Below are 57,671 nucleotides of genomic sequence, written 5' to 3'. Positions count from 1 at the left end.
CGCCTGGGAGCGCAGGTATCCAACCCCGGCCGGGAGCCATGTCCAGGCCGCGTAGTAATCGATCAGGTCGTCTTCGCCCCAGACCTCGCTGACGAGCGCCAGCACGGGGGAATCCTGTACGGGCTTTCCGCTCGCGTACCACCAGCCGAGGCCACCGCCCACATCCCTCCAGCCCAGCACATTGCTCAGCAGGTAGTGCAGCGCGCCCCAGTACGCACAGGCGTCCTCGAAAGACGCATTACCGGGCCGCGACACACCAGCCCGGAGCTCCGGGTCGGCCAATGCCCGGAACACGGCGGGTACATGACGCAGCCAGGGCTCTTTCACGACGTCAGCAGATTGATCAGAACGTCCTGTCCAATCTCGCCGGCTTTTCGCCGCAGCCGCGCCATCGCGTCAGGCGGATCGGGCAGCTGCGGCAGGTACACGTGGCAGCCGGTCTTGTGATGGAAATGCCGGGCCATGTACCAGAGTTCGGCGGCGATCGCCTCTTCCGAAGCGCCCGTGCCATGCAGGCGGACGTACCGCTCCAGCGCCAGGGTGGCGATCTGGTCGCCATCCACCTGGGACTGCCGCGCGGCATCACCCTGCCAGTGGACGCGCACCGTGCCGCGCTCCTCGTCCCAGTCCGATTCGTCTACCGGGAGGATGAGGGTGCCGTCCTGCAGCGAGCGTGCGCACCAGACACCATCTCGGTCCTCATGCGTGTAGAGCGGCATCAGGTTGGCGAGAAACCCGACCACGGCTGCGCTCTTGCCTTCGCGTGGCGCTGCCAGCGTCGACAACCACGCTTGCAGCCGGGGCGACAGCGTCACCCGGTCGTCCTTGTTGAAGGAGATCGTGGTCTGTCTTCCATTGGCGCGGTAACCGGTGCAGGCCAGGTTCGGCTCACGCCTTGCCAGCCGGCGCAGGAACTCGGCGACGGGGACGAACCCCTTATGGGCGGCGGCGCGCTCGTTGTGCAGGTAGACCACGGGCACGCCATCGCGCCGGGTGACGCGCGGACACACGATCTCCTCCGGCGCGGTGGTGCGGTACTCGATATCCGGCAGGCAACCATCCACGATGAAGCTCTCGGCTCGCATTAGGCAGCCTCCGCTTCACCAAGTCCGCGCACGTCTATCTGCCCCGTAACCGCAGCAGCGATGAGAACGCTTCGACGCTCCCTCAGCAGATCAATCGCTCTTCTAGCTTCTGCGTCCAGGGAATCAAAGCTTGAAGCCACCCTTTCGAGGAAAGCGGCAATCGCCTTTTGCTCAACCAGCGGTGGAACGGTCAACTGGAAGTTTCTGATCGTACTTACATTGACATGAGGCGACGTCGCGCCAACTGTGTCCAGTTCTCCCTGCCGATAGATTCCGACACTATTGAGCTGCCACATCAAGAATCGCGGACAGACCTCTGCAGATGGGCGAAACTGCATCATTCTCTGCCCCAGGCAATAGCGATCCGACTCGGGAACGAGCGCGGCGTGACCCCATCTTTCACCTTCCCGGCCATAGACGATGTCACCCTCTTCCAGCCTTGAGCGACGGATCCGCTCCTCGTACTCAGACTGAGAGACCCGATACAGGTCCTCCTTGATCAGGACACCACGATCAAGGTCCGCCGTGCGGATGACCAGGTAGGCTCCGTCAGCATCGTAGATCGGGGTTGAGTGAGGGCAGTCGAAGATAGCGTCGGTCAAATACTTCAACCGACTAGTATTCCAATGCACAGGCACCTCGCCCAGCCAGGCGATGCCGGAGTCCTTCATCGGGACGTTGGGATCCAGGCCGCGGGTGACGGCGTGGGAGATGGTGGCCTGGCGCTTCTCGGCCAGCAGCGCCAGCAACTTTTCCTGCTCGGCGATCAGCGCGTCGACCTTGGCGGTTTCGCGATCGAGGAATCTAGATATCGCACGCTGTTCGCCAAGAGGCGGGCACGACATTCGGTGAGCATCAAGCGCGCCTTTTGTCATGCTCGGCAATGCAGTGTTAGTCGAGTACATGCCGAACGGAATGGTGGTCGCCGCGTAGTAGCAGTACCGACCACAGGCGGTTGAACGGATCCGTGACCAGTACATCGTATCGACGGTCCAGAATCTCCCGGTGACATACAAAGGTTTATCAATGGTGCCTTTTCGACCAAGAAGCACGGACTCACCGTCGTAGATGTAGTCGGTCGCGGACGCGAAGCGTCCACCGGAACCAAGTACCGGATACCCCTCGTCCGCCTCTATGGCTTTGTAGTCAGCACCATTCTCAATGTCGAGAAAGCGTTTCAGCGGCGCTACATCCCAGTGAGCCGGCATCTTACCCAGCCACGCCACCCCACTGTCCTTGTAATCCGGATACCTCGGCAGACTCATTCCGCCATCTCCCCCAGCATCCGCATGATGTTGGCGGCGACCTCCTTCAGCTCCGCATCGATCACTTCCAGCGGGCGCGGCGGCTCGAATACGTAGAAGTGCCGGCTGAACGGGATCTCGTAGCCCACCTTTGTCTTCGCCTCGTCGATCCAGGCGTCTGGCGCATGCGGCAGCACCTCACGCTCGAAATAGGCCTGGATGTCCTGTCCCAGCGGCACGTTCTCGGTATCGCGCAGGGCGCTGTCCGGCTGCGGTTTGCCCTTCTGCTTACCCTTCTGGCCCAGCACGATGTTGCCGGCCTCGTCGCGCAGCGGGCGCTCGACGGTGATGGTGGTGTAGCCGAACTCCTCGTTGGCGAACACACGGCTGATCGGCACGCGCTTGAGGCGACCGCCTTCGGGCGCTACCGGCGGTGATTCGGCACCAGTGGCGGTGACCAGCACCGGCTCGCCCAGCGGCTGGCCCTTGGCATCCAGCGCGGTGACCAGCTCGGCCTCGGTGAACTCGCCGAACAGGCGGGTGACGGTGGCGATGTGCTCCTCGCCCATCTCCTTGCGCTTGGAGCCCAGGCTCTTGCGCATCTTGCGCCAGAAGCCGCTGGCGTCGATCAGCTGCACATGGCCGCGGCGGTCGTCGTCCTTCTTGTTGGAGACGATCCAGACATAGGTAGCGATGCCAGTGTTGTAGAACATGTCGGTGGGCAGGCCGATGATGGCCTCCACCAGGTCGTTCTCCAGCAGGTAGCGGCGGATCTCGCTCTCGCCGCTGCCGGCGCCGCCGGTGAACAGCGGCGAGCCATTGAGCACGATGCCAAAGCGGCTGCCGCCCTGCCCGTCCACCACCGGCGCCATCTTCGACACCAGGTGCAGCAGGAACAGCATGGAACCGTCAGACACGCGCGGCAGGCCAGGGCCGAAACGGCCGGCGAAGCCCTGCTGTTCGTGCTCGGCACGGATCGCCTTCTCGACCTTCTTCCACTCCACGCCGAATGGTGGATTGGAGAGCATGTAGTCGAACTTGCGGGTCGGAAAGCCGTCCTCACTCAATGTGTTGCCGAAGGCGATATTGGCCACGTCCTGGCCGCGGATCAGCATGTCGGCCTTGCAGATCGCGTAGGACTCGGGATTGAGCTCCTGTCCGTACAGGGTGAGACGCGCGGACGGGTTGTGTCCCAGCAGGTGCTCGGCGGCCACCGAGAGCATCCCGCCCGTGCCTGCGGTCGGGTCGTACACGGTGCGCACCACGGCATTCCCCGGGGTGAGCACGTCGGCGTCCTCGATGAAGATGAGGTTGACCATCAGCTTGATCACCTCACGGGGCGTGAAGTGCTCACCCGCGGTCTCGTTGGACAGTTCCGAGAACCGGCGGATCAGCTCCTCGAACACGTGCCCCATCTGCGCGTTGTCCACCCGGTCGGGGTGCAGGTCGATGCCGGCAAACTTCTCGGTGACCAGGTAAAGCAGGTTGGCCTTAGCCAGGCGCTCGACCTGGGTGTGGAACTCGAAGCGCTCGAAAATGTCGCGCGCCTCGGGCGAGAAGCCCTGCACGTACTGGTACAGGTTTTCGCGGATGTGGTCCTGGTCGCCGACCAGCGTGGGCAGGTCCAGCGGACTGGTGTTGTAGAAGCCAGCACTGCCGACGATGCGCTTCAGGAACGGGTCCGGGTTGACTCCGGCCTCGGTCCTCTTCTTGTACTCGGCCAGCACCTTGGCCTTGGTCGGCGCCAGTACGCAGTCCAGGCGGCGCAGTACGGTGAACGGCAGGATGACCTTGCCGTAGTCTGATTGCCTGTAATCGCCGCGGAGCAGGTCCGCGACGGACCAGATGAAGGCAGAAAGAGCTTGCTGGTTCAAGGGATTTCCCGGTTCAACAATGAGTCGGGCCGCCCGGCCCGGGATCCAGAGGTGAGAATGATAGAGGCACCACGGCTCTCTGGCGCGCTGGTATCCATGCTGTCCGCGGCTACGCCGCGCGACTCACGGGGACCCGCCTCATGTACCCCTGGGACTACCCCACGCCGCAGCCAGCCATTCCCGGTTCTCGGGATGAAGACTGGCGTTCGACTTTCGCGCGAGCTGGTGACTGATGAACCGCTCGAACTGGCCGTGAGCTTGCTGGTTGGAATCTCGATCACCGGCCACGCTTCAATGATCAATAGGTCGGCACGCCCTATCCGATTCTTTAGGCGAGGCAGCTATGAGCCCGCTAGCCCCTGCGCCGCCCGCGCCACAGCCGTCTCGATAGCCAACAGGTAATCCCCAAACCCCTGCCGCGCCCGCGCATCCCGCCGGGCGCTGGTGGTGACCGCTGGATTGGCCTTGCGGGCGATGGTGTACCCCGCCCGCTCCAGCGCATCGAGCAGCCCGCGGTCCTCGTGGGCCGCCAGTGCGGGGAACCCGCCTACGGCCTGGTAGGCGGCGGCGCTGAGGCCGAAGTTGGCGCCGTGGACGTGGGGGTGGTCGTCCTCGTAGTGCTCGTCGGCCAGGAAGGCGGCGCGGACGCGCTCGGCGAAGTCCAGCCAGTCGGCCACGCGCACGGTGCCGCAGAAGGCATCGGCGCCGCATTGCAGCTGGGCGGACAGCCAGTCCTGCGGGACCTTGCTGTCGGCGTCGGTGGAGGCCAGCCAGCGCCCGCCGGCCTGCAGCAGGGTGTCGGCGGCGGCGCGGCGGGCCTGGCCGACGCAGCGCGCGTCCAGGGCGATGGTGCGCACGCCCAGGCTGGCGCAGATGGCGGCGGTGTCGTCGCTGCAGCTGTCCAGGGCCACCACGATCTCCACCGGCTCGCCTTGCAGCGCTGGATGGCCGGCTGCGTGCTGGATCGAGCGCAGGCAGTCGCCGATCAGTGCCTGCTCGTTGTGCGCCGGCACCAGGACGCCGATCACCGCAGGCCCTCGCGCTGGGCGACGGTGACCGGATCGCTGCTCCAGCAGTCCAGCACGAAGTCCTCGTCGTGGTAGTGACCGCAGGAGCGCAGGCCTTCGATCACGGCCAGGCGCGCGTGCACTTCGTCGGTGCTGGTGCGGCGGCCGTTGAAATCCGCACGCCAGTGGCAGGCGACCAGGACCGCGCCGGGCTGCAGGCTGGTGGCCAGCTGGCGCGCGAACACGTCCAGCGCGTCGGCGTCGAGGTAGTAGCCCATCTCGCCGACCACCACCAGGTCGAAGCGGTCCTGCGGCCATTGCCGCGGATGCTCCATGCGCTCGATGCGCACGTGCGCCAGCTCGGCGCAGCGCTGGCGCGCCACGGCAACCGCGCGCGGGTGCAGGTCGGTGCCGAGCAGATCGTCGCAGCGGCCGGCCAGGTCGGCGGTGAGCTCGCCGTTGGCGCAGCCGATCTCCCAGCCGCGGGCGAACCTGGGCTGTGGCAGCGCGGCCAGCAGCAGCGCGCGCTTGCGCGCCTCGTACCAGCGGCTGCGGTAGCCGAACGGATCCTCGCCTTCCTGCCAGACCTGGTCGAAGTAACCCGCCAGGCTCATGGCAGGTAGACCTCGAACGGGCGGTGGAAGCGTTCCACCACGTGCGGCGGCAGGATCGGCGCATGCACGGCGGCCGCGCCGGTGCCCAGCTGCGAGCGGAAGCAGGCGATGGCGCGCTGCTTGCGGGCCACCGCTTCCGGCACCAGCGGCATGCGCACCGCATCGAACGGCGGCTGCCCTGCCCCGGGCTCGAGCCAGTGCCAGCCCCAGACCGGATAGCGCAGCAGGCGCTGTTCCTCGCCCACGGTGGCGAGCGCGGCGCGACCGGTGGCGTCGTGGTCGGGATGGCCGTCGGCTTCCCAGGGTGCGAGTACCAGGTCGCCGGGTTGCAGCACGGCGTGCAAGGCCAGTTCGAGATCGTCGGCGTGATCAGCCACGCCGCCATCGGGCAGGCCCAGGCGCTGCACGGTGGGATGCACGCCCAGCTCGGCCAGCGACTGCTCCAGCTCCAGCGGGCGCTGCTCGCGCAGGCGCTTGGGGGTCCAGTAGTCGTGGCCGGGATAGCAGGCCTCGCCATCGGTCACCGACAGCAGGTGCACAGGCAAACCGGCGACGCCCGCGGCGTGCAGCAGGCCGGCGCAGGCCAGGGTCTCGTCGTCCGGATGCGGCGACAGCAGGACCAGGCGGCGGGCGCCTTCCAGCAGCTGCGTGGCGCTGCGCTCGGGCAGGTGGGCCAGCCAGGCCGAGGCGCGCCAGGCGGATTCGTATGCGCCTTCGCCGTGGATGCGCGGGGTGTCGTTGTTCATAGCGGCCATCGGGATCCTGGATCGAGGTTGGCGACGTCGGCGCCAAGGCCGGCCCAGTCGCGCTCGGCATGGCTCTGGCGCACGAACACGGGCAGGTCGGCGCAGCGGCGGGCGTGCTCGCCATCGCGGCACAGCGGGCCGGGGCCCATGGCGCGCGCGGCGGCGTCAAGCACGTCGGTACAGGTGCGTTCGATGAACGAGCGCAGGCGCACCACTTCGCGCCGGTGGTGGAGCGTGGGCGCGGCATCGATGCGCGCGGCCAGCTCGCGCATCAGCGCGGTGGCGGCACCGAGGGCCATGTCGACCCGGCCCAGGGTGGCGGCCAGGTGCGGATCGCGGGCGACGCGCGCCGGATCGGCCATGCGCTGGGCGATGGCGACGGCAGCACCCAGCCAGCACGCGGCCACGCCGGCGCCGCCATGCCAGAAGCCGGGGCGATCGAGATAGGCGCCGGGCGCACCGATGCGCTGGCAGGGCACGGCATCGAACTCCACCGGACCGCTGGGGATGGCAGCCATGCCGATGGCTTCCCACTGCGGAGCGGGCACGCGCACGCCCGGCTGGCGCAGGTCGACCAGGACCAGCTGGCGCGCGTCGCCGGAGGTGGCGGTGACCAGCGCGGCATCGACGAAGCTGGCGCCCGAGCACCACGGCTTGCGCCCATGCAGGCGCGCACTGCCGGGACCATCGCGCACCACCAGGGTGGACTCGGGGCCTTCGGCGGCCCAGACCGCGAGCAGGGTGCCGGGTGCGGGCCGAGGCGCGCCGAGCTCGGCAAGGATGGCGAGGGCGTCGTGGTGGGCTTCGAGGACCTTGGCCAGGGCAAGGTCTTCGGCGCCGATGCCTGCAAGCGCACGCCAGCGGGCCAGTGTGTCGCCGCGACCGGGCAGCGGCAGCGCCGGCCCGTGCAGGCGCGCGCGGGCGCGGTCTTCGAGGGACAGCGGCATGGCGTGCAGGGGATCTGGCGTCGACATGGTCGAAGTGGACCAGCGGCGGGGTGGTTGTGGCGTGAGCCTTGGGGTGGCGCGGAGCGCGCGGCACGGGGAAACCGATCCTCTCCCCCAGTCCCTCTCCATGAGGAGAGGGGAGCAAAGGCGTTGTGCTTCAGGGGCGCGGGGCCGTGGAGACGTCGTACCCCAGGGGCGCCGGGGCGCGATGCGGCCTGCGAGCTATCCGGGCCACGCGCTATGTAGCCTGGGTAAGCGAAGCGCACCGCTGCAATGCCGGAGCGCTGGCGACGCCAAGGGCGCCGCCACGCGCTGCGGCGTCACCGCCGGGCTGCGCAATGGGGCAGTCCAGCGTGGCAGGTTCCCGGATGCGGCCTTCGGCCTTATCCGGGCTACGCGCTGCCCGATCTCTTCGGGGGGAATAGGTCAGCGTCTCCGCGGGGCGTGATCCAGGCGCATCCATGGCATCGGCCTCCTGTGCCGTCGTGGAATACTGTCGGCCAGCACATCCAGCGCGCAGACGATCTCCGATACCCGCGCAGAAGCCGCCCCCGCCCCGTGCTCCGTGACCGGCCCGTCAGGCGCCGTCCCGCCCCGGGGCGTAGCGCCATACCGCCAGCGCGCCATACAGCAGTGTCAAAAAAGCGAGGTTGCACAACTCGGGAAGCGCCTCGGCGAAGCTTGCGCCCATCTGGTTGAACTTCACCATCAGGTTGATGCCGGGCGTGGAGGGAACCAGCCTCGCCAGCCACGCCAGGGGCTGTGGCATCGCCACGGCCGGCCATGACAGCCCGGACAGGAAGAACAGTGGCAGCGCGGTGACCAGCATCAGCTGGAAGGGCCGTTCGCGGGTGCGGAAGAAACTGCCCGCGAACAGCGCGAACGCCACCACCGCGGCCACGTACAGCGCTCCGCCCACCAGCGTACCGGGCGGATTGCCGCCACGCGGATAGTCCTGGAGCCACATCACCAGGCCGTTGTAGTACAGCATGCTGCACATGCCGATCAGCGCGAACGCGGCGGCGATGCCGAGCAGGCCGCGGCGCGAGAACGCCAGCCGACCCAGGCGTTCGCGACGCGTGCCGGCCATGACCAGCATGCCGATCAGCAGTGTCTGCTGCACGATCAGCTGTGCCACGCCCGGCACCACGGCGCTGCCGTAACCCTCGCGGGTGTTGAACAGCGGCCGCGCCACCACCTGCAGCGACGCTGCGCCGGGCGCACCTGCGAAACCTGCCTGCACCACGGCGGCCTCGCGCGCGAACGCGGCGGCGGCCTCGCCCAGGCCCTCCAGCACCACGCCGCCGCGACCGAGGAACGCACCACTGCCGTACAGCGCCAGTTGCCCCTGCCCGCCGCGCAGGATCCCGCGTTCGAACCCCGCGGGCACCACCAGCAGGCCCTGCGCTTCACCGCGGGCGATCCTTGGCCGGGCCTCCTCCACCGAGGTCGCATCGCCGACGATCCTCACCGCGCGCACCGCGCCCGCCTTGCGCACCAGGGCGCGGCTCATGGCGCTATGGTCGAGGTCGACCACCAGCACCGGATACTGCGAAGCCACCTGGTGCCGGTAGGCGACCGGGTAGAAGAACGAGTACAGCACCACGGCGCCGATCAGCGTCACCACCGCGTAGCGGTCCGAGAACACGGCGCGCAGAGTCTCCAGGAAGGCGGCCCTGACCTGGTTCATCGCTGCCCCCAGAAGGCCGGATCGCGCGCTCCGCGCGCATACAGGCGCAGCCCCGCGCCGCCGGCCACCAGCACGAACAGCAGCAAGGTCCCCAGCAACGACAGCGAGGCCGTCCATGCCGCATCCAGGTCGAGCTGCTGCGCCTGCAGCTTGAGGTAGGCGGTAAATGGAAGCAGCTGGCTCCAGGCCTGTGCGAACAGCGGCGCTCCCTGCACCGGGAACGTCGCGCCCGAGAACGCCAGCGACGTGCCCGCGTACAGTCCGGTCAGCGACAGCGACGTGCCCATGTTGCGGGTGGCCCCGACCAGCAGCAGCGCGATGCCGCCGTAGGCCAGGTACATCGCCGCCTGCGCGGCGATCAGCAGGACCGCGCTGCCGGCCACCCCGCCGCGGATCGCGGCCAGCCAGACCAGCGACAGCGTGCCGTAGGCGGTGAACAGCAGCAGGTACGGCGCCAGCTTGCCGGCCACCGCCGGCAGCAGGCGATCGCCGCACTCGGCCAGCCATGTGCCCGCGCTGCCGTCACGCAGTTCGCGCCCGAGCGCGCCCACCATCGCCAGGCAGGCGGCGAGGTGCAGCAGTGCCGGGAACAGCAGGCCGAGCAGGAAGTGCTCGTAGCTGCGCGCGGCGTTGGCCAGCACGGTGGCCTGCACCCGCAGCGGCGGCGGGCGGCCCGCCTGCCCCCCGCCGACCCGCGCCCCCCCACGGCGTACGAGATGCGCACTGGTCGCCTGCGCCGCCTCTCCGATCCCCCGCAGCACCGCCTGCCCTGCCGTCTGGTGGCTGGCGTTGTAGTAGGCGAAAACAACGGCGCTGCCGCCACGCAGGACCTGGCGCTCGGCACCCGCAGGCACGTGCACCACCGCGAACGCCCGGACCGCGCGCACCTCCGACCAGGCCTGCGTCAGGTCCGCCGGCCGCGCGGCCACCCGCAGGCCCGGCACGGCATCGAGCCTGCGCACCAGTTCGCGGCTGGCCGCGCTGTTGTCATGATCGACCACCGCCACCGGCAGTTCGCGCGGCACGCCGGCCGAGAACATCCAGGCCAGCAGCGCCAGCGCCAGCAGCGGGACCCACGTGGCCAACGCCAGATCCCAGGGATCGGCGCGCAGCCGTGCGCACTCGCGCAACGCCGAACGGACGAACGCCTCGCGTACCGTGGGCCGCGTCAGCGTTGCGGCCATGCGAACAGCACGCTCATGCCCGGCCGGAAGCCTGCGACTTCCGCGACCGGCCTCGCGCGCACTTCGAAACTCCTCACGTCGTAGCCGGCCGACTGCCGGGTCGCGCGCCAGGTCGCGAAATCGCCGGCCGGGCTGATGTGGTAGACCTCGAACTCGACGTCCTCGCGCTCCAGCGCCGGGATCGAACCGCGCAGGCGGCGGCCCACCTCCAGGCCCGCGAACTGGTCCTCGCGCAGGTGGAACGCCACCCACATGTGGTCGAGGTCGACCAGGGTGAAGACCGGATAGCCGGCCGCCACCAGCTCGCCGGTTTCGACCAGGCGCTTGGACACCTCGCCGGCCGTCGGCGCGCGGCCGCGCACTTCGCTTTCGGCCGCCTGCACTTCGGCCACGGCGCCTTCGGCCTGCCGCACCTGCGCCTGCGCGGCGCTCCTGTCCTGTTCGCGGGCGCCGGCCTGCGCCTGTTCGTACAGCGCCTGCGCTGCGCGCGCCTGCTGCTCGGCATCGATCGCCTTCGCACGGGCCTCGTCGCGCTGCTGCCGGGGGACCACGCCCTCGGCATGCAGCCGCTCCAGGCGCTGGAAGGTGGAGCGCGCCAGCTCGTGTCCGGCCTGGGCGCGCCGCCAGTTGGCCTCCGCTGCGCGGATGTCCTCCACGCGCGCGCCTTCCTCGGCCTTGTCCGCCAGCGCCTGCGCGGCCGCGAGCGCGGCTTCGGCCTGTCGCTGCTTCGCGGCGATCTCGGGGCTGTCCAGCTCGAACAGTCCCTGCCCCGCCTCGACCCGCTCCCCCTCGGCCACCAGCAGCGCCGACACCCGCGCGGTCACCTTGGCCGACACGTTGATGCTGTCGGCATCGGCCATGCCCTGCACCAGGTCCGCCGGGCTGCGGAACGCCAGCCACAGGCCGCCGACCAGGATCACGGCAATCACGCCCAGGGCGACAAGGCGCAGGCGACGGCGGCCGGACGGTGCATCCGCAGCCACGGGTGGCGGCGGCGGCGACGGAGCGGGTTCATTCATGGGGAAATACCCTGTGGTCTGCCTTGCGGATGTACTCGCCAAAGCGCGCCGACTGGCCACCCAGCTCGAGCAGGTGCGCCAATGCCACGCAATAGTCGTAGGCGGCGTGCGCGTGTTCGACCCGTGCGGCGCCAAGGCCGAGCCTGGCGTCCATGACATCGAGCGAGGTCGACTGTCCCTCGCGGAACGCCAGTTCCTGCAGGCGCAGGTTCTCACGCGCCTGCTCGATGCTGCTGTCGAGCAGCAGGAACTGCTGGCGTGCCGTTTCCAGCGCATTCCAGGCCTGTGCCACGCCGATCCTGATCTGGTTCTGCGCCTCGCGCAGTGCGGCCTGCGCCTGCTCCTGCTGCGCGCGCGCAGCACTGATCTGGCGCGGGCGATCCCGCCCGGACAGGAAGGTGTACTTCAGGCCAATGCCGATGGCCCAATCGGTGTCGGTCAGCAGCGCATCCTCGCGGTACAGGTCGTACTGGCCGAACAGGTACACCTGCGGTTTCAGTGACGCCTCCTGCACACGCACGCCTGCGCCCGCCTGTTCGTCAAGCGCCCGCAGCTGCGCCAGCTGCGGGTGCCGCTCAAGCGCCGCCCGGGTGAACGCCTCCAGCGTGCCCGGCGATGTGCCGACCACGAACAGCGGCGTGATCGGCGTCACCGGCCCATCGCTGCGCAGCAGCAGCGCCAGGGCCTGGGCGGCGGCGTCGCGGTCGTTGAGCGCCTTCTGGTACTCGCGCTCGCTGGCATCACGCGCGACGACCGCCTGCAACACCTGCGCGCGCGTGGCGAAGCCTTCGCGTTCAAGCGATTCGGCATGGGCCAGGTGCTGCCGCATGCCGTCGCGCACCTCGCGGCGCACACTCAGCGCCTGCTCGGCCAGGCCCTGCCCGAAGTAGGCCTGGACCAGTTGCGACGTCAGCTTCTGGGACTGCTGCGCCCGTTCCGCGTCCGCCCCACGCAGGGCGGCCGCGGCCGCCGCCTGCGCGGCCGGGATCTGCCCGCCCGTGTACAGGGGCAGCACCGTGGTCAACACCGGACGCAATCGCCGGTCGCGCTCCTGGAACCGCAACGGGCTTTCGATGCCGAACGCCTCGCCCACTGGCGCCAGCGAACCCAGCGGCAAGCTCAGCGTCTTCTGGAACTCCAGGTAGCGCGCTTCGAGCGAAATCTCCGGCAGCCGCAGGCGCGCGGTCGCATCGGACAGGTCCTGCCGGGCGCGCAGGTTGGCGTCGGCGGCAGCCAGTGCGTCGGAGACCCGCTCCATCCGCTCGCGCGCCTGATCGAAGCTCAGTGCCGTCGCACCCTGCGCCAGTGACGAGGTCGCCGGCAGAAGCAGGACCAGAGCGAACGCCAGCCCGAATGCCCGTCGGTATGCGGCGCGGGATCGCCGACGACGTACCCCGCCCAGCCTGCCAGCATTGCCTGTCGACACCTGTCACCCCATTGCACGGGCCGTCGTTATCCTGAGGCCAGTCGTAGTGGTGACGCAACTTGACCGACCGTCGACTTCACCGACTGCGGAGGGCCCGCGCGCGCCCAGGCGTGAACCCGAAGCCGCTGCGGATGGATCAGACCGGATCGCTGGAAATGCTCGCATCCACGGTTGCACGCTTCCGCCGCCACCTCCCCAACACCCACTCCTCCACATCGTCCACCAGCGTGTACGCCGCCGGCACCACCACCAGGCCCAGCACGGTGGAGGGATCAGGCCACCGATCACCGCCACCGCCATCGGCATGCGGAAGCTCGCGTCGGCGCTGAAGCCCAGCGCGATCGGCAGCATGCCCGCGCCCATCGCCATGGTGGTCATGATGACCGGGCGCGCGCGCTGCATGGGGGCGCGCGCCGAAGGCGGGCGTCTGACGCGGCGACCTGCTTGCCCCCACCCCAACCCTCCCCCGCAGGCGGGGGAAGGAGTCAGGCGGGATGCGGCAAACAATGCCAAGGAGCGCGACTGCGAAAGCACTCGGTCCAGCGGCAGCGAGGCACGGCCAAGCCTCGCCGCGCCTTGCCCCTTCCCCCGCGCGCGGGGGAAGGAGAAGAGTCGCGTGCAGGTGAGACGGTCAGATGCCCTTGCAGAGTTCGGTCCGGTCCGGGCCTTCGGCCGAAGCGAGGCAGCGTTCCAGCGCAAGGCGTTTCCGCACCTCGGTTTCGAGACTGCGCAGGCCCCAGCGGCGGCCTTCGGCGATGGCGGCTTCTTCTTCGGCGCCGTTCAACCAGGCGGCGCGCAGTGCCGCCAAGGCGCCGACGCGGTTGCCGCTGGCGCAGTGGACGAGCGCAGGCCCTTCAATGCCGAGGAGCAGCTGATCGAAGGCGTCGACGGAGGCACGGTCGAGATCGGAGGCGCCTGCGATGGGCAGGTTGTCGTAGGCGAGGCCTGCGGCGCGGACGGCGGAAGCTTCGTCGAAGTCGGGGGTTTCGGCGTCGGGCGTCAGGCGATGACGTGGCGGATGCCGGCGGCGCGCAGGGCAGGCAGGTCGTCGGCGGTGATGCGGCCACCGGTGAGGATGCCTTGCGCCGGCTTGTTGAAGCGGGAGAGTGCATCGGTCGCGGGCGCTTCAGCGCTGGCGGCGGCGGTCGCGTCGGTCTGTGCGCGCGAAGTGGCACAGCCGGCGAGGACCAGCGCGGCAATGGCGACGCAGAGCGTTTGCGAGTGGCGGAGGCGGCTCATGTGGGAGGGCCTTCGGAGATTGCCTGGGGACTTGGGATCAGGGCTCCGGTGGCCGCCACCCCGGCCCTCCCCCGCTTGCGGGGGAGGGAGGCGGAGCGCAACGTCGGAGGAGACTTCTCTTCGCTGTGACGCCTTCGCTGTGACGCCTTCGCTGTGACGCCTTCGCTAACGCCGTCGCTGACGTCTTCACCGGGACGTCTTCGCTGAGGTCGCTTCGCCTGCTTGAGACGGTCGCGAGCAAGGACGCCGCAGCCGGTCAGGCGAACGGGTCCTGCAGGACCATGGTGTGGTCGCGGTCCGGGCCGGTGGAGACGATGCTGATCGGGCAGCCGGCCAGCTCCTCCAGCGCGCGCAGGTAGGCGCGGGCGGCGGGCGGCAGGTCGTCCCAGTTGGTGATGCCGTGGGTGTTCTCGCTCCAGCCCGGGAACTCCAGGTAGACCGGGGTGATCTCTTCCCAGCCCTGGGCGTCCAGCGGGGCGTACTCGGTGCGCTTCCCGCGGTATTCGTAGGCGATGCAGACCTTCAGCTTCTCCATGCCGTCGAGCACGTCGAGCTTGGTGATGCACAGGCCGGTGATGCCGTTGATGGCCACGGCGCGCTTGAGGGCGACGATGTCCATCCAGCCGCAGCGGCGCGGGCGGCCGGTCGAGGCGCCGTACTCGGCGCCGCGGTCGCGGATGCCCTGGCCGATCTCGTCGTCCAGCTCGGTCGGGAACGGGCCGCCGCCGACGCGGGTGGCGTAGGCCTTGGCGATGCCCAGCACGTAGTCGATGTCCTGGGCGCCGACGCCGGTGCCGGCCAGCGCGCCGCCGACGGTGGTGTTGGAGCTGGTGACGTACGGATAGGTGCCGTGGTCGATGTCCAGCAGCGCGCCCTGGGCGCCTTCGAACATCACGCGCTTGCCCTGCTTGCGCAGCTCGTGGCAGATGCCGGCCACATCCGACTTCATCGGCTCGACGTACTCGCCGAACTCCAGCGCTTCCTTGTAGGTGGTCTCGAAGTCCACCGGCTCCACGCCCAGGTACTTGGTCAGCACGAAGTTGTGGTAGTCCAGCGCGGCCTTGAGCTTCTCGGCCAGCTGCTCGGGATAGTGCAGGTCGGCGATGCGGATGCCGCGACGCGCCACCTTGTCCTCGTAGGCCGGGCCGATGCCGCGGCCGGTGGTGCCGATGGCCTTGCCGCCGGCGGCCTTCTCGCGGGCCTGATCCAGGGCGATGTGGTACGGCATGATCAGCGGGGCGGCCGGGCTGATCTTCAGGCGGCTGCGCACTTCCACGCCGGAGGTCTCGAGCTCCTCGATCTCCTTGCGCAGGGCGGCCGGCGAGATCACCACGCCGTTGCCGATCAGGCACAGCGCGTCCTCGCGCAGGATGCCGGACGGGATCAGGTGCAGGACGGTCTTCTTGCCGTTGATGACCAGGGTATGGCCGGCATTGTGGCCGCCCTGGAAGCGCACGACGGCGCCGATCTCTTCGGTAAGCAGGTCGACGATCTTGCCCTTGCCCTCATCGCCCCACTGGGCACCGAGGACGACCACTGACTGGCCCATGGCCGCAACTCCTTTATCTGGCGGCCATCGGGGCCGCGGGATGGAACCGTGCCGGTCACCGCCTCGCCGTTCCCTGCGGGACGCAACGCCATCGGGGCGTTCGGAGGTGCGGGGGCCAGACACGGAAAAAGCCGGTCGGCAGTGTCCAACGAGGAACGTGCCCGACCGGCTTTTGCGGATTATCCGGGTTTTGGACCGGCGGGGCCACCGGCAAGGTGAACGGCCGGACACCGCCCCCTCTCCGCCACCCTCCCCCACGGGGAGAGGGGCTCTAGCGCATGGGCTCGGGGTCGTGGGCTCAATCGGCCGTATGGACCGGCTGGCCGTCCCCCCAGGTGGAACGGACCTGCAGCCGGGACAGCTCGCCGCCGGGGATGGCCAGCGGGTCGCGGTCCAGGACCACAAAGTCGGCGCGCAGGCCCGGCACCAGGCGCCCGACCCGGGACTCGTCGTGGCCGGCGCGGGCCGCTTCCACGGTGAAGCCGCGCAGGGCCTCGAGCGCGGTCAGGCGCTGGCCGGGCAGCCAGCCGCCGGGGGGCTGGCCGTCGCGGTCCTGGCGGGTGACCGCCGCCTGCAGGCCCAGGCGCGGGTCGACCTGCTCGACCGGGAAGTCCGAACCCAGGGCCAGCGGCACGCCCAGGTCCAGGAAGCGGCGCCAGGCGTAGGCGCCGGCCAGGCGCTCCTCGCCCAGTCGCTCGGCGGCCCAGCCCATGTCCGAGGTGGCGTGGGTGGGCTGCATCGAGGCCACCAGGCGCAGGCTGGCGAAGCGCGGGATGTCGTCCGGCGCCACCACTTGGGCGTGCTCGACCCGCCAGCGGTGGTCGGGGCGCGCGCCCTGCCCGGCCAGCGCCTGCTGGTAGGTGTCCAGCACGATGCGATTGCCGCGGTCGCCGATGGCATGGCTGGCCACCTGCAGCCCACAGTCGCGGGCGCGGATCACCGCCGCCCCGTAGGCGGCCGGATCGGTGACCAGCAGGCCGCGGTTGCCGGGGGCGTCGCTGTAGTCCTCCAGCAGGGCCGCGCCGCGGCTGCCGAGGGCGCCGTCGACGAACAGCTTCACGCCCTTCATCTGCAGGCGTCCGCCGGGATGCTGGTAGCGGCCGTGCTCGCACAGGTCGGCCAGGGCTTCGCGGTCGCCGTCGGCATAGGCGCTGATGCGCAGCGGCAGGCGGCCCTCGTCGGCGAAGCGGCGCATCAGCGCCAGGTCGGCGCGGGACACGCCCATGTCGTGCACGCCGGTCAGGCCGTTGGCGACGGCCGCTTGCAGCGCCTGCTCCAGGGCGCGGGCGCGCCAGGCCTCGTCCGGCGGCGGCACGGCGCGCTGGACCAGGGCCATCGCGCCGTCCACGAACACGCCGGTGGCGCGGTTGCCCTCGCGCTCGATGCGGCCGCCGTCCGGCTGCCAGTCACCGTCGAAACGGCGTGCGCCGTCCAGGGCCTCGGCCGCGCGCATCGCCGCGGAATTCGCCCATGCGGCATGGCCGTCGATCCGCGACAGCCACACCGGGCGGTCGGGGAAGGCGGCATCGAGGTCGGCCGCGGTGGGGAAACGCGCGCCAGGCCACAGGTTCTGGTCCCAGCCCCAGCCGATGATCCAGGCGTCCTCGGGCGCGGTGGCGGCGTAGGCCTGCAGGCGCTGCACGACTTCCTGCGTGCTGGTCGCGCCGGACAGGTCGGCGCGCAGCAGGGCGTAGCCCAGCTCCATCACGTGGGCGTGGGCGTCGATCAGTCCGGGAATGACGGTGGCATCGCCGGCATCGACATGGCGGGCCTGCGGGAAGCGGTGGCGCAGTTCGGCGGCCGTGCCGGTGGCGACGATGCGCCCGTCCCTGTCCCAGGCGATCGCGGTGGCCTGCGGCTGGCTGGCATCCAGGGTGTGGATGCGGCGTGCGGTCAGCACGGCCTCGGCGGTGGTGCCGCCGTAGGCCGGCGGGGCCGGCGATTGCTCGGTGGCCGGCACAGTGGTGGCGAGGAAGGTGGCGAGAAGCAGCGGGAGGGCGCGGGTCACGCTTCGGTGCATGGCGTCGTCCAGCGATTGGGGGTGCGCCCGACTATGCCGGGGGCCGGCGATGGGGGCAAACGTCCTGCGCGTAGCCCGGATAAGCGAAGCGCATCCGGGAATGGAGCCTCAGCGCCATCTGGTGCCACGGTGGCCCCGGATGCGGCCTGCGGCCTTATCCGGGCTACGCACTGCCGCCTCGCCAGGCTGCTGGATCGCTTCAGTGCCGCATATTACGTAGCCCGGATAAGCGAAGCGCATCCGGGAATGGAGGCTCAGCGCCATCTGGTGCCACGGCGGCCCCGGATGCGGCCTGCGGCCTTATCCGGGCTACGCAGAACCTGCGGGAGTGGGCGCCTGAGTGCGTATACGTAGCCCGGATAAGCGAAGCGCATCCGGGAATGGAGGCTCAGCGCCATCTGGTGCCGCAGCGGCCCCGGATGCGGCCTGCGGCCTTATCCGGGCTACGCAGAACCTGCGGGAGTGGGCGCCTGAGTGCGTATACGTAGCCCGGATAAGCGAAGCGCATCCGGGAATGGAGGCTCAGCGCCATCTGGTGCCGCAGCGGCCCCGGATGCGGCCTGCGGCCTTATCCGGGCTACGCAGAACCTGCGGGAGTGGGCGCCTGACCGCGTATACGTAGCCCGGATAAGCGAAGCGCATCCGGGAATGGAGCCTCAGCGCCGTCTGGTGTCGCAGCGGCCCCGGATGCGGCCTGCGGCCTTATCCGGGCTACGCAGAACCTGTGGGATTGGCGCCTGACTGCATATACGTAGCCCGGATAAGCGAAGCGCATCCGGGGAACGGCTCAGCGCCGTCTGATGTCGCAGCGGCCCCGGATGCGGCCTGCGGCCTTATCCGGGCTACGGAGAACCTGTGGGATTGGCGCCTGACCGCGTATACGTAGCCCGGATAAGCGAAGCGCATCCGGGAATGGAGCCTCAGCGCCGTCTGGTGTCGCGGCGGCCCCGGATGCGGCCTGCTGCCTTATCCGGGCTACGGAGAACCTGTGGGATTGGCACCTGACCGCGTATACGTAGCCCGGATAAGCGAAGCGCATCCGGGAATGGCTAAGCGCCGTCTGGCGTCGCAGCGGCCCCGGATGCGGCCTGCGGCCTTATCCGGGCTACGCAGAACCTGAGGGAGTGCGCGCGCGCGGCGCGACTCAACCGACCAGTTCGGCTTCCAGGCTGATCGGCACCGCCGACAGCGCCTTGGAGACCGGGCAGTTCTGCTTGGCGTCGTCGGCGATGGCGCGGAACTGCTTCTCGTCGATGCCGGGGATCTGCGCCTTGAGCCTGAGGCGGATCTGCGACAGCGCCGGGCCGCCTTCCAGCGAGAGGTCGACCTCGGCGCGGGTATCCAGCGCGGTGGGGGTGAAGCCGGCCTCGCCCAGCTTGGCCGACAGCGCCATGGTGAAGCAGCCGGCGTGCGCGGCGGCGATCAGTTCCTCGGGATTGGTGCCCTTCTCCTCGCCGAAGCGGCTGTTGAAGCCGTAGCGGGTGCCTGAAAGCAGGCCGCTCTGCGGCGTGTCCAGCGTGCCCTTGCCGGCCTTGAGGTCGCCTTCCCAGTGCGCGGTGGCGTGACGCGAGATGCCCATGGCGTGGTCCTTACATTCCGTGGAGGGGAAGGCGCAGCCTAGCGGCCGGGCTGTTAGCGGTCCGTGCGCGTGACGGGCGCGTGCTTGTGCGACGCAACGTGCCCGCGGACGCGCAAGGCGCGATGGTGTGGTCTCCGCCATGACCGCCCGCTGGCACGCGCCCGGGCCGCCCTTCCATGGATCGGCACGTGCCGCACAGCCATGACGGCCAGCCACCCAAGATGGGAGGAATGGCACGTGCCCTACACCACACGCGACATCCGCAACGTGGCCCTCGCAGGCCACCCCGGCGCCGGCAAAACAACCCTTTTCGAAGCCCTGCTGCATGCCGGCGGCGTCCTCGCTACGGCAGGCAGCGTCGAACGCGGCAATACCGTGTCCGACTCCGATCCACTGGAAAAGCAGCGCGGCCACTCGCTGGATATCGCCATCGCCAGCATCGACCTGGCCAACGGCGAAGGCCGCACCCACCTCAACTTCATCGACACGCCGGGCTACCCGGATTTCCGCGGGCCGGCGCTGTCGGCGCTGTCGGCCGTGGAAACGGCGCTGGTCGTGGTCGACGCGGACACCGGCGTCGAGCACGGCACCCTGCGCCTGATGGAGCGCGCGCGCGAACGCGGGCTCTGCCGGGCGATCGTGGTCAACAAGATCGACCACGAGCACGCCGACTGCAGCGGCGTGCTGATGCAGCTGCGCGAGACCTTCGGCCCGGAAGTGCTGCCGCTGAACCTGCCGGCGGACTGGGGCCGGCGCGTGATCGACTGCTTCGACGCCCAGGCCGGCGACTCCGACCTCGGCCCCGTGTCCGAATGGCACCAGCGCATCCTCGACCAGGTGGTGGAGGTCGACCCGGAGGCGATGGATCGCTACCTGGAGAACGGCGAGGACGGGCTCACGCCGCAGGAGCTGCATGACGCCTTCGAGAAGTCGCTGCGCGAGGGCCACCTGATCCCGGTGTGCTTCGTGTCCGCGCGCAGCGGCGTGGGCGTGCGCGAGCTGCTGCAGCTGGTCTCGCGCCTGTTCCCCGATCCTACCGAGGCCAACCCGCCGCAGCTGCTGGCCGGCGACGGCAACGGCGGCGAGCGACCGATGGTGGTCAAGCCCGATGCGGACGGGCATGTGATCGCGGACGTGTTCAAGGTGGTCAACGACCCTTTCGTGGGCAAGCTGGGCGTGTTCCGCGTCTACCAGGGCACGGTGCGGCGCGACACCCAGCTGTTCGTGGACGACGGCCGCAAGCCGTTCCGCGTGGGCCACCTGTTCGCCCTGCGCGGGCGCGAGCACGTGGAGATCGAGCAGGCCATCCCCGGCGACATCGCCGCGGTCGGCAAGATCGAGGAGGTGCACTTCGACGCGGTGCTGCACGACAGCCACGAGGAGGACGGCGTGCACCTGGCGCCGGTGTCGTTCCCCAGGCCGATGTTCGGCCTGGCGGTGCAGGCCGCCAGCCGCGGCCAGGAGCAGAAGCTGTCGCAGGCGCTGCGCAAGCTGGCCGAGGAGGATCCGGCGTTCGTCGTCGAGCACAACGTCGAGGTCAACGAGACGGTGATCCGCGGCCTGTCCGAGCTGCACCTGCGGGTGATGCTGGAACGGCTGAAGGACCGCTTCGGCCTGGAGGTGACGGCACGGCCGCCGCGCATCGCCTACCGCGAGACCATCTCGGTGCCGGCCGAGGGCCATCACCGCCACAAGAAGCAGACCGGCGGCGCCGGCCAGTTCGCCGAGGTCTTCCTGCGGGTGGAACCGCTGGAGCGCGGCGCGGGGTTCGAGTTCGTGGACGAGGTCAAGGGCGGCACCATCCCCGGGCAGTTCATCCCCGCGGTGGAGAAAGGCGTGCGCCAGGCGCTGCAGGGTGGCGCGATCAGCGGCCATCCGATCCAGGACGTGCGCGTGGTGGTCCATGACGGTCGCCACCATCCGGTGGACAGCAAGGAGGTCGCGTTCGCCACCGCCGGGCGCAAGGCCTTCCTCGATGCGGTTTCCAAGGCCAGGCCGCTGGTGCTCGAGCCGGTGGTGGCGCTGGAGGTGTGGGCGCCGGAAGCGCAGCTGGGCGACGTCACCGGCGCCTTGGCCACGCGTCGCGCGCGCATCGCCGGTACCGACGGATCGGGCAACAACGCGCGCAGTGAATCGGTGGTGCGCGCGCAGGTGCCGCAGGCCGAGCTGGAGGGCTTCGCCGCCGAGCTCAAATCGCTGACCGCGGGCAAGGGCCGCTATGCGCTGGATTTCAGCCATTACGAACCGGTGCCGCCCAACGTGCAGCAGAAGCTGGTGGCGGCGTGGAAGCCGAAGCCGGAGGAGGATTGACGCAGGGCGTCGCCACGGCGCCCGCTCCGCTTTGCGTAGCCCGGATAAGCGAAGCGCATCCGGGAGGGCGCATGGCAGCGCCGCGATCCGAAACACAGGCCGGTTCCCGATCCCCTACTCCGCTCCGCGCCCCGGCCCGCGTCCGGGAGACGCGGGCGTTCGGCGGCTTGCGCGCCATGGCGCGCAAGCGATGCCGCCTTACCTCCAACGGCCGAGGGGACCCGGATGCGCTTCGCTTATCCGGGCTACGCAGGAGCCTCACGCCCAGGGTGGCGAGGCCTTGGCGACGGTACGGCGCACAAACGGCGCCGCTTGCCTTGAAGCGAAAGGGGGACCCGGGTGCGCTTCGCTTACCCGGGCTACTCGAGCTTTCCCCTCTCCAGGAGGGAGAGGGGGAGTCATTCCATCGCTGCCTGCAGCAGCGCGCGCAGCACCTGCTGAAGCGCTTCGGCGCGTTGCGGGTCGTAGGTGAAGCTTTCCTCGTCCATGTAGGTGCGCTGGGCCAGCTCCAGCTGCACGGCTTCCACGCCGGTCTCCGGTGCGCCGTAGTGGCGGGTGATGTAGCCGCCCTTGAAGCGGCCGTCGACCACGTGGGTGTACTGCGGATGCGCGGCCAGCACTTCGGCCAGGCGCTGCTGCAGCCGGGGCGAGCAGCTGTGGCCGGCGGCGGTGCCGAGGTTGAGGTCCGGCAGCGCGCCCTCGAACAGGTACGGCAGGGTGCCGCGGATCGAATGGCCTTCCCACAGCACCGCGCGCCCGTGCCGGCCGCGGATGCGCTGCAGCTCGGCGTCGAGGTTGTCGTGGTAGGGACGCCAGTAGAGCTCCACCCGACGCGCGATCTCCGCCTCGTCCGGCTCGGCGCCGGGCAGGTACACCGGTTCGCCGCTGAACTGGGTCACCGGGCACAGGCCTGTGGTGTTCTGGCCCGGATAGAGCGAGGTGTCGTCCGGCGGCCGGTTGAGGTCGACCACGTAGCGCGAATAGCGGGGGCGGATGATCGACGCCCCGAGTTCGCGGGCGAAGGCGTACAGGCGCGAGACGTGCCAATCGGTGTCCGGCACGCGGCGGGCGCTGTCGGTCAGGCGCGCGGCGATGTCGGCGGGCACCTCGGTGCCGTCGTGCGGCAGGCTCACGAGCAGCGGCGCGTCGCCCTGGTGCAGGTGGAAGATGTCGTCCATGCGGCCGATTGTAGTCCGGCCGCGGTGGAGCTCAGAGCAGCACCAGTTCCTCGGCCGAGGTCGGGTGGATGGCCACGACCTGGTGCAGCTGCGCGCGGGTCACGCCGAGCTTCAGCGCCACCGCGAAACCCTGCAGGATCTCGTCCACCGCCTCGCCCAGCAGGTGGATGCCCACGACCCGCTCCTCTTCGCCCACGCAGACGATCTTGAACAGGCTGCGCTGCGGCGAGTCGGCCAGGGCGGTCATCATCGGCCGGAAGTTGCTGGTGAACACCTTCACCGCCGCGCCGTGTTTCTCCCGCGCCTGCTCCTCGGTCAGGCCCACGGTGGCCAGCGGCGGATGCGAGAACACCACGGTGGGCACGTTGTCGTAATCAAGCTTCGCATCGGCCTGTCCGCCGAACAGCCGCGCCATCAGCCGCCGCGCGGCGGCGATCGCCACCGGGGTCAGCGCCAGCCTGCCGGTGACGTCGCCCACCGCGTGCACGCCTTCGAGCGAGGTGTCCTGCCACGCGTCGACCACCACTTCGCCGCGCTCGCCCAGCTCCACCCCGGCCTCCTCCAGCCCCATGCCGGCGGTATTGGGCCGGCGCCCGGTGGCGAACAGCACGCAGTCGAACGGCTCCGGCACCACGCCCTGCGCCTGGCCCTTGTGCACCACGCGCACGCCCCCCCCATCGCCGGCCTTCAGCGCGGCGACCGGCGACTCCAGGTGCAGGCGCACGCCGCGGGCCTGCATGTTGGCCTGGAGCATGGTGACGATCTCCGCGTCCATGCCCGACAGCAGGCGCGGGCCGCGCGCGAACAGCTCCACCCGGCTGCCCAGCGCCTGCAGCACGCCGGCCAGTTCCACCGCGATGTAGCCGCCGCCCACCAGCGCGACGCGCGCCGGCGCCCGGGTCAGTTCGAAGAAGTCGTCGGATACGCCGGCCAGCCCGGCGCCGGGGATGTCCGGGCGCAGCGGATGCCCGCCGGTGGCCAGCAGCACGCGTCCGGTGCGCAGGCGCACGCCGGTGTCGGTGTCCACCGTGTGCGCGTCGCGCAGCGTGCCACGGCAGGGCATCAGCGCGATGCCGGCCTCGTCCAGGCGCCGCCGGTAGCTGGCGTGGATGTTGGCGATGTAGCGCTGGCGGTGGGCGATGAACACCTGCCAGTCCAGCGCCGGCGGCGCCTCCGGCAGGCGGAAGCCCAGGTCGGCCGCCAGGGCCATGCGCTCGGCCAGCCCGGCTGCCAGCCACATCGCCTTCTTCGGCACGCAGCCGGCGTTGACGCAGGTGCCGCCAAGCTCGCGCGGCTCCAGCAACGCCACCCGCGCACCGCGTGCGGCCGCGGCGAACGCGCCGGCCAGCCCGCCCGAGCCTCCGCCGATCACCACCAGGTCGAAATCGGCCTGCGGACGGGTAGCGGTCTGGCTCATGCGGAAGCTCCTTTGCGTCTAACGGAAGCGCTCGACCCGGTAGGGATGCGGATCGATGGCCGGTGCGCGGCCGGTCACCAGGTCGGCCAGCAGCTGGCCGCTGGCGGCGCTCATGCTGATGCCCAGCATGCCGTGGCCGGCCGCGATCCACACGTGAGGATGGCCGGGCGCGGGGCCCAGCGCGGGCAGGTCGTCGTAGGTCATCGGACGCCAGCCGTACCACTTCTCCAGCGCCGCGTCGACCGGCGGTGGCTGGCGCAGGTACTCGCGCGCGGCGCGTTCCAGCGCGCCCAGGCGCACCGGGTTGAGGCTGGTGTCCTGGCCGGAGAACTCCATCGTGCTGCCGAGGCGGAAACCGTCCTCCCACGGGGTGACGAAGACCTGGCGGTCCTTCAGCACCAGCGGGCGCCGCGGTGCGCCGGGCTGCGGGCCATAGGTGATCGAATAGCCCTTGCCCGGCTGGATCGGCAGGCGCACGCCCAGCGGGCGCAACAGGCGCGGCGTCCACGCCGCCATCGCCACCACCACCTCGCGCGCGCGGCGACGGCTGCCGTCGGCCAGCTCGACGGTGGCGCCCGTTGCATCGGGCAACAACGCGATGGCCGTGGCCTGCTCCTCGATCACTCCGCCGCGATCGCGGATCGCGCGCGCCAGGCCGGCGGTGTAGCGGTCCGGGCGCAGGTGGGCGTCGTCGGGGAAGTGGATCGCGCCGACCAGGCCTTCGCGCAGCGCGGGCTCGCGGCGCTGGTACTCCGCGCCGTCGATGACCTCGGTGGCGATGCCCAGCTCGGCCAGCGGGCCGCACTCGGCCACGTACTCGTCGAAGTTGCGGCGGGCGCGGAACACGTAGTCCAGGCCGGATGCGGTGAACTGGCAGTCCAGGCCGTAGCGTTCGATCCACTGCGCCAGGCGCACGCGCGATTCGCGCAGGATCGCGGCGCGGCCGCGCGCGCTTTCCATCCGGCCCGGTGGTTGCAGCGGCGGGCGAAGCGCAGCAGCCAGCGCCACAGCTCCGGATCCACGCGCGGCTTGAGGTACAGCGGGGCGTCCGGGCTCAGCATCCAGCGCAGCGCGCGCCAGGGCACGCCGGGCGCGGCCAGCGGCGGCGCGTGGCTGGGCGTGACCGTGCCGCAGTTGCCGTGCGAGGTGGCGCCGCCGACCCGGCCGGCCTCCAGCACCCGTACCCCGCGACCGGCCTCCAGCAGCGACAGCGCGGTGGCCCGGCCGATGGCGCCGCCGCCGAGGATGAGGACGTCGTCTTGGGGGTTCACCCGCGCAAGTCTACCCGCCCGTCCCGCGGGCGCGGGACGTGGTTGCCGCCGCAACCACGGTCACAGCGGCTTGCCGATCTCCAGGAACAGCACGCCCTCGCCGCCCTCGCGCAGGCCGTAGCCGAACAGCATCGGCCCGATCGCCGAATCGAAGCCCAGGTACAGGCTGCCGTTCCAGATGCCATCGGAGGCGCGCATGTCGCCGCGCTCCTCCCAGGCATTGCCGTACTCGACAGTGGCGCCGACCACGGCCGAACGCCGGAACAGCGCGGCCAGCTGGTAGCTGTAGCCGGCCATCAGCATCGCGTAGTGCTGCCCGGCCAGTTCGTTGTAGTGGAACCCGGCCAGGCGCCCGCGTCCGCCCAGGCGGTGGCGCAGGTGCAGCGGCAGCTCGCCGGACAGGGTGGCGTGCCAGGCCAGCCCCGCCTGCAGCGCGTGGCGGCCGAACGGCGCCGCCGCCAGTACGTCCAGCCCGGCCTCCTCGAAGCGCGCGTCGCCGCCCAGCCAGCCGGCGCTGCGGCGGTAGGCCAGGCGCGACCAGTGGCCTTCGCGCGGGAAGTACAGGCTGTCCAGGCGGTCCACGGCGACCTGCGCGTACCAGCTGCCCGCATCGAGGTCCACGTCCGGCAGGGTCGGATCGCCCACTTCCACTTCGGCCTCGCCGGTGCTGCGCTCCAGGCCGATCTCGGCGGCGCCGTAGCGGCCGAAGGTGCGGCCCAGGCCCAGCTGGGCGCTGGCCGCCTGCGCCTCGTAGGTCGCCACGCGGTTGCCGCGGCCGTCGAACACCGGGACGGTGGTGCGGCGCGCGCCCAGGCGCGTCTGCAGGTACCAGCGCGCCTGCGGATCGAACGGGTGGTAGTACTCGCCCTGCAGTTCCGGCTCGCTGCCCAGGCCCAGCAGCACGCGCGCCTCGGCGCCATAGGGTGTGGCCGGGGAACGCAGCAGGGCCAGGCGCAGGCTGCTCTCGCTGGTGCCGCTGAAGTCGGTGGCGGTGCGGAAGCCGGCCTGCAGGTAGTTCGGGCCCTGCGGCTTCTCCCGCGCGCGCACCACCACGCCGGTCAGGCCTTCGTCGTTGCGCTCGACCTCGTAGGTGACGCTGGCGAAGGTGCCCTCGTTGTAGGCGCGCAGGGTGGCCCGCTCGAGGTGGTCGGCATCCAGCGGCCGGCCCAGGGGGATGTCGACGATCTCGGTAAGGACCTGGTCGTCGTAGCGGCTCTCGTTCTCCAGGCGCACGTACCCGCCCCCGGCGGGTCCGCCCGCCGGCGGCGTGGCCGGCGGCACGGCGCGCCAGCGCGGCAGCGCCGCCAGCGCCGGGGCTGCGGCCTCGGCGGCCTCGCGGCCGATGCGCAGGGCCTCGGCGGCCTTGGCGAAATCGCCGGTGGCCACATCCTCCCCGAGCAGGGGCACCACCAGCACGTCGCGCCCGCCCAGGCGCGAGACCGAGTCGCGGGTATTGCCCACGGTGAGCATGCCGGTGAGCTGGGAGACCACCTGCAGCACGCTGGCATCGCTGCCGAGCTCCATCAGCGGGGTGCCGACGTCCACCGCGATGACCACGTCCGCGCCCATGCGCCGCACGGTATCGATCGGCACCTGCTCGGCGATGCCGCCGTCGACCAGCACCCGACCGTCGATCCGCACCGGCTGGAAGATGCCCGGCAGGGACATGGAGGCGCGCATCGCCAGGGCCAGGCTGCCGGACCCCAGTTCGACCGGCTGCCCGGTGTTGAGGTCGGTACCGATCGCGCGGAACGGGATCGGCAGCTCGTCGAAATCCCTCACCGCGGCCACGTGCAGGGTCTTGCGCTCGAACAGCGACAGGATCCGCGCGCCCTGCAGCACGCCCGGCGCCAGCCGCACGCCGCGCGGCCCCAGCCCCAGGCCGATGGTGGCCAGGCCCTCGCGGTCGTCCTGCTTGCGCCGGTAGCTGCGCTCGCGGCGGGGAATGGAGTCGTCGAACAGCTGCTTCCAGTCCGCTTCCAGGACCAGCTGCTCCATCTCCTCCAGCGGCACGCCGGCCGCGTACAGGCCGCCGACCAGCGACCCCATGCTGGTGCCGGCGATGCAGTCCACCGGCACGCCCAGCTCCTCCAGCTTGCGCAGCACGCCCAGGTGGGCCACGCCGCGCGCGCCGCCGCCCCCCAGGGCCAGGCCTATCCGCGGCCGGGAGGTGTCGCCGTCGCGTTGCGGGCAGGAGGTGCCGGGCGTGGCCACCGGCGCCGCGGGGTCGGGCGCGCCGGCGGCGGCCGCGGTGCCCGCCAGCGCCATGCATGCGGCCAGCAGCCAGCGTGCGGCCGCGCCGCGTTGGACGATCCTGCCCTTGCGCCGGCCCGCGGCCGCGACCTTGTCCATGAACCCGCTCCTTGTGAGTGGCGCGAGGTTAGCGGCAGGCGCGTGCGCGCGGAAGCAATGCCGCCGTGGCCGGCCCAGGGCCGGGACGACGGCGGAGGATGGGGACGGCGGGTCAGGCGCGCCCGGCCGCGGGCTGCGCGCGCAGGCGCATCGGCTGCGGGCGCAGGTAGGTGGCCGAGCGCCACAGCCACTCCATCGGCCCGAAGCGGAAACGCGCCAGCCAGGCGTGGCTGAAGATCACCTGCAGCACGAACAGCACCAGCGCGAACACCGCCTGCCAGGCGCGCGGCATCTGCCCGAAGTAGCCCAGGCCGTAGTTGTAGAACACCAGGGTGCAGACCACCGACTGCAGCAGGTAGTTGGTCAGCGCCATGCGCCCGGCCGGGGCCAGCCAGCGCGCGAGGCCGGCGCCGGCGCGGCTGCGGAACAGGGCCACCAGCCAGCCCACGTAGCCCATGCACATCAGTCCGCCAGCCAGCAGGCCCAGGGCCTGGGCCAGGCCGATGCGCGCGTTGAACTGGCCGAAGCTCGCCCCGGGGGTGATCGCCATCGACCCCGCCATGACCGCCACGCCCAGCGGCATCAGCCCCCAGCGCAGCAGGGCGAACAGCCGCGGGAAGCGCTCCGGGGCGGCCAGCGCGCCGCTGCGCGCGAGCGCCGCGCCGACCAGGAACATGCCCAGCACCAGCCCACCGATGATGGGCAGGCCGGACAGGTTGACCGCCACCTCCGCGGCGCGCACCGCCACCGCCTCGCCCCAGCTGCCGTGGGCGTAGACCTCGCTGGCGCGGGCGACCAGCTCCACCATCGGCGCCATCTGCTTGTCGATGGCGGCCTGCATGGCCGGGCCGGAGACGGCCAGGGCCAGCGCATACAGCAGCACCATGCCCGGGCCGGCCAGGAACAGCAGCACGCCCGGCAGCGCCAGCCACAGCGGCGGCGCGTTGCGCACCAGCAGCAGCGGCATGCCCAGCAGGGCGTAGGCCAGCAGGATGTCGCCGGACCAGACCAGCACGCCGTGGGCCAGGCCGATGCACAGCAGCACCGCCATGCGCCGCAGGTACAGGCCGGCGAACCCACGCCCGGCCTCCTCGGCGCGCTGCGACATGACCATGAAGCCCATGCCGAACAGCAGCGAGAACAGGGTGAAGAACTTGCCCTGGACGAAGAAATAGACCAGCGCGTCCACCACCCGGTCGGCGCCGGCCAGGCTCGGGTCCAGGCCGCTGCCGGATGCCAGCACCGGGCCGTTGAAACCCTCCATGTTCATCAGCAGGATGCCCAGCAGCGCGGTGCCGCGCAGTGCATCCAAGGTGGGGTTGCGCTCGCCGGGGGCGAGCGGACGCAGGTCGGTTGCCGTCACGCGGGACTCCATTCCATGGATCGGAGGCGGCGATGATCGCCGATCCCGCCGGTCCGGTCTGCCCCCGCCGGGGCCCGCCGCACCTGCGGTCCGCGCCGCGGGCCCGGCGTCAAGCCTTGTTGCCCCCCCTGCCCCCCGGTACCCTGACCGCCGCATGTCCGGCTTCGTCCACCTCCACGTCCACACCGAGTACTCGCTTGCGGACTCGATCATCCGCGTGCCCGAGAAACCGGACCAGGCGGACCCGGCCAAGGCCAAGCGGCCGAACCTGCTGAGCCGCGCGGTGGAACTGGGGCTGCCCGCCCTGGCCGTCACCGACCTCAACAACCTGTTCGCCCTGATCAAGTTCTACAAGGCCTGCGAGGCGGTCGGGATCAAGCCGGTGGCCGGCGCCGACCTGATGGTGGCCAGTGCCCCCGGCGAGGCGCCGTGGCGGCTGACCGCGCTGGTGCGCGACCACGGCGGCTACCTCAACCTGTCGAAGCTGCTCACCAGGGCCTGGATGGAAGGCCACCGCCCCGAGGGCGGCGTTGCCGTGCGCCCGGAATGGGTGCGCGAGTGCGGCAGCGGCCTGATCCTGCTGGCCGGGCGCGAGAGCCTGGCCGGGCGCCTGGCGCTGGAGAACCGCCACGACCTGGCCCAGCAGCAGCTGGCCGACTGGCAGCGCGACTTCGACGGCAACCTGTGCCTGGAGCTGACCCGGACCCGGCGTGACGGCGAGGAAGCGTTCAACAGCTTCGCCCTGCACGCGGCGGCCGAGCGCGGGATCCCGGTGGTGGCGTCCAACGACGTGCGCTTCCTCGACCGCGCCGGCTTCGACGCGCACGAGGCGCGCGTGTGCATTGCTTCGGGCCGGGTGCTGGACGATCCCAAGCGCCCGCGCGAGTACAGCCCCGAGCAGTACCTGAAGTCGCCGGAGGAGATGGCGGCGCTGTTCGCCGACATCCCCGACGCGATCAGCAACACCGTGGAGCTGGCGCGGCGCTGCAACCTCGAGCTGACCCTGGGCAAGTACGCGCTGCCGGACTACCCGGTGCCGTCGGACGAGACCCTGGACAGCTGGATCCGCAAGGAGTCCTACGCCGGCCTCGAGGAGCGCCTGGCGAAGAACCCGCTAGCCCCGGGCAAGACCCGCGAGGACTACTTCAAGCGCCTGGACTTCGAGCTGGACACCATCATCAAGATGGGGTTCCCCGGCTACTTCCTGATCGTTGCCGACTTCATCCAGTGGGGCAAGAACCAGGGCATCCCGATCGGCCCGGGCCGTGGTTCGGGCGCCGGCTCGCTGGTGGCCTGGGCGCTGAAGATCACCGACCTCGACCCGCTGCCCTACAACCTGCTGTTCGAGCGCTTCCTCAACCCGGAACGCGTGTCGATGCCCGACTTCGACATCGACTTCTGCATGGACCGGCGCGACGAGGTGATCGACTACGTCGCCCGCAAGTACGGGCGCGAGCGGGTCAGCCAGATCATCACCTACGGCACCATGGCCGCGAAGGCCGTGGTGCGCGACGCCGGCCGCGTGCTGGGCTTCCCGTACGGCTTCGTCGACGGCGTGGCCAAGCTGATCCCCAACATCCTGGGCATCACGCTCAAGGACGCGATGGGCGAAGGCAAGGACAGCGAGATGGCCTCGGCCGAGCTGATCCAGCGCTACGGCAGCGAGGACGACGTCCGCGACCTGATCGACCTGGCGCGCCAGCTGGAGGACCTGACCCGCAACGCCGGCAAGCACGCCGGCGGCGTGGTGATCGCGCCGGCCCCGCTGCACACCTTCTGCCCGCTGTTCGCCGAACACGACCACGACGGGCAGGGCAAGAACCCGGTCACGCAGTTCGACAAGAACGACGTGGAGGAAGTGGGCCTGGTGAAGTTCGACTTCCTGGGCCTGCGCACGCTGACGATCATCGACTGGGCGGTGAAGGCCATCAACCGCCGCCACGAGCGCGCGGGCATCCCGCCGCTGGACATCGCCGCGCTGCCGCTGGACGACGCGGCCACCTACAAGGACATCTTCGCCAGCGGCAACACCGGCGCGGTGTTCCAGTTCGAATCCTCGGGCATGCGCCGCCTGCTGAAGGACGCGCGCCCGGACCGCTTCGAGGACCTGATCGCCCTGGTGTCGCTGTACCGCCCGGGCCCGATGGACCTGATCCCGGACTTCAACGCGCGAAAGCACGGCCAGCAGGAGATCGTCTACCCCGACCCGCGCACCGAGGCCATCCTGGCCGACACCTACGGAATCATGGTGTACCAGGAGCAGGTCATGCAGATGGCGCAGATCGTCGGCGGCTACTCGCTGGGCGGCGCCGACCTGCTGCGCCGCGCGATGGGCAAGAAGATCCCCGCGGAGATGGCCAAGCACCGCGAGATGTTCCGCGAGGGTGCGGCCAGGGGCGGCGTCGACGAGAAGAAGGCCGACGAGATCTTCGACCTGATGGAGAAGTTCGCCGGCTACGGCTTCAACAAGTCGCACGCCGCCGCCTACGCGCTCGTCTCCTACCAGACCGCCTGGCTCAAGCGCCATTACCCGGCCGAGTTCATGGCCGCGACCATGTCCTCGGACATGGACAACACCGACAAGGTGGTCGGCTTCCTGGCCGAGGCGCGCAACCTCGGCCTGACCATCCTGCCGCCGACGGTCAACGACTCGCCGTACATGTTCGAGGCGGTGACCGCCGACACCATCCGCTACGGCCTGGGCGCGATCAAGGGCGTGGGCCGCGGCCTGTGCGAGGCCATCGTCGCCGAGCGCGAGGCGGGCGGCGACTACCGCGACCTGCTCGATTTCTGCCGCCGGGTGGATTCGACCAAGCTCAACCGCCGCGCGCTGGAAGCGATGGTCAACGCCGGCGCGCTGGACGCGCTGGGACGCAACCGCGCGACGCTGATGCTGCAGCTGCCGGAAGTGCTCAAGGCCACCGACCAGATGGCCAAGGAAGCGGCCGCCGGCCAGACCTCGCTGTTCGGCATGCCCTCGGCCGAGACCGGCCCTGCGTTGCAGCTGGACCTGCCCGAATGCGCCGAATGGCCGCTGCGGCAGAAGCTCGACGGCGAGCGCGAGACCCTGGGCCACTACCTCAGCGGCCATCCGTTCGACCCCTACCGCGAGGACGTGCGCGCCCTGGTCGGCAACGCCCTGGGCGACCTGGACAAGCTGTGGGCCGCCGGCACCAGCGGCGCCAACGAGAAGCGCAGCTGGCGCCCGGAGGTGCAGGTGGTGGTCGCCGGCCTGGTGGTCGGCCTGCGCCGCAAGGGCGACAGCCAGGTGTTCGTGCAGCTGGAGGACGGCCGCGGCCGCCTGGAGTGTGGCGTGTTCGCCGAGGCCGCCGCGGAGATGTCCAGCCTGCTGGTGCGCGACCGCGTGCTGGTGGTGCAGGGCGGCCTGCGCGAGGACGAGTTCAACGGCGGCTGGAGCCTGCGCCTGAAGGCGGCCTGGGATTTCGAGCAGCTGTGCGCCAACAACGCCCAGCGCCTTGCCCTGCGCCTGGACCTGCGCGATCCGCAGGCCTGGAACCGGGTCGAGGACGTGCTGGCCCGCCACCGCCCGGGACCGACCCCGCTGCGCCTGCACGTGCAGGTCGGGCGCAAGGGCCAGGCCGCGACCGGCGTGCTGGACCTCAACGGCGGCAATTCGGTGCGCGTCGCCCCGCCGCTGCTGGACGCGCTGCGCGGGCTGCCGGTGGTGCGCGGGGTCAAGGTCGCGATCGGCCGCCCCTGGGTGCACTGAGCCTCAGCCGGCGTCGTACGGCGCCATCAGTTCCACCATCCAGTCGATGAAGGCGCGCAGCCGCGCGCTGACGTACGGCCGTGGCCGCCAGGCCAGCGACAGCGGCATCGGAGCCATCGTCCACCCGGCGAACAGCGGCACCAGCTCGCCGCGGCCTACGTGCGCGTCGGCCATGTAGCACGGCAGCCAGGCCACGCCCAGTCCGGCCAGCGCGGCGGCCAGGTAGGCGTTGCCGTCGTCCACCGCCAGCCGCTGCCGGCCATGGACCTGCACGCTCTCGCCGCCGCGGCGCATGGCGTAATCCAGCGGTTTCCCGGTACTGGCCCAGAGGAAGCCGACGATGCGGTGCACGTCGCCCTCCAGCTCGCGCGGGTGCAGTGGCGTGCCGTGGCGCTGCAGGTAGGACGGTGCGGCGTACACGCCCAGCGCCAGGCGCGCCAGGCGCCGGGCCACCAGCGAGGCGTCGGCCAGCTCGCCGCCGCGGACCACGCAATCGACGTTGGCGCCCATCAGGTCGACCACCCGGTCGCTGGCCCCCAGCACCAGCTCGATGTCCGGGTAGCGTTCCTGGAAGCCAGGCAGCGCCGGGACCACGACCAGGCGCGCCAGCGGGCTGGGCACGTCCACCCGCAGCCGACCGCGCGGGGTGGTCGCGGCGCCGGGCAGGCTCGTCTCGGCATCGTCGAGATCGGCCAGCAGGCGCAGCGCGCGCTCGTAGAAGGCGGCGCCGTCGACGGTCACCGTGACCCGGCGGGTGGTCCGGTCCAGCAGCCGCACCCGCAGCCGGGACTCCAGCTGCTGCACCAGCTGGGTGACCGTGGCCCGGCCGAGGTCGAGGTCCTGGGCCGCGCGGGTAAAGCTGCCGCTTTCCACCACCCGGACGAAGGCCTGCATCGCGTCGAAACGGTCCATGGCCCTGCCAGGTCGCCTGAATTGTTTGGATTCTACAAACAGTTGCGCGACGAGCAGGAAAGCGCGGCCGACGGAGGCGACAACGGGCTGGATGGCCACCACCGCCTGCCGCGAGCGGCCTGATCTCCGTACCGTACGGTCCGGTCCCTTCCCGTCGGTTCGGCTACACTCCCCGCCTTCCTGTACTCCCCGGCACGCCGGACAACGGATGAATCCGAACTACCTCGATTTCGAGCAGCCCATCGCCGACCTGGAAGCCAAGATCCAGGAACTGCGCAATGCCAGCACCGGCCCGGCGGTCAACGTCGATGCGGAGGTGAAGGCGCTGCAGGACAAGCTCCGGATCCGCACCGCGCAGATCTTCCGCGACCTGACCCCGTGGCAGGTCTCGCAGATGTCGCGCCACCCGCAGCGTCCCTACACCCTCGACTACGTCCAGGTCATCTGCGACGAATTCCAGGAGCTGGCCGGCGACCGCGCCTTCGCCGACGACAAGGCGATCGTGGGCGGCCTGGCCCGCGTCGATGGCCGCCCGGTGGTCGTGATCGGCCACCAGAAGGGCCGCGACACCCGCGAGAAGGTGCGCCGAAACTTCGGCATGCCCAAGCCTGAGGGCTACCGCAAGGCCCTGCGCCTGATGAAGCTCGCCGAGCGCTTCGGCCTGCCGATCCTGACCTTCATCGACACCCCCGGCGCCTGGCCGGGCATCGACGCCGAAGAGCGCGGCCAGTCCGAGGCCATCGCCCGCAACCTGATGGAGATGGCCGAGCTGAAGGTGCCGATCGTGTGCACCGTGATCGGCGAAGGCGGCTCCGGCGGCGCGCTGGCCATCGGCGTGGGCGATGCCACGATCATGCTCGAGTACAGCACCTACTCGGTGATCTCGCCGGAAGGCTGCGCCTCGATCCTGTGGAAGGACGCGGGCAAGGCCAAGGACGCGGCCGAGCAGCTGGGCCTGACTGCGCGCCGGCTCAAGGAGCTGGGCCTGGTCGACAAGGTCGTGCGCGAGCCGACCGGCGGCGCCCACCGCAACCCGCGGCAGATGGCGCGGCGCCTGAAGGCCGTGCTGATCAACGAGCTGGACGCGCTGGAGCAGCTGCCGGTCGAGCAGCTGGTGCAGCGCCGCTACGAGCGCCTGCACGGCTACGGCGCCTACGAGGCGGCCTGACGCCGCCCCGGGCGGTGGCCCGGCATCGCCCGGGCCGCCGCTGCGTACGATAGCGGCCATGCCTGCCGCCCTGCCGCTGCCCGACCTCCCACGCGAAAGCGCGGGCCCGCTGCTGGTGGGCTTCAGTGGCGGCCTCGATTCCACGGTCCTGCTGCACCGGCTTGCGACCGATCCGGCGATCCGTGCCCTCGGCCTGCGTGCGCTACATGTGCACCACGGCCTGCAGCCGGCGGCCGATGCCTGGGCCGGGCACTGCCTCGCGTTCGCCGCATCCCTGGACGTGCCCTGCGAGGTTCGCCGCGTGGCCCCGCTGCGCGATGCCGGCACCGGCCTGGAGGCGGCCGCGCGCGAGGCACGCTACGCGGCCCTCGCCGGGGCGATGGAACCCGGCGGCCTTCTGGCCACCGCCCACCATCTGGACGACCAGGCCGAGACCTTCCTGTTGCGTGCACTGCGTGCCTCCGGCCCGGAAGGCCTGGGGGCGATGCGTCCGCTGCGCCGTTTCGGCGGGGGCTGGCACTGGCGGCCACTGCTGGGCCTGCCGCGCGGCACGCTGGAGGACTATGCGCGCGCCCACGGCCTGCACTGGGTGGACGATCCCAGCAATGCCGTGGCCGATGCCGACCGCAATTTCCTGCGCCTGGAGGTGCTGCCCCTGCTGCAGCGCCGCTGGCCGCACGCGGCCACGGCCCTGGCCCGCAGCGCCCGCCTGAGCGCCGAGGCCGACGCCCTGCTGCAGGAGGACGAGGAAGCCCTGCTGCGCCTGCACGCCGGCGAAGCCGGCCACACCCTTCCGGCCGACCTGCTGGCGTCGTTGCCGCCGGCACGACGCGCGCGCCTGCTGCGGCTGTGGATCCGCACGCTGGCGCTGCCGCCGCTGCCGGCCCGCGGCGTGGAGCGGATCGAACACGCACTGCTGGCCGCCCGCCCGGATGCCGAAGCGCGCTTCGCCTGGTCCGGCGCCCGCGTCCTGCGCTGGCGCGAGCTGCTCCATGCCGGCCTCGAGCGCGCGCCGCTGCCGGACGACTGGCAGGCGGCCTGGGATGGCCGCGCGCCGCTGGACCTGCCCGACGGCGGCCGGCTGTGGCTGGCCGACGGCGCCGGCCAGCCCGCGCAGGCCGGGTTCGACGCCCCGCTGCAGGTCCGGGCCCGCCGCGGCGGCGAGCGCATCCGGCTGCCCGGCCGCAGCCATTCCCACGCGCTCAAGCACCTGCTGCAGGATCGCGGGGTGCCGCCATGGCGGCGCGCGCACCTGCCGCTGCTGTTCGATGCCGCCGGCACCCTGCTGGCCGCCGCCGACATCGCCTTGTCGGGCACCCTGGAACACTGGCTGGGCGAACGCGGCCTGTCCCTGCGCTGGCTGGCGCCCGGCGCGCCGCGTTGACCCCTTCCGCCCCACCGCGCACACTTGCCGCATGCCAAAGAACGATGCACTCGACGCCTCTCCGGTCGCCCAGTTCGAGCAGTCGCTGGACGAGCTGGAGCAGCTGGTCGAGAAGATGGAACAGGGCGAAATGAGCCTTGAGGATTCGCTGGCCGCGTACGAGCGCGGCGTCGGCCTGTACCGCCGCTGCCAGGGCGCGCTGGAACAGGCCGAACTGCGGGTGCGCCTGCTGACCGACCCCGAACGTCCGGAAGACGCCCAGCCCTTCGGCGCCGACGATGGCGCCTGAGGTGTTCTCGCGCTGGGCTGCGCGCACCGAAGCCACCCTCGACCGACTGCTCCCGCCCGACACCGCCGAGCCGCGGCGCCTGCACGCGGCCATGCGCCACGCCACCCTCGGCGGCGGCAAGCGCATGCGCCCGCTGCTGGTCTACGCCGCCGGCACCGCGCTGGGCGCCGTCGAGGACGCCCTCGACGCCCCGGCCGCCGCGGTCGAACTGGTCCATGCGTACTCGCTGGTGCACGACGACCTGCCGGCGATGGACGACGACGACATGCGCCGCGGCCGCCCGACCGTGCACGTGGCCTTCGACGAGGCCACCGCGATCCTGGCCGGCGACGCGCTGCAGACCCTGGCCTTCGAGGCCCTGGCCGAGGCCGATGCCCCGGCCGCGCTGCGCGCCGGCTGGATGCAGTCGCTGGCCCGCGCCTCCGGCGCACGCGGCATGTGCGGCGGCCAGGCGCTGGACATCGACGCCACCGGCAGCCAGCTGCCGCTGGAGGCCCTGCAGCGCATGCATTCGCTCAAGACCGGCGCGCTGATCCGCGCCGCGGTGCGGATGGGCGCGCTGGGCGCCGGCGCCGACGAGCCGACCCTGCAGCGGCTGGACCGCTTCGCCGACGCGCTGGGCCTGGCTTTCCAGGTGCGCGACGACCTGCTGGACATCGAGGCCAGCTCCGAGACCCTGGGCAAGACCGCGGGCAAGGACGTGGCCCAGGCCAAGTCCACCTACCCCGCCCTGCTGGGCGTGGACGGCGCGCGCGCCAAGCTGGAGCAGCTGTCGGCCGAGATGCAGGCCGCGCTGGCCGGACTCGGCGGGGACCATGTCCTGCTCCAGGCGCTGGGCGAACTGGCGGTGGTGCGCAACCACTGACGCGCGCCGCGCCATCCAGTCCCGGAAAAGCGAAGGGCCCGGTCGATGCCGGGCCCTTCGTGCATCCACGCGCGGGAAGCGCTTACTTCACCAGGCGCAGGGTGAAGGGATAGCGGTAGGCGACGCCCTCGTTGGCCTTGATGGCGGCGATGATCGACAGCACCAGCCAGGCCAGGCCCACCGCGAACAGCAGCAGGAAGCCGATCAGGATGATGGTCAGCAGGCCCGACACCACGATGGCGATGAGCACGGTGATGTTGAAGTTCAGCGCTTCCTTGCCCTGGTCGTTGACGAAGGGCATGGTGTCCTTCTTGATCAGCCACACCACCAGCGGGCCCAGCAGGGTGCCGAACGGGATGATCAGGCCGATGAAGGTGGACAGGTGGGCGAACAGCGCCCACTGGCGCTCTTCCGGACTCGTAGCGGTAACCGCCGCGGCATCGTGGTTGTAGTCATTCATTGCTTTTTCCCCTGGATCGTAGTTATGGGCACCGGGCGGTGCGTCGGTGTAGCGGCCCAGAGGATATCAATCCGCGCCGGCCACGGTCATCCGGCCCACGAGGATCGGGCCGGTGCGGACATGCGAGCGCAGGTCGGCCTCGCTGCCCACCGCCTCGATGTCCAGGAACATCGTGCGCAGGTTGCCGGCGATGGTCAGCTCGTCCACCGGGAACGCGACCTGGCCATCCTCGATCCAGAAACCGGCCGCGCCGCGCGAATAGTCGCCGGTCACGCCGTTGATGCCCTGCCCCATCAGTTCGGTCACCAGCAGGCCGCGGCCCATGCCGCGCGCCATCTCGGCCAGGCTGCCGGCGTTGGCGGTCACCTCGATGTTGTGCACGCCGCCGGCGTTGGCGGTGCTCTGCAGGCCCAGCTTGCGCGCCGAGTAGCTGCCCAGCACGTAACGCTGCAGGATGCCGTCGACCACCAGCGGGTTGTCGCGGGTGGCCACGCCGTCGGCGTCGAACACGGAGGAGCGCAGGCCATGCAGCATCAGCGGGTGCTCGAGGATCGACAGCCATTCCGGGAACAGGCGGGTGCCGACGCTGTCGAGCAGGAAGCTGGCCCTGCGGTACAGCGCGCCGCCGGAGACCGCGCCCAGCAGGTGGCCGACCAGGGAACGGGCGACCTCGGCCGAGAACAGCACCGGGTACTCGCCGGTGGCGATGCTGCGCGGTTGCAGGCGCGACACCGCGCGCTCGGCGGCGCGACGGCCGATCGCCACTGGCGTTTCCAGGTCCTCGCGGGCCAGGCCGATGCTGTACCAGCCGTCGCGCTGCATTTCCTCGCCCTGGCCCGCGATCAGGGCAAGGCCCAGCGAGTGCTGGGTCTCGCGCTCGCGGCCGATGAAACCGTGGCTGTTGGCGTACACCGACAGGCTCTCGCCGCTGCCGAAGGAGGCGCCGTCGGAATTGGTCACGCGCGGATCGGCCTCGCGCCCGGCGGCCTCGCAGGCCAGTGCCAGCTCCACCGCCTCGTCGGCGTCCAGCCGCCAGGGATGCCAGGTGTCCAGGTCGGGGAACTCGCGCGCCATCAGCTCCGCGTCGGCCAAGCCGGCGGCCTCGTCGTCCTCGGTGTAGCGCGCGATCGCGCAGGCCTGCTCGACCGTGGCCGCGAGGCTGGCCTCGTGCAGGTCGGCGGTGCTGGCACTGCCCTTGCGCTGGCCGAAGTACACGGTCACGGCGATGCCGCGGTCGTTGGAGGACTCGACCGTCTCCACCTCGCCCATGCGCACGGACACGTTGAGCCCGCGCTCCTCGCTGCAGCTGACCTCGGCCTGGGTCGCGCCCAGCGCGCGGGCGCGCGCCAGCAGGCGCTGGGAGATGTCTGCCAGGCGATCCAGCCGCTGCTGGCTGTCGTCGTTGCGGGCGATGTCGTTCACTTTTCCATCCTGTCGAATCGATGCGTGGAAGCGCCGGCCTGGGCCGGGCGCGGGTCGCGCGACGCGGGGGCGGCGCGGCAGTTCATGGCCATGCGGGTAGAATCGCGCCCATCCGAAAGAGCCCCCACCCCATGCGCGGACGCGACGAAGAAACCGGCGAATACCTTTCCCCCAGCCGCAGCGAACAGCGCCGCCAGGCCCTGGGCGTGCTGGAACTGGCGGAGAAGCTGGCCAGCCTGACGCCGACCCAGCTGTCCAGGCTGCCGATCCCCGAGGACCTGCTGCCGCACATCGAGCAGACCCGGAAGATCACCGCGCACATCGCCCGCAAGCGCCAGCTGGCCTACCTGGCCAAGCAGATGCGTCGCGAGGACGAGGCCGCGCTGGATGCGATCCGCGACGCGCTGGACGAGGACGGCGTGGCCGCGCGCCGCGAGGTCGCGCTGATGCACCGCGTCGAAAGCTGGCGCGAGCGCCTGCTCGAGGAAGGCGATGCCGCGCTGGGCCAGCTGCTGGACGAACACCCGCACGCCGATCGCCAGCACCTGCGCCAGCTGGTGCGCAGCACGCTGGAGGAACGCAAGCGCAACAAACCGCCGCGCGCCTTCCGCGAGCTGTTCCGCGAACTGAAGGCGCTGCTGGCCGCCGGCGCCGCGGGCACGGCCGCCGCGCCGGCCGACGGCGACTCCGACGCCATCGGCGGGGAACTCGACTTCGGCGCCGAAGACAGCCTCGACTGACCCGGGGTACCGTGGCCGGCGTCCCTTCCCCCGGGTGACCGGGAACAAGGCATGCCTACACGACGTTCGTTCCTGCTTGGCGGCCTCGCTGCCGCCGCGATGCAGTTCGCCCCGCGCCGTGGCCACGCCCGCGAGGGCGCGGCCCCCGAAGCAGGTTTTGTCGACCTGATGCCGGAGTTCTGGCGTGCCTACGCCAGCGCCGAAGGGGCGGCTGATCGCGCCCGGGCGCTGCACGATGCCTTCTTCGCACCGCGCGCCAGCCTGTATGCCAGCGCCGGCCTCAAGCCGGGGATCGAGCGCGTCGCACGCTGGCTGCCGGAGTTCGATGCGATGGCCGACGACGTACGCCGGCTCGCCGCGGGATTCCCGGCGGTCCATGCCGCGCATGTGCGGCGCTTCGCCCGGGCCCTGCCGGACTTCGACCACGCCCGCACCCGCATCTACCTGCTGCCCTCGCTGTTCGCCTTCGACGGACACCTGGAGCCCGGCGGCGAAGGACTCCCGCTGTTCATCGGCGCCGATGGCCTGGTGCGCTACCACGGCAGCTCCCCGGACCTGTCGGTGTTCCTGGACCACGAGTCCTTCCACCTCTACCAGTTCCAGGTGGCGCCGGGCCTTATCGGCGATCCGGCCCCGCCGGTCTATGGCGCGCTGTGGATCGAAGGCACCGCGACCTACGCGAGCGAGCGCCTCAATCCCGGCGCCGGCCTGCTGCACGTGTTGCTGGACGACGCGGCGCTGGCCGGGGCCGATGCCGGCACGCGCCGTGCCGTGGCGTCCGCCATGCTCGACGCCCTCGATTCGACCGACGAAGCCGACGCGGCACGCTTCTTCAGTGCGGGTGAATCCGGGCCATTCCCGGCGCGTGGGGGTTACCTTGTCGGCCTGGAGGTCGCGCGCCGGATCGGCCGCGAGCTGTCCCTGCCCGAGCTGCCGCGGCTGCAGGGCCCTGCCCTGCGCGAACGCGTGGCGCGGGAGCTGGCAGCGCTCGCGACGGGCCAGGCCTGAGGCCAGGCCCCGGCGGGGTGCTGCGGCCGGGCCCATGCTCAGGCCCGCGTCCCGCCCACGGTCAGGCCGTCGATCAGCAGCGAGGGCTGGCCGACGCCGACCGGCACGCTCTGCCCGTCCTTGCCGCACACGCCCACGCCGTCGTCCAGGGCCAGGTCGTGGCCGACCATGCGCACCTTCTGCATGGTTTCCGGGCCGTTGCCGATCAGGGTCGCGCCCTTGACCGGCGCGGTGATCTTCCCGTCCTCGATCAGGTAGGCCTCGGTCGCCGAGAACACGTACTTGCCGCTGGTGATGTCGACCTGGCCACCGCCGAAGTTGACCGCGTACAGGCCCTTCTTCACCGAAGCGATCATTTCCTGCGGATCGTGCTGGCCGGCGAGCATGTAGGTGTTGGTCATGCGCGGCATCACCAGGTGCGCGAACGACTCGCGGCGCCCGTTGCCGGTCGGGGCCATGCCCATCAGCCGGGCGTTGAGGCTGTCCTGCATGTAGCCGACCAGCACGCCATCCTCGATCAGGGTGGTGCAGCGGGTGGGCTCGCCCTCGTCGTCGATGTTGAGCGAGCCGCGGCGGCCGGCCAGGGTGCCGTCGTCGACGATGGTCACGCCGGGCGCGGCCACGCGCTGGCCGATGCGGCCGGCATAGGTCGAGGTGCCCCTGCGGTTGAAGTCGCCTTCCAGGCCGTGGCCGACGGCCTCGTGCAGCAGCACGCCCGGCCAGCCGGAGCCGAGCACCACCGGCATGGTGCCGGCGGGCGCGTCGAGGGCGTCGAGGTTGACCAGCGCCTGGCGCAGGGCCTCGCGCGCCAGCCGCTCGGGGCGGCCGCCTGAGAACAGCTCCTCGTACGAATAGCGCCCGCCGCCGCCGGCGTAGCCGGACTCGCGGCGACCGTCGTACTCGACGATCACCTGCACGTTGAGCCGCACCAGCGGGCGTACGTCGGCCGCCAGCACGCCGTCGCTGCGCGCCACCAGCACCGTGTCCACGCCGGCCGAGAGGCTGGCGCTGACCTGCTGCCCGCGCGGGTCGGCGGCGCGCAGCAGGCGGTCCAGCGAGCGCAGCAGCTCGACCTTGTCCTCGTTGCGCATGCCGTCGACCGGATCCAGCGCCGGGTACAGCGCGTGGCCGCCGCTGCGCACCAGCTGGCGCGGCGCATGGGCGCGGCCGTCGCGGGCGATGGCACGGGCCGATCCGGCGGCCAGGCGCAGCGCGTCGGCGTTGATGTCGTCCGAGTAGGCGAAGCCGGTCTTCTCGCCGGAGATGGCACGCACGCCCACGCCCTGCTCGATCGAGTGGGCGCCGTCCTTGACGATGCCGTCCTCGACCGTCCAGCTCTCGCGGCGGCTGTGCTGGAAATAGAGGTCGCCGAAGTCGATGCCCGGCCCCAGCAGGGTGCCGAAGGCGCGGTCGAGGGCGGCCGGATCCAGCCCGCCGGGCTGGAGCAGGCGGGACTGGGCGAGGGTCAGGGAGGTGTCGGGCATGTTCGCTGGATGGGGGCGGCCGGCGGGCGGGGCAAGCCGGGCCGCCTATGATGACAGCAACCCGGCACGCAGCCTTCCTGCCCTGCACCACGACGCAGGTACCCGGCGGAACCGGCGCGGCCGCGCCCCGCCGGCCGCATCACGGTGGCGCGTGGCGGGGCGTGGCGCCTGCCGGCCCGCGCACGCGCCGCCTGCGCTGCCCAGCGGCCGGGGCGGCGCCCCGGGAAGTCCACGATGGTCGCGCCGATCCCCCGGACCATGGTTTCCAGGGCGAAATGCCCGATGTCGAACAGGATCGAATGCGGCGAACCAGCGACCGCCCTGCCCGGCCCGGGGGCCTGGGAGGTGGCGGGGCTGCGGGTGGAGGGCGACTTCGCCCTCGTGCGGCAGTGCGGGCACCCGGACTGCCGCACCAGTTCCACAGGCGCCGCGGGTGCGGCATGGCCACCTGCGGCAACCGCCAAGGTCGCGCGCTTCCGCCAGCGCAAGGGCTGGGCAGGCCTCAGCGCGCGTCCTGCGGCCCGGCGGTTTCCGGAGCCTCGCGCGGGCGCGCGGGCGCGCCGGCCGGGACCGGCGCAGGCTGTGCCGGCTCCCGCTCGACCACCTCCACCTTCGGGTCCTTCCACGGACCGCTGACGTGGTAGGTGCGCGCGGCGATGCCGCCCAGCGGACGGCCCAGCACGGCGTTGGCGGCCGCGCCCACCGCCGCGCCCACGGGGCCGCCGGCCACCGCGCCGACCACGGTCAGCAGGTTGCCGGACTTGGGCTGGACATCGATGGTCTGGTCGAACCGCTGCGCCACCAGGTCGGTACGGCCGCTGATGTGGATCTCGGCTGCGGGGCCGTCGATCAGCAGGTCCGGCGTGCCGGCGACGCCGTCGCCCACCCGGACCTGGCCGGCGAGCCGGTTGAACGCCAGGCCGCGCGAGAAGAAGTCGCGGAAATCCAGCAGCAGCCGGCGCGGGAGCTGGGCCACGCTGAGCAGGCCCAGCACGCGGCCGGCGCCCGGCTCGACTTCCAGTAGCTGGCCGTTGCGCGCGTCGATGCGCAGGCTGCCCTCCAGTTCGCCCAGGCGGAAGCCGGCCGGCGAACCGGGCCAGGCGGCCTGCAACCGCAGCGTGCCCTCGCCGCGGGCCAGGAAGTCGGCGTAGCCCAGGGCCGTCATCAGCCGCCCCATGTCCTCGCTGCGCACGTCCATGTCCAGCTGCGTGCGGGCCAGCTCGCCGCGGCCGGTCCAGTGGCCGGTGACGTCGGCCTGCTGCCAGTCCGCGCGCAGCTGCAGGCTTTCCAGCAGCAGTCCGTCATCGGTCGGGCGCGTGCGCAGGCGGGCGGTGCCGAAGCGGGTGCCGCGGTAACGCAGGTCGTCCACGTCCAGCGACAGCGGCGGGATCGCGGCCGGATCGAAGCCGTCCTCCGCCACGGCGGACGGCGGCGCCGGCAGGGTGGCCACGCCTGTCCCGTCGGGCATCGCGGACGCGCCAGGCAACGGCGCCTCGGCGGCCACGCCCCCGTCGGCCGGCACGGAAGCGGTGGCCGCTGGCGCGGGACCGGCCACGGGCACGGCCGGCGCCGGCCCCGGCTGCCAGTGCAGGCGCGTGAAGCGCCCCTGCCCCGGTTCGCCTTTCGCATCCGGAACCTGCAGCTGGCCAGCCAGGGCCGGACCATCGACTTCCACCGCCAGCGCGCCGGCGACCGGCTGCAGCCGCAGCCGCGCCTGCGGGAACTGGCCGCCGAGCAGGTGCAGGCGCTCGGCCTGCACCTCGACCTGGCGCAGCGGCAGGTCGCCACTGCCACCGCCGCGTGCCAGGCCGATCCACTCCAGCGCATCCAGGTCGGCGGTGCGCCCGCCGATGGCCATGCCGCTCGATGGCGGTTCCGCATCCACGGTGGCGCTGCCCAGGGTCACCTGGACGCCAGTGGCGCCGTTGGCCTGGCGGGCACGCAGGGCGAGGCGCTCGCCGAAGGCCAGGTCGATCGGGCCGCTGCCGAACGGCAGGCCCAGCTGCACCCGGGTGGGGAGGATGCCGGCCGCCGGCTTGGCCAGCGGCGCCGGGAAGGCCAGCGTGGTGCCCGCCAGTTGCGAATCCAGCCGCAGTCGCGCCGACGGCGAGCCTGCCGGGGCCGCCGCCGGCACCACCAGGCCCAGGGTCCATTCCGAACGGCCGTGGACGTAGGGCCGCATCCAGTCCAGTTCCGGGGCGCGGGCGAGGAGCCGGGAAGCATCCATCGGCGCCGTCAGTCCGGCCTCGAACGCCTGCGCCGGGTCCTGTACGTGCCCATGTCCGGCACGCAGGGACAGGCGCCCGGGCTGGCCCTCCCACGACACCGCCAGGTCGCCGGCGGAAAAGCCATTGCCGTCGTAGCGGATCTGCCCGCGCACCGCGTCGAAGGCCAGGTCCCAGCGCCGTTCCACCAGGCGCGTGCCGGCCAGGTCCACGGTGCCGGACAGGCGTCCGGGCTGGCCGTCCCTGAGCGGCTGGTTGAGCGTGAACGTGGCCCGCGCCGGGCCGGACGCCTGCAGGTTGTCGAGGGTCTCGCCCTGGGTGTCGTGGAGCGGACTGGCGCGCAGCAGTTCGACGAAGCGGCCGGCGTCCGCGCGCGCGGCCGCGCGCACCAGCAGCGGCGCATCGCCGTAGTCGGCGATGCCGGCCTCGAACCGCTCCACCGGCACGCCGCCCAGCTCGCCGCTGCCGCGCACCTGGAAGCCGTTGCCGACGAAGGCCACGTCGGCCTGGGTCGACTCCAGCGCGGGCCACGCTTCCTGGAAACGGAAGCGGCCACCCTCGATCCGGCCGCGCGCATCGAACAGGCCGTTGTTGTGCACGAAGGGCCAGTCGTCCAGGTCGCCGGCAACCACCGCCCGGCCCCCGCGCACGAGGCCGTCCTCCAGCGCCATGTCCAGCCACTGCACCGCGGCCGGCGGCATCGACTGCCGCAGCCAGAACTTCTTGGCCGCCGGCACCGCCGCGTCGTCCAGTTCGGCGGCCACGTCCATCCACGGACGCGTGCCGTCGCCCTGGAAATGCAGGCCGCCGCGCACACGGGCACCGTAATCGCTGGCGCGGATGGCCAGGTCGGGCGTGCCCACCTGCCAGCCGGCGCCTTCGCGCCAGGCCATCAGGTGGCCGTCCAGGCGCACCTCGTGGGGCACGCCGAAGCCGCCGGGCCAGTCGAAGCGCAGCGGGGTGGCACGGTCCAGCGCCAGGTGGATGCCGCTGGCATCGCCCTCGAAGGCGCCGGCCAGCCCCTCCATTCCCGGCGCGCGGCCGATCGCCGCGAAGCCGACACCCTCCAGGCGTCCCTGCACGCGCATCGCGCCGCCGCGTTCGCCGGCCAGCTGCAGCCCGGTCAGGCGCGCGCGCGGCGCGGCGTCCAGCAGCCAGGCGCGGCGCGCGTCCGGCAGCCGGTCCGAGAGCGCCGCCAGCGCCAGCAGCGGCGCCAGCTCCAGGTCGTCCACCGCCAGCGCGTAGCGCTGCCCCCCGGCCAGCAACAGCCCGTCCAGATGGTGCGTGCCGGCGGGCATGTCCAGGTGCAGCTGCGGGGCGTCCAGGCGCCAGCCGCCGGCCTGCACGCGCCAGGTCAGGCGGCCCGAGAGGCCGTCCCCGCGCTGGTGCGGCCGTTCCCGCCCCTGCAGCGGCGCGCCGGCCAGCTCCAGCCCGCGCAGGTCGAACTGGGTGGTCGCGAGCACCACGCGGCGGCCGCGCAGTTCGGCCCAGGCCTGCACGCGGCCGCTGCCGGCCTGCGGGGTAATCCCCGCCTGCTCCAGCAAGGGCGCCCATTCGGAAAGCCGCGGCGCGTCCAGGTCCAGCCAGGCGCGGCCATTGCCGCTGCCGCGGTCGAATTCCAGGGCCAGCGACAGCGGCCTGCCATCCACGTCCATCCAGCCGCGGGCGCCGGCATCGACCCGCCCGCTGCCGACGCGCAGGCGCAGGTCGATGCGCGGGATGCGCAGCCTCAGGCCGACCTGCGGCGCCTCCACCACCATCCGGCCACCGATCACCTGCAGCTCGCCCAGGCCTTCCAGGTACTGCAGGGGATCGGCCTGGGGCGCGCCTTCGGCCAGCGGCAGGCCGCGGATTGCCCAGCGGCCGTCGTCCTCGCGGCGCAGGGTCAGCGCCGGGCCACGCAGGCGCAGCTCGGTGAACGAACGGCCGGGCAGCAGGCCGGCGTACATCGACACCAGCACCTCGGCCTGGCCGACCTGCACGCCGCCGGCATCCGGATCGGCGCCACCGCCGATGCGCAGTCCGTCGAGCTGCAGCAACGGTCCACGCCGGGTCCAGCGCGTGCGTACCTGGTCGAACGCGACCGGCCGCCCGGCCTTCTCGCTCAGCCAGGCGGCCACGCGTTCGGGATGGCGCTCGACCAGCGGCAGCAGCTGGCTCGCCGCGCCCACCGCCAGCGCCACCGCGATCAGGGCGACGGCAACCGAATACCCGGTCCAGCGGCGGGCATGGCGCAGGCGGTGGCGCAGCGATACGGTCATCGGCGGCGGCGCGTGGGACTGGCGCACGCGCGCGACGGCACGCACGGCGCCAGTGCCGTTGCCGTGCCGCGTGCCGTCCTGGCTGCGTTCGTCCCTGTGGCCTGCGCCTCAGAGCAGGACCACATCGAACTGCTCCTGCAGGTACTGCTCGTCCGCCTGGAAGCGGATGGTCTTGCCGAGGAACTCCTCCAGCTCGGCCACCGCGGCCGACTCCTCCTCGGTGATCCGCGCCACCACCTTGGGCGAGGCGATCACCAGCAGGCGCGCGGCCTCGAACTGGCGCACGGCGCGGGTGATCTCGCGGAAGATCTCGTAGGTCACGGTCTCGGCGGTCTTCACCGAACCACGGCCGCCGCACTGCGGGCAGGTCTCCGACAGCTGCCGCTCCAGGCTCTCGACCGTGCGCTTGCGGGTCATCTCGACCAGGCCCAGCGGCGAGAAGTCGTACACCGTGGTCTTGGCGTGGTCGCGCGCCAGCGACTTCTCCAGCGTGCGCAGCACCTGGCGGCGGTGCTCCGGATCGGTCATGTCGATGAAGTCGATGATGATGATCCCGCCCAGGTTGCGCAGGCGCAGCTGGCGGGCCACCGCCTGCGCGGCCTCCAGGTTGGTGCGGTACACCGTCTCCTCGAGGTTGCGCTGGCCGAGGAACGAGCCGGTGTTGACGTCGATGGTGGTCATCGCCTCGGTCTGGTCGATGACCAGGTAGCCGCCGGACTTCAGCGGAACCTGCTTGTCCAGGGCGCGGCCGATCTCGTCCTCGACCCCGTACAGGTCGAAGATCGGGCGGTCGCCGGAATACAGCTCCAGCTTCTCGGCCAGTACCGGCATGTACTTGGCGACGAAGGCCTGCAGCCGGTCGTAGGTGTCGCGCGAATCGACCCGCACCTTCTCCACGTCCTTGCGGATCAGGTCACGCACCGAACGCAGCGGCAGGCTCAGGTCCTCGTAGATGATCGTGCCCGCCGGCGCCTCGCGGCCGCGGCGCTCGACCACGTTCCACACCCGCGACAGGTAGGCGATGTCCTCGGCCAGGGCCTCGGCCGGCTGGCCCTCGGCATTGGTGCGGATGATGTAGCCATGGCCGCCGTGGCTGGCGGCCAGGTCGGAGACGATGGTCTTCAGGCGCTGGCGCTCGGCCTCGTCCTCGATCCGCGCCGACACGCCCACGGTGCGCGACTGCGGCAGCAGCACCAGGTAGCGGCTGGGGATGCTGATCTGGGTGGTCAGGCGCGCGCCCTTGGTGCCGATCGGGTCCTTGACCACCTGGACCACGATTTCCTGGCCGTCGCGCAGCAGCTCCACGATCGAGGCCGATGCCAGCGGCTGCGGTGGCGTGTCGTCGGACAGGCCGGCGTCCACCGGCGCCGGGCGCACCACGTCGTTGGCGTGCAGGAACGCGGCGCGTTCCAGTCCCACCTCGACGAAGGCCGCCTGCATGCCCGGCATCACCCGCTGCCCCCGCCCCTTGTAGATGTTGCCCACCACGCCGCGGCGCCAGCCGCGCTCGATGTGCAGCTCCTGCAGCATGCCGTTCTCGACCACGGCCACGCGGGTCTCGCGCGGGGTGACGTTGACCAGGATCTCCTCGGACATGCGCTCCTTATCCCGCCATCGCGGCGCTGGCGCCGGTCGTGGTCGCGTGTGCGGCGGCCAGCAGCCGCGCGGTCTCGTGCAGGGGCAGGCCCATCACCCCCGAATAGCTCCCGGCCAGGTGTTCGACGAAGGCCCCGGCGCGCCCCTGGATGCCGTAGGCGCCCGCCTTGCCCATCGGCTCGCCGGTGGCGACATAGGCGGCGATCGTGGGCTCGTCCAGCGGCGCGAAGCGCACCTGCGTGTCCGACAGCACCGAGCGCACCCCGGAGGCGTCGTGGACCACCACCGCCGACAGCACCTGGTGGGTGCGCCCGGACAGGCGCCGCAGCATGGCCGCGGCGTCGGCGGCGTCGGCGGGCTTGCCGAATACCTCCCCGTCCAGCACCACCTCGGTATCGGCGCCGAGCACCTGCGCTCCGGCTTCGCCGGCGACCTGCGCCCAGCCGGCGGCGGCCTTGTCACGGGCCACGCGCAGCACGTAGTCGGCCGCGGCCTCGTCCGGGGCGCGCACCTCGGGTACGTCGACGTCGAGCAGGCGGTAGGACAGGCCCAGGCGGTCGAGCAGTTCGGCCCGGCGCGGGGACTTGGAAGCCAGATAGAGCATGGCGGGAAGGATAACCCGCGGCTGCCGGCTGAACGGGGTCCGGCGACGACCGGGCGCGCCTCGACCCCGGCATGGCTCACCGCGCGTTCATGCGTACAACCGGACCCTGCCGCCGTCTTCACCCGGCCGGGCCACGGGCCCATTCCAAGGAGATCCAGAACGCATGCGCAGCCTCTTCGCTTCCCTGCTGTCCCTTCCGCTGGCCTTCGCCGTCGCCGCTCCGGCGGTCGCGCAGCAGGGCGCGGTCCCGCCGATCCCCGCCGACGCCACCTTGCTGTCGGTCCAGGCCCAGGCCGAGGCCAGCCAGGCCCCGGACATCGCCACCGTTTCCGCCGGCGTGGTCACCCAGGCCAGCGACGGCAACGCCGCCATGCGCCAGAACGCCGAGCAGATGAACCGGGTGCTGGCCGCGCTCAAGGCCGCCGGCGTGGCCGAGCGCGACATCCAGACCAGCGGCGTCAACCTGCATCCGCAGTACCGCTACGTCGAGAACCAGGCGCCGGCGATCACCGGCTACCAGGCCAGCAACACCGTCAGCGTGAAGCTGCGCGAGGTGGCCAGGATCGGCAAGGTGCTGGACGCGCTGGTCGCCAACGGCGCCAACCAGATCAACGGCCCCAGCTTCGGCATCGACAAGCCCGAGCCGCTGTACGACAAGGCCCGGATCGACGCGCTGAAGCTGGCCCAGGCGCGCGCGGAAACGTATGCCAAGGCCCTGGGGCTGCGCGTGCGCCGGATCGTCAGCATCGGCGAGGGCGGCGCGGGGATGCCGGCGCCGATGCCGCGCATGGCGATGATGAAGACCGAGGCCTACGACAGCACCCCGGTCGCTCCCGGCGAGAGCAGCGTCTCTGTCGCGCTGGACGTGGTGTTCGAACTGGGCCGCTGAGTACCGGCCCGGCATGACCGGCGACAGCCCGGCCACGCCGGGCTGTCGCCCCCGCACCCGGCGCCAGGCCCGGGCGCGGCCCTCCACCCTCGCCCGCCTGCGCGGCCACTCCCGCGCTTCCCCCACTCCGACCTTGGTCGTAGTGGCGGTTTTTCCTGTTGCAACCTGGCCCGGCAACGCGGCACCGTGGACTCGGCCATCGCAGTCCAACCCCGGCTGCCCTGACCGTGCGTTTCCAGTTCCGTCACCCATGACATGGAGGTGGACCATGGTTCGTACGTTGCCGACCGATGTCCCGCGCCTGGACTTCCAGCGCGTGCTGGCCATCGGCTTCGCGATCGGCCTGCATTTCCTGGCCCTGCTGCTCCTGCTGCTGCCGCTTGCGGGTGGTCCGCTGCCCGATGCCCGGGAGGAACGCCGGGTCGAACGCTGGCACGTGCGCCAGGTGCCCCCGGCCCCGCCGCTGCCGCCGCAACCGGTGCAGCAGCCGAAAGCTGCTCCGCTTCCGGCACGGCCGGCGATCCCCGCGCCCGTGGCGACGCCCGTGCAGCCGGCGATCGTCGACCAGGGCAGCCTGCCCGCCGAACCGGCGACCGGTACCGGCCCGGTGGCCTCCGATATCGCACCGGCCTCCGGTCCGTTGCAGGGCGCGACGCTGCGCCTGGACGTGGCGCCGCCCCCGCCCTATCCGCGCGACGCCCTGCGTGCCGGGATCGAAGGCCGGGTGTTGCTGAGGGTCCTGGTGGACGTGGACGGGCGTCCGCTCGAGGTCGGCGTGGAGCGCAGCAGCGGCCACCGCTCGCTGGACCGCGAGGCGGTGCGGCAGGTGAAGCAGCGCTGGCGCTTCCAGCCGGCCATGCGCGATGGGCAGGCGGTCCAGGCCTGGGGCCTGGTGCCGATCGATTTCGGTTTGCAGTGAGGTGGACAGCGGCCGGCGCATGCCGGCCGCTGCTTTTTTCCCCGGATGCGCGGCTCAGGCGCGGTGGTAGGGATGGTTGGCCAGCATCGCCGCCGCGCGGTACAGCTGCTCGGCCACCACCAGCCGTACCAGCATGTGCGGCAGGGTCAGCGGCCCCAGCGACCAGGACTCGGCGGCGATCGCCTTGACCTCCGGCGCATGCCCTTCCGGCCCGCCGATCAGGAAGGCCAGGTCGCGGCCCTGCTGGCGCCAGTGCTCCATGCGCGCGGCCAGCTGCTCGGAAGACCATGGCCGACCCGGCACGTCCAGGGCGATGACATGGGCGCTCTTCGGCAGCGCGGCCAGCACGCGCCGGCCTTCATCCTCGATCGCGCGCTGCGGGTCGCGCCCCTTGCCGCGCAGGCCGGGTTCCACTTCGACCAGCTCCAGCGGCATCCAGCGCGAGAGCCGCTTGCGGTATTCGGCGAAGCCTTCGGCCACCCAGGACGGTGCGCGCTCGCCGGTCGCGATCAGTCGTGCCTTCATCGCCACATGATACGCGCGGCCTGCGCCACCGCCGCCTGGCCATCGCCGACGCATCCAGGACGCGGAAACGGAAAAGGCCGCGCACTGCGCGGCCTTTCCTGGCGAAGCCGCGCCGCCACCCGGAGGGCGCGGCGCGTGCAGGCGGCTCAGCCGGCCTCGTCGATGCCTTCGTCCGCGTAGGGCTGCTGGTCGCCGACGCTCCACAGCCGCTCCAGTGCGTAGAACTCGCGCACGCGCGGCAACATGACGTGGACGATCACGTCGCCCAGGTCGACCAGCACCCACTCGGCCTCGCGCTCGCCTTCCACGCCCAGCGGCATCGCGCCCAGGTTCTTGGCGAATTTCACCACTTCGTCGGCGATCGACTTGACGTGGCGGGTCGAGGTGCCCGAGGCGATCACCAGGTGGTCGGCCACGCTGGTCTTGCCGCGCACGTCGATCTCCACGACGTCCTTGGCCTTGATCTCCTCCACTGCCGCGCGCACGGCAGCCAGCAGCTTGTCGGCAGAGGGGGGCGGCTCGGGAAGCCGGGGCTTGATGACGTGGGCCTGGTTGCTCAAGGAGGACTCGGTCTCTGATGGCCGGCGGGCCGGCATGGGTTGCGGATTATACCGGCGGCGGCGCCCGCCACCCGTCACGTCGCGTCGACGCCGCCTGTGCCGTACAGGCCATGGTGGAGGATGTAGCCGGCAACCGCCGGGGGCACGAGCTCCCGCCAGCGCGCGTCGCCGGCGGCGAGGGCCGCGCGCACGGCGCTGGCCGATTCCGGGCGCAGCGGCTGGTGCAGCGCGAACACGCGCCCGGCCGGTGCGTCCGACAGCGCGGCCGGCGAGTCACACCAGCGGCCCACGACTTCGGCCGCCAGGTCCGGCGGCAGGTCCTGGTCGACGGGTTCGTCGCCACGGCTGGCGACCACCAGGTGTGCCAGCGGGAGGATCCGCCGCCACTGGTGCCATTGCGGCAGCGAGCGGAAGCTGTCGGCGCCCAGCAGCAGGGCCAGCGGCGCTTCTTCGCCGTGCAACGCGCGCAGTTCGCGCAGGGTATCGACCGTCCAGGAGGGGCCGCTGCGCTGCAGTTCGCGCCGGTCCACGCGCAGGCGCGGGTCGCCGGCCGCGGCCACGTCGAGCATGCGCGCGCGATGGTGCGCGTTCGCCCCCGGCGGGGCGCGATGCGGTGGATCGGCGGCGGGAACCAGGTCCACCGGCACGCCGAAGAGGTCGGCCGCGGCGCGGGCGATGGCCAGGTGGCCCTGGTGGACCGGATCGAAGGTGCCGCCGTACCAGAGCCGGAGCATGGGGGCCCTGCTCAGCCGGCGTTGGCAAGCAACCGGGTGGCCGGCGTGTCGGCGATCGCCAGCAGCAGCCGCTCCAGCAGCAGCCAGGGATCGCCGGCGGCGCGGCCCTTGGCGGCGCGGTCCACGCGCGAGGCGTAGGCGGCGAAGCGGTTCCAGCGCAGCGGCGTGGCATGCCGCTGCAGGGCACGCTTGAACGGCGCCTGGCGTGCTTCCCACAGGCCCTGCGACTTCATTTCCGCGGCGAGGTTGGCTCCGCGCGCCTGCGCCCGCGCCAGCGCGGCGGCGCGCAGCAGTTCGCGGATCACCACCGGCATCAGTCCTGCCACCTGCTCGCCTTCGGCACGCAGGCCGGCCAGCATCCGGCGCACCTGCGCGGCCTGTCCGGAAAGCGCGGTCTCCACCAGGCGGAAGACGTCGTAGCGGGCGGCATCGGCCACCAGCGATTCCATCGTCGCCAGGTCCAGGGTGGCGCCGGGCGCCAGCAGGGCCAGCTTGTCGATTTCCTGGGCGGCGGCAAGCAGGTTGCCTTCGACCCGTTCGGCCAGGCCCTGCACCGCCTCCGGGCTGGCACGCAGGCCGCGGTCGCGCAGCCGGCGCTCGATCCAGCCCGGCAGTTCATGCGGCTTCAGCGCCCACGCGATCGAAACCACGCCGCGCTTGGCCACCGCTTCGTACCACTTGCCCTGGTGCGCCTTGCTCCATTCGTTGGCCACGACCAGCAGGGTCACGTCCGGAGGCGGGTTGGCGCAGAAGGCCATGATCACTTCCGACCCGGTCTTGCCTGGCTTGCCGTTGGGCAGGCGCAGTTCCAGCAGGCGGCGCGGGGCGAACAGCCCCGGCGCGTCGAAACTCGCCGACAGCGCGTCCCAGTCCGGCTCGCGTCCCTCGGCCTCGAACACCTCCCGCTCGGCGCCCTCGGCGCGCGCGCGGGCGCGCACCGCGTCGGCGGCTTCCAGTACGTGCAGGGTTTCCGGTCCGGCGACCAGGTAGACAGGCTGCAGCGGCTGGTTCGCCACCTGGGCGACCAGCTGGTCGGGTTTCAGCTCCATCGGCCCCGGCCTGCGTGCATCGGGCTCACGACTCCCCGGCTTGCGGGATTTCCGCCGGAGTTTCCGGCACTTCCGGCGTGTCCTGCGCTCCGGGCACGCCGGTCGCATCGATGGCGGGCACCCCGGGCGCATCCGGCACGGGGTGGGAAGGACGCGCACGCGACGGATCGGCGCGCACCACGCTGTCGAGCCGGCGCAGGATCGAGGCCGCCATTTCGCGACGAAGCTCTTCGGCCAGGATCTCGCGTTCGGTGCTGGTGCCGGTGGCGTCCTGCGGCGGCGAGACATAGTCGCGCGCCAGCTCGACCGACTGCTGCGGCACCAGCACGGTGCCGTCGGACAGCACGGCGGTGAACACCGTTGCGTAGCGCAGCGAGAACTCCTGGGCACGACCGGCCTGGTCGATGGCGATCGGCAGGTCGCCCCAGCGCTCGGACAGGACCTCCAGGCGCAGCACGTCCTCGGGGTATTTGCCTTCCCCGTCCTCCTCGGCGAGCTTGGCCCCGGCGTTGCGCAGGTTGCGCTCCAGCAGGGTCACCAGGGTGCTGTAGGGCGTACTGGAAAGCACCCGCACCGGCGGCGCGTCGCTCGGCAGCGCGATCCGGTCGCGCAGGTGGAAACCGCAACCGGCCAGGGCCAGGACGGAAAGAAGGACCAGCACCCGTGCGGGCGACGACGCGATTCGGATCATGGGCGGAAGTCTGGACGAGGCAGGCGCAGGCGGCAACAGGCGCGCAGCCTGACCGATCCACCGTGAACGCCGGTTGAGAGTGGCGGCGCCACCAGCGAGCGACATCGCAGTAGGCGGGACGGGAAGGCGGGGCTGAAGCAGCGGATCCCGTGCCCCCGTCCGCGCACACCGGGTGCTGGCGATCCAAGCCCCTCGAAGGACGCCCGCCGGGCCTGCGATCCGCCCTCCCCAAGCCGGGGGCGGATCCGCACGCAGCGCGGTTGGGGGGATCGAAGCCCAGGGCGTGGGCTCGAGGTCCTCGCGCCGACGGACGCCGGACAGGAACCCGACGTTGGCGCCCCCAGGCCGGGGGGCTGTCCGCGCATGGCGGCCGGCGGGACGGAGGCATGGAAGGCGCACGCGGGGCCCAGCAGGGAGCCTTGGGTCGCGGGCGGCCTCGGCCGCCCGCGCGCCGCCACCATCGGCGCCGCTACGCGGCGACGATGTTGACGATCTTCCCCGGCACCACGATGACCTTGCGCACGGTCAGGCCTTCCAGGTACCGGGCCGCGTTCGGCTCGGCCTTGGCCAGCGCCTCGATTTGGTCGCGCGGGGCATCGGCGGCGACCTCGATGGTGCCGCGCAGCTTGCCGTTGACCTGCACGGCCAGGGTCACCGCGTCGCGCACCAGCGCGGCCGGATCGGCCTTCGGGAACGGCACGTCCTCCAGCAGCGCCTGCTCGTGGCCCAGCACCTGCCACAGGGCGTGGCTGGCGTGCGGGGTGATCGGGTTGAGCAGCAGCACCGCCGCCTCCAGCGCCTCCTGGCGCACGGCGCGCCCCTGGTCGCTGGCGTCGTCGAACTTCGAGACCGCGTTGAGCAGCTCCATCACCGCGGCGATGGCGGTGTTGAAGCTGTAGCGCTTGCCGTAGTCGTCGTTGACCTTGGCGATGGTCTCGTGGGTCTTGCGGCGCAGCGCCTTCTGTCCCGCGTCCAGGGCGGCCACGTCCAGCGCCGGGGCGGCGCCCTCGGCGGCGTGCTTCTGCACCTGGTTCCACAGCCGGCGCAGGAAGCGCGCCATGCCGTCGACGCCGGCCTCGTTCCACTCCAGCGCCTGCTCCGGCGGCGCGGCGAACATCGAGAGCAGGCGCACGGTGTCGGCGCCGTACTTGTCGACCATCGCCTGCGGGTCCACGCCGTTGTTCTTCGACTTGGACATCTTCTCGGTAGCGCCGACCAGCACCGGCTGGCCATCGGCGCGCAGCACCGCGCCGGTGACGCGGCCGCGCTCGTCGCGCTGCACGTCCACGTCGGCCGGGTTGATCCAGTCCTTGGAACCGTCCGGGTTCTGGCGGTAGTAGGTCTCGGCGATGACCATGCCCTGGGTGAGCAGGTTCAGCGCCGGCTCGTCGCTGTCCACCAGCCGCGCGTCGCGCAGGAGCTTGTGGTAGAAGCGGAAGTACATCAGGTGCAGGATCGCGTGCTCGATGCCACCGATGTACTGGTCCACCGGCAGCCAGTAGTTGCCGCGCTTGTCGACCATCTCCCGCGCCTTGGGCGAGGTGTAGCGCGCGTAGTACCAGCTCGACTCCATGAAGGTGTCGAAGGTGTCGGTCTCGCGCTCGGCGTCGGCGCCGCACTCGGGGCAGGTGCACTTGCGCCACTCGGGGTCGGTCTTGATCGGCGAACCGGTGCCGCTGAACTCCACGTCCTCCGGCAGCACCACCGGCAGCTGGTCCTCCGGCACCGGCACCGCGCCGCACTTGTCGCAGTAGATCACCGGGATCGGGCAACCCCAGTAGCGCTGACGGCTCACGCCCCAGTCGCGCAGGCGGTAGTTCACCCGGCGCTGGCCGCGGCCCTGGCGCTCGAAGCGCTCGGCCAGGGCCTCGAACGCGCCGCGGTAGTCCAGGCCGTCGAACTCGCCGGAGTTGACCAGCTCCAGGTCCTCGCGGGACTTGTCGCCATACCAGTCGCGCCAGGTATCGGCATCCCAGCTCTGCTCGTCCTCGTTGCGCGGGGACTTCAGGCGGATCACCTGCACCTTGGGCAGGCCGTACTTGCCGGCGAACTCGAAGTCGCGCTGGTCGTGGCCGGGCACGGCCATGACCGCGCCGGTGCCGTAGCCCATCAGCACGAAGTTGGCGACCCAGATCGGCACCTGCTCGCCGGTCACCGGATGCACGGCCTTCAGGCCGGTATCCATGCCGCGCTTCTCCTGGGTTTCCAGCTCGGCCTCGGACACGCCGCCGCGCTTGAGCTCTTCCAGGAACGCGGCCAGCTCCGGCTTCGAGGCGGCGGCCTTGAGCGCCAGCGGATGCTCGCCGGCGATGGAAACGAAGGTCACGCCCATCAGCGTGTCCGGGCGGGTGGTGAACACGCGGATCGGCTCCAGCGCCGCGCCCGCGGCGTCGACCACCTCGAACTGGATTTCCAGGCCCTCGGAGCGGCCGATCCAGTTGCGCTGCATGGTCTTGACCGAATCCGGCCAGCCCGGCAGCTCGTCCAGGCCGTCAAGCAGCTCCTGGGCGTAGTCGGTGATGCGCAGGAACCACTGCGGGATCTCGCGCTTCTCGACCAGGGCGCCTGAACGCCAGCCGCGCCCGTCGATCACCTGCTCGTTGGCCAGCACGGTCTGGTCGACCGGATCCCAGTTGACCACCGCGTTCTTGCGGTAGGCCAGGCCCTTGCGCATCAGGCGCACGAACATGCGCTGCTCGTGCACGTAGTACTCGGGCGTGCAGGTGGCGAACTCGCGCGACCAGTCGATGGCGTAGCCCAGCGACTTCAGCTGCGAGCGCATGTGCTCGATGTTCTTGTACGTCCACTTGGCCGGCGCGACCTTGTTCTTGATCGCCGCGTTCTCGGCCGGCAGGCCGAACGCGTCCCAGCCCATCGGCTGCAGCACGTTGTGGCCGGTCATGCGCTTGTAGCGGCTGATCACGTCGCCGATGGTGTAGTTGCGCACGTGGCCCATGTGCAATGCACCGGACGGGTACGGCAGCATCGACAGGCAGTAGTACTTCGGCTTGTCGGAGGACTCGTCCACCTCGAAGGCACGGG

General features: G+C 71.6%; 45 protein-coding genes and 1 pseudogene (2 of these 46 cut by a window edge). 10 read left to right on the top strand and 36 right to left on the bottom strand.

All coding sequences use genetic code 11. The features are described 5' to 3' along the window. The 18 genes from CSC68_RS01650 to CSC68_RS01570 all read right to left on the bottom strand — a co-directional run. On the bottom strand, positions 1-327 hold the 5' end (the start) of the coding sequence (locus CSC68_RS01650; protein ID WP_162201756.1) for a hypothetical protein. 429 nt of this gene lie to the left of the window's left edge; only the first 327 of its 756 coding nucleotides appear in the window; it begins with the start codon at positions 325-327; its stop codon lies off the left edge, out of view. Further along, complete coding sequence (locus tag CSC68_RS01645; RefSeq protein ID WP_162201755.1) at positions 324-1,085, bottom strand: hypothetical protein; 762 nt, start codon at positions 1,083-1,085, stop codon at positions 324-326. Before CSC68_RS01645 ends, CSC68_RS01650 begins: the two co-directional genes overlap by 4 nt. After that, positions 1,085-2,350, bottom strand: coding sequence for a restriction endonuclease subunit S (locus CSC68_RS01640; RefSeq protein ID WP_162201754.1), 1,266 nt, complete (start codon positions 2,348-2,350; stop codon positions 1,085-1,087). The genes CSC68_RS01645 and CSC68_RS01640 overlap by 1 nt, the downstream gene beginning before the upstream one ends. Continuing rightward, complete coding sequence (locus CSC68_RS01635) at positions 2,347-4,203, bottom strand: type I restriction-modification system subunit M (RefSeq protein WP_162201753.1); 1,857 nt, start codon at positions 4,201-4,203, stop codon at positions 2,347-2,349. The genes CSC68_RS01640 and CSC68_RS01635 overlap by 4 nt, the downstream gene beginning before the upstream one ends. 341 nt (positions 4,204-4,544) lie before the next feature. After that, positions 4,545-5,231, bottom strand: a complete 687-nt coding sequence (locus CSC68_RS01630) for a glycosyltransferase family 2 protein (protein WP_162201752.1) — start codon at positions 5,229-5,231, stop codon at positions 4,545-4,547. Further along, complete coding sequence (locus CSC68_RS01625) at positions 5,228-5,824, bottom strand: class I SAM-dependent DNA methyltransferase (RefSeq protein ID WP_162201751.1); 597 nt, start codon at positions 5,822-5,824, stop codon at positions 5,228-5,230. The genes CSC68_RS01630 and CSC68_RS01625 overlap by 4 nt, the downstream gene beginning before the upstream one ends. Next, positions 5,821-6,570: a PIG-L deacetylase family protein gene (locus CSC68_RS01620; protein ID WP_246193413.1), complete on the bottom strand. Its 750-nt coding sequence runs from the start codon at positions 6,568-6,570 to the stop codon at positions 5,821-5,823. Before CSC68_RS01620 ends, CSC68_RS01625 begins: the two co-directional genes overlap by 4 nt. Continuing rightward, the gene (locus tag CSC68_RS01615; protein WP_246193412.1) at positions 6,567-7,544 is read right to left on the bottom strand and encodes an acyl-CoA dehydrogenase family protein; all 978 of its coding nucleotides are present in this window, start codon (positions 7,542-7,544) and stop codon (positions 6,567-6,569) included. Before CSC68_RS01615 ends, CSC68_RS01620 begins: the two co-directional genes overlap by 4 nt. 550 nt (positions 7,545-8,094) lie before the next feature. Continuing rightward, on the bottom strand, positions 8,095-9,207 hold the full coding sequence (locus tag CSC68_RS01610; RefSeq protein WP_162201749.1) for an ABC transporter permease: 1,113 nt from the start codon (positions 9,205-9,207) through the stop codon (positions 8,095-8,097). Further along, complete coding sequence (locus CSC68_RS01605; protein WP_162201748.1) at positions 9,204-10,391, bottom strand: ABC transporter permease; 1,188 nt, start codon at positions 10,389-10,391, stop codon at positions 9,204-9,206. The genes CSC68_RS01610 and CSC68_RS01605 overlap by 4 nt, the downstream gene beginning before the upstream one ends. After that, positions 10,376-11,410, bottom strand: coding sequence for an HlyD family secretion protein (locus CSC68_RS01600; protein WP_162201747.1), 1,035 nt, complete (start codon positions 11,408-11,410; stop codon positions 10,376-10,378). The genes CSC68_RS01605 and CSC68_RS01600 overlap by 16 nt, the downstream gene beginning before the upstream one ends. Beyond that, a complete protein-coding gene (locus CSC68_RS01595) occupies positions 11,403-12,812 on the bottom strand; it encodes a TolC family protein (protein WP_162201783.1) in 1,410 nt (469 codons plus the stop codon). Before CSC68_RS01595 ends, CSC68_RS01600 begins: the two co-directional genes overlap by 8 nt. Before the next feature lie 160 nt (positions 12,813-12,972). Then, positions 12,973-13,098 (bottom strand): hypothetical protein, encoded by a 126-nt coding sequence (locus CSC68_RS16005; RefSeq protein WP_281353768.1) that lies wholly within the window; start codon positions 13,096-13,098, stop codon positions 12,973-12,975. 369 nt (positions 13,099-13,467) lie between these two features. Continuing rightward, on the bottom strand, positions 13,468-13,644 hold the full coding sequence (locus CSC68_RS15870) for a hypothetical protein (protein WP_246193411.1): 177 nt from the start codon (positions 13,642-13,644) through the stop codon (positions 13,468-13,470). Positions 13,645-13,835: 191 nt separating this feature from the next. After that, positions 13,836-14,075: a hypothetical protein gene (locus CSC68_RS15860; protein WP_246193410.1), complete on the bottom strand. Its 240-nt coding sequence runs from the start codon at positions 14,073-14,075 to the stop codon at positions 13,836-13,838. Positions 14,076-14,331: 256 nt separating this feature from the next. Next, complete coding sequence (locus CSC68_RS01580) at positions 14,332-15,624, bottom strand: adenylosuccinate synthase (RefSeq protein WP_162201746.1); 1,293 nt, start codon at positions 15,622-15,624, stop codon at positions 14,332-14,334. Between the two features lie 298 nt (positions 15,625-15,922). After that, the gene (locus tag CSC68_RS01575) at positions 15,923-17,644 is read right to left on the bottom strand and encodes an amidohydrolase (RefSeq protein ID WP_162201745.1); all 1,722 of its coding nucleotides are present in this window, start codon (positions 17,642-17,644) and stop codon (positions 15,923-15,925) included. A gap of 1,144 nt (positions 17,645-18,788) precedes the next feature. Continuing rightward, positions 18,789-19,223: an OsmC family protein gene (locus tag CSC68_RS01570; RefSeq protein ID WP_162201744.1), complete on the bottom strand. Its 435-nt coding sequence runs from the start codon at positions 19,221-19,223 to the stop codon at positions 18,789-18,791. 237 nt (positions 19,224-19,460) lie between these two features. Between CSC68_RS01570 and fusA the strand changes: the two genes are divergently transcribed. After that, positions 19,461-21,533, top strand: coding sequence for an elongation factor G (gene fusA, locus CSC68_RS01565; protein WP_162201743.1), 2,073 nt, complete (start codon positions 19,461-19,463; stop codon positions 21,531-21,533). Positions 21,534-21,931: 398 nt separating this feature from the next. On the opposite strand, the gene hutG is transcribed toward fusA, so the two are convergent. From hutG to CSC68_RS01540, 5 genes and pseudogenes are all read right to left on the bottom strand, one after another. Further along, positions 21,932-22,711 carry an N-formylglutamate deformylase gene (hutG, locus tag CSC68_RS01560; protein WP_162201742.1) on the bottom strand — a complete coding sequence of 260 codons (780 nt, stop codon included), beginning with the start codon at positions 22,709-22,711 and terminating at the stop codon, positions 21,932-21,934. Positions 22,712-22,742: 31 nt separating this feature from the next. Continuing rightward, positions 22,743-24,128, bottom strand: coding sequence for a glutathione-disulfide reductase (gene gorA, locus CSC68_RS01555; protein WP_162201741.1), 1,386 nt, complete (start codon positions 24,126-24,128; stop codon positions 22,743-22,745). Between the two features lie 18 nt (positions 24,129-24,146). Beyond that, positions 24,147-25,399: pseudogene (locus tag CSC68_RS01550) on the bottom strand (NAD(P)/FAD-dependent oxidoreductase). A 60-nt stretch (positions 25,400-25,459) separates the two neighbouring features. Next, the gene (locus CSC68_RS01545; RefSeq protein WP_162201740.1) at positions 25,460-27,751 is read right to left on the bottom strand and encodes a patatin-like phospholipase family protein; all 2,292 of its coding nucleotides are present in this window, start codon (positions 27,749-27,751) and stop codon (positions 25,460-25,462) included. Between the two features lie 112 nt (positions 27,752-27,863). Continuing rightward, positions 27,864-29,114 (bottom strand): DUF418 domain-containing protein, encoded by a 1,251-nt coding sequence (locus CSC68_RS01540; protein ID WP_211365673.1) that lies wholly within the window; start codon positions 29,112-29,114, stop codon positions 27,864-27,866. A 154-nt stretch (positions 29,115-29,268) separates the two neighbouring features. On the opposite strand from CSC68_RS01540, the gene dnaE reads away from it, so the two are divergent. Continuing rightward, positions 29,269-32,844: a DNA polymerase III subunit alpha gene (dnaE, locus tag CSC68_RS01535; RefSeq protein ID WP_162201738.1), complete on the top strand. Its 3,576-nt coding sequence runs from the start codon at positions 29,269-29,271 to the stop codon at positions 32,842-32,844. A gap of 3 nt (positions 32,845-32,847) precedes the next feature. Here dnaE and CSC68_RS01530 read toward each other — a convergent pair whose 3' ends face one another. Further along, entirely contained in the window at positions 32,848-33,756 is a 909-nt protein-coding gene (locus tag CSC68_RS01530) for a LysR substrate-binding domain-containing protein (protein WP_162201737.1), read from the bottom strand. 208 nt (positions 33,757-33,964) lie between these two features. Between CSC68_RS01530 and CSC68_RS01525 the strand changes: the two genes are divergently transcribed. Genes CSC68_RS01525 through CSC68_RS01510 form a run of 4 tightly spaced genes read left to right on the top strand, consistent with a single transcriptional unit; the run spans position 33,965 to position 37,462 of the window. Further along, on the top strand, positions 33,965-34,924 hold the full coding sequence (locus CSC68_RS01525) for an acetyl-CoA carboxylase carboxyltransferase subunit alpha (RefSeq protein WP_162201736.1): 960 nt from the start codon (positions 33,965-33,967) through the stop codon (positions 34,922-34,924). A 58-nt stretch (positions 34,925-34,982) separates the two neighbouring features. Further along, complete coding sequence (gene tilS, locus CSC68_RS01520; protein WP_162201735.1) at positions 34,983-36,308, top strand: tRNA lysidine(34) synthetase TilS; 1,326 nt, start codon at positions 34,983-34,985, stop codon at positions 36,306-36,308. A 31-nt stretch (positions 36,309-36,339) separates the two neighbouring features. Beyond that, positions 36,340-36,597: an exodeoxyribonuclease VII small subunit gene (locus tag CSC68_RS01515; protein WP_162201734.1), complete on the top strand. Its 258-nt coding sequence runs from the start codon at positions 36,340-36,342 to the stop codon at positions 36,595-36,597. Beyond that, positions 36,587-37,462, top strand: coding sequence for a polyprenyl synthetase family protein (locus tag CSC68_RS01510; RefSeq protein WP_162201733.1), 876 nt, complete (start codon positions 36,587-36,589; stop codon positions 37,460-37,462). Before CSC68_RS01515 ends, CSC68_RS01510 begins: the two co-directional genes overlap by 11 nt. Positions 37,463-37,544: 82 nt before the next feature. Here the strand turns inward: CSC68_RS01510 and CSC68_RS01505 are convergent, their stop codons facing one another. Both CSC68_RS01505 and pmbA read right to left on the bottom strand, forming a co-directional pair. Then, on the bottom strand, positions 37,545-37,922 hold the full coding sequence (locus CSC68_RS01505) for a DUF4870 domain-containing protein (protein WP_162201732.1): 378 nt from the start codon (positions 37,920-37,922) through the stop codon (positions 37,545-37,547). Between the two features lie 66 nt (positions 37,923-37,988). After that, positions 37,989-39,344, bottom strand: coding sequence for a metalloprotease PmbA (pmbA, locus tag CSC68_RS01500; protein WP_162201731.1), 1,356 nt, complete (start codon positions 39,342-39,344; stop codon positions 37,989-37,991). Between the two features lie 131 nt (positions 39,345-39,475). Between pmbA and yjgA the strand changes: the two genes are divergently transcribed. Further along, positions 39,476-40,084 carry a ribosome biogenesis factor YjgA gene (yjgA, locus tag CSC68_RS01495; protein ID WP_162201730.1) on the top strand — a complete coding sequence of 203 codons (609 nt, stop codon included), beginning with the start codon at positions 39,476-39,478 and terminating at the stop codon, positions 40,082-40,084. Positions 40,085-40,135: 51 nt separating this feature from the next. After that, a complete protein-coding gene (locus tag CSC68_RS01490) occupies positions 40,136-41,092 on the top strand; it encodes a hypothetical protein (RefSeq protein WP_162201729.1) in 957 nt (318 codons plus the stop codon). Between the two features lie 38 nt (positions 41,093-41,130). Here CSC68_RS01490 and tldD read toward each other — a convergent pair whose 3' ends face one another. From tldD to CSC68_RS01470, 4 genes are all read right to left on the bottom strand, one after another. After that, positions 41,131-42,576 (bottom strand): metalloprotease TldD, encoded by a 1,446-nt coding sequence (tldD, locus tag CSC68_RS01485; protein ID WP_162201728.1) that lies wholly within the window; start codon positions 42,574-42,576, stop codon positions 41,131-41,133. A gap of 502 nt (positions 42,577-43,078) precedes the next feature. Then, complete coding sequence (locus CSC68_RS01480; protein WP_162201782.1) at positions 43,079-47,062, bottom strand: YhdP family protein; 3,984 nt, start codon at positions 47,060-47,062, stop codon at positions 43,079-43,081. Positions 47,063-47,170: 108 nt separating this feature from the next. After that, positions 47,171-48,658: a ribonuclease G gene (rng, locus tag CSC68_RS01475; RefSeq protein ID WP_162201727.1), complete on the bottom strand. Its 1,488-nt coding sequence runs from the start codon at positions 48,656-48,658 to the stop codon at positions 47,171-47,173. A 7-nt stretch (positions 48,659-48,665) separates the two neighbouring features. Further along, entirely contained in the window at positions 48,666-49,262 is a 597-nt protein-coding gene (locus CSC68_RS01470; RefSeq protein ID WP_162201726.1) for a Maf family protein, read from the bottom strand. A gap of 163 nt (positions 49,263-49,425) precedes the next feature. Here CSC68_RS01470 and CSC68_RS01465 point away from each other — a divergent pair, with 163 nt between their 5' ends. Together CSC68_RS01465 and CSC68_RS01460 are read left to right on the top strand one after the other, a co-directional pair. Beyond that, on the top strand, positions 49,426-50,151 hold the full coding sequence (locus CSC68_RS01465) for an SIMPL domain-containing protein (protein WP_162201725.1): 726 nt from the start codon (positions 49,426-49,428) through the stop codon (positions 50,149-50,151). A 268-nt stretch (positions 50,152-50,419) separates the two neighbouring features. Beyond that, the gene (locus CSC68_RS01460; protein ID WP_162201724.1) at positions 50,420-51,070 is read left to right on the top strand and encodes an energy transducer TonB; all 651 of its coding nucleotides are present in this window, start codon (positions 50,420-50,422) and stop codon (positions 51,068-51,070) included. 54 nt (positions 51,071-51,124) lie between these two features. Here CSC68_RS01460 and rlmH read toward each other — a convergent pair whose 3' ends face one another. The 6 genes from rlmH to leuS form a co-directional block, all read right to left on the bottom strand. Next, entirely contained in the window at positions 51,125-51,595 is a 471-nt protein-coding gene (rlmH, locus tag CSC68_RS01455) for a 23S rRNA (pseudouridine(1915)-N(3))-methyltransferase RlmH (protein ID WP_162201723.1), read from the bottom strand. 146 nt (positions 51,596-51,741) lie between these two features. Next, entirely contained in the window at positions 51,742-52,155 is a 414-nt protein-coding gene (rsfS, locus tag CSC68_RS01450; RefSeq protein ID WP_162201722.1) for a ribosome silencing factor, read from the bottom strand. Positions 52,156-52,229: 74 nt separating this feature from the next. Next, positions 52,230-52,889 carry a nicotinate-nucleotide adenylyltransferase gene (nadD, locus tag CSC68_RS01445; RefSeq protein ID WP_162201721.1) on the bottom strand — a complete coding sequence of 220 codons (660 nt, stop codon included), beginning with the start codon at positions 52,887-52,889 and terminating at the stop codon, positions 52,230-52,232. Positions 52,890-52,900: 11 nt separating this feature from the next. Then, positions 52,901-53,938: a DNA polymerase III subunit delta gene (gene holA, locus CSC68_RS01440; RefSeq protein WP_162201720.1), complete on the bottom strand. Its 1,038-nt coding sequence runs from the start codon at positions 53,936-53,938 to the stop codon at positions 52,901-52,903. A gap of 25 nt (positions 53,939-53,963) precedes the next feature. Next, positions 53,964-54,629: an LPS-assembly lipoprotein LptE gene (locus CSC68_RS01435; protein WP_246193408.1), complete on the bottom strand. Its 666-nt coding sequence runs from the start codon at positions 54,627-54,629 to the stop codon at positions 53,964-53,966. 469 nt (positions 54,630-55,098) lie between these two features. After that, on the bottom strand, positions 55,099-57,671 hold the 3' portion of the coding sequence (gene leuS, locus CSC68_RS01430; protein ID WP_162201719.1) for a leucine--tRNA ligase. Its footprint extends 79 nt past the window's final position; only the last 2,573 of its 2,652 coding nucleotides appear in the window; its start codon lies off the right edge, out of view; its stop codon occupies positions 55,099-55,101.

Origin of the sequence: Pseudoxanthomonas suwonensis, from assembly GCF_010093235.1 — a bacterium.
Classification (GTDB): domain Bacteria; phylum Pseudomonadota; class Gammaproteobacteria; order Xanthomonadales; family Xanthomonadaceae; genus Pseudoxanthomonas; species Pseudoxanthomonas suwonensis.
Note: the sequence above shows the minus strand (reverse complement) of the source record. Positions and strands in the feature narration are given on the sequence as shown.

Coding starts and splice junctions, on each gene's coding strand:
- CSC68_RS01645 (WP_162201755.1), bottom strand. CDS start 1,085: ATGCGAGCCGAGAGCTTCATCGTGGATGGTTGCCTGCCGGATATCGAG.
- CSC68_RS01640 (WP_162201754.1), bottom strand. CDS start 2,350: ATGAGTCTGCCGAGGTATCCGGATTACAAGGACAGTGGGGTGGCGTGG.
- CSC68_RS01625 (WP_162201751.1), bottom strand. CDS start 5,824: ATGAGCCTGGCGGGTTACTTCGACCAGGTCTGGCAGGAAGGCGAGGAT.
- CSC68_RS01620 (WP_246193413.1), bottom strand. CDS start 6,570: ATGAACAACGACACCCCGCGCATCCACGGCGAAGGCGCATACGAATCC.
- CSC68_RS01615 (WP_246193412.1), bottom strand. CDS start 7,544: ATGTCGACGCCAGATCCCCTGCACGCCATGCCGCTGTCCCTCGAAGAC.
- CSC68_RS01610 (WP_162201749.1), bottom strand. CDS start 9,207: ATGAACCAGGTCAGGGCCGCCTTCCTGGAGACTCTGCGCGCCGTGTTC.
- CSC68_RS01605 (WP_162201748.1), bottom strand. CDS start 10,391: ATGGCCGCAACGCTGACGCGGCCCACGGTACGCGAGGCGTTCGTCCGT.
- CSC68_RS01600 (WP_162201747.1), bottom strand. CDS start 11,410: ATGAATGAACCCGCTCCGTCGCCGCCGCCGCCACCCGTGGCTGCGGAT.
- CSC68_RS15860 (WP_246193410.1), bottom strand. CDS start 14,075: ATGAGCCGCCTCCGCCACTCGCAAACGCTCTGCGTCGCCATTGCCGCG.
- CSC68_RS01580 (WP_162201746.1), bottom strand. CDS start 15,624: ATGGGCCAGTCAGTGGTCGTCCTCGGTGCCCAGTGGGGCGATGAGGGC.
- CSC68_RS01575 (WP_162201745.1), bottom strand. CDS start 17,644: ATGCACCGAAGCGTGACCCGCGCCCTCCCGCTGCTTCTCGCCACCTTC.
- CSC68_RS01570 (WP_162201744.1), bottom strand. CDS start 19,223: ATGGGCATCTCGCGTCACGCCACCGCGCACTGGGAAGGCGACCTCAAG.
- hutG (WP_162201742.1), bottom strand. CDS start 22,711: ATGGACGACATCTTCCACCTGCACCAGGGCGACGCGCCGCTGCTCGTG.
- gorA (WP_162201741.1), bottom strand. CDS start 24,128: ATGAGCCAGACCGCTACCCGTCCGCAGGCCGATTTCGACCTGGTGGTG.
- CSC68_RS01545 (WP_162201740.1), bottom strand. CDS start 27,751: ATGGACAAGGTCGCGGCCGCGGGCCGGCGCAAGGGCAGGATCGTCCAA.
- dnaE (WP_162201738.1), top strand. CDS start 29,269: ATGTCCGGCTTCGTCCACCTCCACGTCCACACCGAGTACTCGCTTGCG.
- CSC68_RS01530 (WP_162201737.1), bottom strand. CDS start 33,756: ATGGACCGTTTCGACGCGATGCAGGCCTTCGTCCGGGTGGTGGAAAGC.
- CSC68_RS01525 (WP_162201736.1), top strand. CDS start 33,965: ATGAATCCGAACTACCTCGATTTCGAGCAGCCCATCGCCGACCTGGAA.
- tilS (WP_162201735.1), top strand. CDS start 34,983: ATGCCTGCCGCCCTGCCGCTGCCCGACCTCCCACGCGAAAGCGCGGGC.
- CSC68_RS01515 (WP_162201734.1), top strand. CDS start 36,340: ATGCCAAAGAACGATGCACTCGACGCCTCTCCGGTCGCCCAGTTCGAG.
- CSC68_RS01510 (WP_162201733.1), top strand. CDS start 36,587: ATGGCGCCTGAGGTGTTCTCGCGCTGGGCTGCGCGCACCGAAGCCACC.
- CSC68_RS01505 (WP_162201732.1), bottom strand. CDS start 37,922: ATGAATGACTACAACCACGATGCCGCGGCGGTTACCGCTACGAGTCCG.
- yjgA (WP_162201730.1), top strand. CDS start 39,476: ATGCGCGGACGCGACGAAGAAACCGGCGAATACCTTTCCCCCAGCCGC.
- CSC68_RS01490 (WP_162201729.1), top strand. CDS start 40,136: ATGCCTACACGACGTTCGTTCCTGCTTGGCGGCCTCGCTGCCGCCGCG.
- tldD (WP_162201728.1), bottom strand. CDS start 42,576: ATGCCCGACACCTCCCTGACCCTCGCCCAGTCCCGCCTGCTCCAGCCC.
- CSC68_RS01480 (WP_162201782.1), bottom strand. CDS start 47,062: ATGACCGTATCGCTGCGCCACCGCCTGCGCCATGCCCGCCGCTGGACC.
- rng (WP_162201727.1), bottom strand. CDS start 48,658: ATGTCCGAGGAGATCCTGGTCAACGTCACCCCGCGCGAGACCCGCGTG.
- CSC68_RS01470 (WP_162201726.1), bottom strand. CDS start 49,262: ATGCTCTATCTGGCTTCCAAGTCCCCGCGCCGGGCCGAACTGCTCGAC.
- CSC68_RS01465 (WP_162201725.1), top strand. CDS start 49,426: ATGCGCAGCCTCTTCGCTTCCCTGCTGTCCCTTCCGCTGGCCTTCGCC.
- CSC68_RS01460 (WP_162201724.1), top strand. CDS start 50,420: ATGGTTCGTACGTTGCCGACCGATGTCCCGCGCCTGGACTTCCAGCGC.
- rlmH (WP_162201723.1), bottom strand. CDS start 51,595: ATGAAGGCACGACTGATCGCGACCGGCGAGCGCGCACCGTCCTGGGTG.
- nadD (WP_162201721.1), bottom strand. CDS start 52,889: ATGCTCCGGCTCTGGTACGGCGGCACCTTCGATCCGGTCCACCAGGGC.
- holA (WP_162201720.1), bottom strand. CDS start 53,938: ATGGAGCTGAAACCCGACCAGCTGGTCGCCCAGGTGGCGAACCAGCCG.
- CSC68_RS01435 (WP_246193408.1), bottom strand. CDS start 54,629: ATGATCCGAATCGCGTCGTCGCCCGCACGGGTGCTGGTCCTTCTTTCC.